The 52571-nt window shown below is 66.4% G+C and carries 45 protein-coding genes; 17 read left to right on the top strand and 28 right to left on the bottom strand.

The genetic code is table 11. From position 1 onward, the window contains the following. Positions 1-668, bottom strand: a 668-nt coding sequence (locus AC3WJI_RS13705) for a carbamoyl-phosphate synthase domain-containing protein (RefSeq protein WP_492757832.1), incomplete at its 3' end; no start/stop codon positions are given. Positions 669-808: 140 nt separating this feature from the next. Between AC3WJI_RS13705 and AC3WJI_RS13710 the strand changes: the two genes are divergently transcribed. The 4 genes from AC3WJI_RS13710 (at position 809) to rpoD (ending at position 5810) form a co-directional block, all read left to right on the top strand. Continuing rightward, on the top strand, positions 809-1261 hold the full coding sequence (locus AC3WJI_RS13710; protein WP_492757833.1) for a GatB/YqeY domain-containing protein: 453 nt from the start codon (positions 809-811) through the stop codon (positions 1259-1261). A 140-nt stretch (positions 1262-1401) separates the two neighbouring features. Beyond that, positions 1402-1857: an endonuclease domain-containing protein gene (locus AC3WJI_RS13715; RefSeq protein ID WP_492757834.1), complete on the top strand. Its 456-nt coding sequence runs from the start codon at positions 1402-1404 to the stop codon at positions 1855-1857. After that, positions 1854-3731 carry a DNA primase gene (gene dnaG, locus AC3WJI_RS13720; RefSeq protein WP_492757835.1) on the top strand — a complete coding sequence of 626 codons (1878 nt, stop codon included), beginning with the start codon at positions 1854-1856 and terminating at the stop codon, positions 3729-3731. Before AC3WJI_RS13715 ends, dnaG begins: the two co-directional genes overlap by 4 nt. 42 nt (positions 3732-3773) lie before the next feature. Next, on the top strand, positions 3774-5810 hold the full coding sequence (gene rpoD / locus AC3WJI_RS13725; protein ID WP_492757836.1) for an RNA polymerase sigma factor RpoD: 2037 nt from the start codon (positions 3774-3776) through the stop codon (positions 5808-5810). A 315-nt stretch (positions 5811-6125) separates the two neighbouring features. Here the strand turns inward: rpoD and AC3WJI_RS13730 are convergent, their stop codons facing one another. The 13 genes from AC3WJI_RS13730 to rpsB form a co-directional block, all read right to left on the bottom strand. Next, complete coding sequence (locus tag AC3WJI_RS13730) at positions 6126-6596, bottom strand: hypothetical protein (RefSeq protein ID WP_492757837.1); 471 nt, start codon at positions 6594-6596, stop codon at positions 6126-6128. A 284-nt stretch (positions 6597-6880) separates the two neighbouring features. Further along, the gene (gene rpmE, locus AC3WJI_RS13735) at positions 6881-7111 is read right to left on the bottom strand and encodes a 50S ribosomal protein L31 (protein ID WP_492757838.1); all 231 of its coding nucleotides are present in this window, start codon (positions 7109-7111) and stop codon (positions 6881-6883) included. Between the two features lie 106 nt (positions 7112-7217). Next, positions 7218-7697, bottom strand: coding sequence for a 3-hydroxyacyl-ACP dehydratase FabZ (gene fabZ, locus AC3WJI_RS13740; RefSeq protein ID WP_492757839.1), 480 nt, complete (start codon positions 7695-7697; stop codon positions 7218-7220). Then, entirely contained in the window at positions 7694-8440 is a 747-nt protein-coding gene (locus tag AC3WJI_RS13745) for an OmpH/Skp family outer membrane protein (RefSeq protein ID WP_492757840.1), read from the bottom strand. Before AC3WJI_RS13745 ends, fabZ begins: the two co-directional genes overlap by 4 nt. Then, the gene (gene bamA, locus AC3WJI_RS13750) at positions 8440-11133 is read right to left on the bottom strand and encodes an outer membrane protein assembly factor BamA (RefSeq protein WP_492757876.1); all 2694 of its coding nucleotides are present in this window, start codon (positions 11131-11133) and stop codon (positions 8440-8442) included. Before bamA ends, AC3WJI_RS13745 begins: the two co-directional genes overlap by 1 nt. Positions 11134-11269: 136 nt before the next feature. Further along, complete coding sequence (gene rseP / locus AC3WJI_RS13755; RefSeq protein WP_492757841.1) at positions 11270-12403, bottom strand: RIP metalloprotease RseP; 1134 nt, start codon at positions 12401-12403, stop codon at positions 11270-11272. Then, complete coding sequence (locus AC3WJI_RS13760) at positions 12400-13557, bottom strand: 1-deoxy-D-xylulose-5-phosphate reductoisomerase (RefSeq protein WP_492757842.1); 1158 nt, start codon at positions 13555-13557, stop codon at positions 12400-12402. The genes rseP and AC3WJI_RS13760 overlap by 4 nt, the downstream gene beginning before the upstream one ends. After that, entirely contained in the window at positions 13557-14330 is a 774-nt protein-coding gene (locus AC3WJI_RS13765) for a phosphatidate cytidylyltransferase (RefSeq protein WP_492757843.1), read from the bottom strand. The genes AC3WJI_RS13760 and AC3WJI_RS13765 overlap by 1 nt, the downstream gene beginning before the upstream one ends. Further along, positions 14327-15058: an isoprenyl transferase gene (locus AC3WJI_RS13770; RefSeq protein WP_492757844.1), complete on the bottom strand. Its 732-nt coding sequence runs from the start codon at positions 15056-15058 to the stop codon at positions 14327-14329. Before AC3WJI_RS13770 ends, AC3WJI_RS13765 begins: the two co-directional genes overlap by 4 nt. A 69-nt stretch (positions 15059-15127) precedes the next feature. Next, complete coding sequence (gene frr, locus AC3WJI_RS13775) at positions 15128-15685, bottom strand: ribosome recycling factor (protein WP_492757845.1); 558 nt, start codon at positions 15683-15685, stop codon at positions 15128-15130. A 12-nt stretch (positions 15686-15697) separates the two neighbouring features. Continuing rightward, positions 15698-16429, bottom strand: a complete 732-nt coding sequence (gene pyrH / locus AC3WJI_RS13780) for a UMP kinase (protein ID WP_492757846.1) — start codon at positions 16427-16429, stop codon at positions 15698-15700. A gap of 349 nt (positions 16430-16778) precedes the next feature. Then, complete coding sequence (gene tsf / locus AC3WJI_RS13785; protein ID WP_492757847.1) at positions 16779-17714, bottom strand: translation elongation factor Ts; 936 nt, start codon at positions 17712-17714, stop codon at positions 16779-16781. A 225-nt stretch (positions 17715-17939) separates the two neighbouring features. Beyond that, on the bottom strand, positions 17940-18842 hold the full coding sequence (rpsB, locus tag AC3WJI_RS13790; RefSeq protein WP_492757848.1) for a 30S ribosomal protein S2: 903 nt from the start codon (positions 18840-18842) through the stop codon (positions 17940-17942). Between the two features lie 268 nt (positions 18843-19110). Here rpsB and AC3WJI_RS13795 point away from each other — a divergent pair, with 268 nt between their 5' ends. Beyond that, positions 19111-19326, top strand: coding sequence for a hypothetical protein (locus AC3WJI_RS13795; protein ID WP_492757849.1), 216 nt, complete (start codon positions 19111-19113; stop codon positions 19324-19326). On the opposite strand, the gene AC3WJI_RS13800 is transcribed toward AC3WJI_RS13795, so the two are convergent. Together AC3WJI_RS13800 and AC3WJI_RS13805 are read right to left on the bottom strand one after the other, a co-directional pair. Continuing rightward, complete coding sequence (locus tag AC3WJI_RS13800) at positions 19265-20137, bottom strand: CDP-alcohol phosphatidyltransferase family protein (RefSeq protein ID WP_492757850.1); 873 nt, start codon at positions 20135-20137, stop codon at positions 19265-19267. The two genes, AC3WJI_RS13795 and AC3WJI_RS13800, sit on opposite strands and share 62 nt — an antisense overlap. Further along, positions 20134-20862 (bottom strand): phosphatidylserine decarboxylase, encoded by a 729-nt coding sequence (locus AC3WJI_RS13805; RefSeq protein WP_492757851.1) that lies wholly within the window; start codon positions 20860-20862, stop codon positions 20134-20136. The genes AC3WJI_RS13800 and AC3WJI_RS13805 overlap by 4 nt, the downstream gene beginning before the upstream one ends. Positions 20863-21121: 259 nt before the next feature. On the opposite strand from AC3WJI_RS13805, the gene AC3WJI_RS13810 reads away from it, so the two are divergent. From AC3WJI_RS13810 to AC3WJI_RS13830, 5 genes are all read left to right on the top strand, one after another. Next, positions 21122-21742, top strand: a complete 621-nt coding sequence (locus AC3WJI_RS13810; RefSeq protein WP_492757852.1) for a class I SAM-dependent methyltransferase — start codon at positions 21122-21124, stop codon at positions 21740-21742. 109 nt (positions 21743-21851) lie between these two features. Then, on the top strand, positions 21852-23075 hold the full coding sequence (locus AC3WJI_RS13815; protein ID WP_492757853.1) for an NADP-dependent isocitrate dehydrogenase: 1224 nt from the start codon (positions 21852-21854) through the stop codon (positions 23073-23075). Positions 23076-23298: 223 nt separating this feature from the next. Then, positions 23299-25071, top strand: a complete 1773-nt coding sequence (locus AC3WJI_RS13820) for a cation:proton antiporter domain-containing protein (protein ID WP_492757854.1) — start codon at positions 23299-23301, stop codon at positions 25069-25071. Between the two features lie 64 nt (positions 25072-25135). Beyond that, complete coding sequence (locus AC3WJI_RS13825) at positions 25136-25669, top strand: hypothetical protein (RefSeq protein ID WP_492757855.1); 534 nt, start codon at positions 25136-25138, stop codon at positions 25667-25669. Between the two features lie 57 nt (positions 25670-25726). After that, positions 25727-26242: a hypothetical protein gene (locus tag AC3WJI_RS13830; protein ID WP_492757856.1), complete on the top strand. Its 516-nt coding sequence runs from the start codon at positions 25727-25729 to the stop codon at positions 26240-26242. Between the two features lie 223 nt (positions 26243-26465). On the opposite strand, the gene alaS is transcribed toward AC3WJI_RS13830, so the two are convergent. Beyond that, positions 26466-29117 (bottom strand): alanine--tRNA ligase, encoded by a 2652-nt coding sequence (gene alaS, locus AC3WJI_RS13835; RefSeq protein ID WP_492757857.1) that lies wholly within the window; start codon positions 29115-29117, stop codon positions 26466-26468. A gap of 168 nt (positions 29118-29285) precedes the next feature. Between alaS and AC3WJI_RS13840 the strand changes: the two genes are divergently transcribed. Then, positions 29286-29906: a putative quinol monooxygenase gene (locus tag AC3WJI_RS13840; RefSeq protein WP_492757858.1), complete on the top strand. Its 621-nt coding sequence runs from the start codon at positions 29286-29288 to the stop codon at positions 29904-29906. Here AC3WJI_RS13840 and AC3WJI_RS13845 read toward each other — a convergent pair. Then, on the bottom strand, positions 29866-31131 hold the full coding sequence (locus AC3WJI_RS13845; protein WP_492757859.1) for a M24 family metallopeptidase: 1266 nt from the start codon (positions 31129-31131) through the stop codon (positions 29866-29868). The two genes, AC3WJI_RS13840 and AC3WJI_RS13845, sit on opposite strands and share 41 nt — an antisense overlap. A gap of 101 nt (positions 31132-31232) precedes the next feature. Between AC3WJI_RS13845 and AC3WJI_RS13850 the strand changes: the two genes are divergently transcribed. After that, positions 31233-32558, top strand: coding sequence for a dicarboxylate/amino acid:cation symporter (locus AC3WJI_RS13850; RefSeq protein WP_492757860.1), 1326 nt, complete (start codon positions 31233-31235; stop codon positions 32556-32558). Positions 32559-32865: 307 nt separating this feature from the next. Here the strand turns inward: AC3WJI_RS13850 and AC3WJI_RS13855 are convergent, their stop codons facing one another. The 5 genes from AC3WJI_RS13855 to AC3WJI_RS13875 form a co-directional block, all read right to left on the bottom strand. Further along, entirely contained in the window at positions 32866-33489 is a 624-nt protein-coding gene (locus AC3WJI_RS13855) for a glutathione S-transferase family protein (RefSeq protein ID WP_492757861.1), read from the bottom strand. A 200-nt stretch (positions 33490-33689) separates the two neighbouring features. Then, complete coding sequence (recA, locus tag AC3WJI_RS13860) at positions 33690-34760, bottom strand: recombinase RecA (RefSeq protein ID WP_492757862.1); 1071 nt, start codon at positions 34758-34760, stop codon at positions 33690-33692. Between the two features lie 254 nt (positions 34761-35014). Then, positions 35015-35818 (bottom strand): 4-(cytidine 5'-diphospho)-2-C-methyl-D-erythritol kinase, encoded by an 804-nt coding sequence (locus AC3WJI_RS13865; protein ID WP_492757863.1) that lies wholly within the window; start codon positions 35816-35818, stop codon positions 35015-35017. After that, positions 35818-37368, bottom strand: a complete 1551-nt coding sequence (locus AC3WJI_RS13870) for a tetratricopeptide repeat protein (protein WP_492757864.1) — start codon at positions 37366-37368, stop codon at positions 35818-35820. Before AC3WJI_RS13870 ends, AC3WJI_RS13865 begins: the two co-directional genes overlap by 1 nt. A 25-nt stretch (positions 37369-37393) precedes the next feature. Further along, entirely contained in the window at positions 37394-39049 is a 1656-nt protein-coding gene (locus AC3WJI_RS13875) for an electron transfer flavoprotein-ubiquinone oxidoreductase (RefSeq protein ID WP_492757865.1), read from the bottom strand. A gap of 130 nt (positions 39050-39179) precedes the next feature. Between AC3WJI_RS13875 and AC3WJI_RS13880 the strand changes: the two genes are divergently transcribed. From AC3WJI_RS13880 to moaB, 3 genes are read left to right on the top strand one after another with little or no spacing between them, the layout of a single operon-like run. Continuing rightward, on the top strand, positions 39180-39905 hold the full coding sequence (locus AC3WJI_RS13880) for a uracil-DNA glycosylase family protein (protein WP_492757866.1): 726 nt from the start codon (positions 39180-39182) through the stop codon (positions 39903-39905). After that, a complete protein-coding gene (locus AC3WJI_RS13885) occupies positions 39902-41695 on the top strand; it encodes a lytic transglycosylase domain-containing protein (protein ID WP_492757867.1) in 1794 nt (597 codons plus the stop codon). Before AC3WJI_RS13880 ends, AC3WJI_RS13885 begins: the two co-directional genes overlap by 4 nt. After that, positions 41685-42212 (top strand): molybdenum cofactor biosynthesis protein B, encoded by a 528-nt coding sequence (gene moaB, locus AC3WJI_RS13890; RefSeq protein ID WP_492757868.1) that lies wholly within the window; start codon positions 41685-41687, stop codon positions 42210-42212. Before AC3WJI_RS13885 ends, moaB begins: the two co-directional genes overlap by 11 nt. A 336-nt stretch (positions 42213-42548) precedes the next feature. Here moaB and AC3WJI_RS13895 read toward each other — a convergent pair whose 3' ends face one another. Both AC3WJI_RS13895 and AC3WJI_RS13900 read right to left on the bottom strand, forming a co-directional pair. After that, positions 42549-43070, bottom strand: a complete 522-nt coding sequence (locus AC3WJI_RS13895) for a YbjN domain-containing protein (protein ID WP_492757869.1) — start codon at positions 43068-43070, stop codon at positions 42549-42551. 58 nt (positions 43071-43128) lie between these two features. Further along, entirely contained in the window at positions 43129-43470 is a 342-nt protein-coding gene (locus tag AC3WJI_RS13900; RefSeq protein ID WP_492757870.1) for a VOC family protein, read from the bottom strand. Positions 43471-43522: 52 nt separating this feature from the next. Here AC3WJI_RS13900 and AC3WJI_RS13905 point away from each other — a divergent pair, with 52 nt between their 5' ends. Beyond that, the gene (locus AC3WJI_RS13905) at positions 43523-44593 is read left to right on the top strand and encodes a PA0069 family radical SAM protein (RefSeq protein ID WP_492757871.1); all 1071 of its coding nucleotides are present in this window, start codon (positions 43523-43525) and stop codon (positions 44591-44593) included. A gap of 194 nt (positions 44594-44787) precedes the next feature. Then, entirely contained in the window at positions 44788-47406 is a 2619-nt protein-coding gene (locus tag AC3WJI_RS13910; RefSeq protein ID WP_492757872.1) for a M1 family metallopeptidase, read from the top strand. A gap of 130 nt (positions 47407-47536) precedes the next feature. Here the strand turns inward: AC3WJI_RS13910 and AC3WJI_RS13915 are convergent, their stop codons facing one another. The 3 genes from AC3WJI_RS13915 to dnaE form a co-directional block, all read right to left on the bottom strand. Continuing rightward, on the bottom strand, positions 47537-49195 hold the full coding sequence (locus tag AC3WJI_RS13915) for a long-chain fatty acid--CoA ligase (protein ID WP_492757873.1): 1659 nt from the start codon (positions 49193-49195) through the stop codon (positions 47537-47539). Between the two features lie 235 nt (positions 49196-49430). After that, complete coding sequence (locus AC3WJI_RS13920; protein ID WP_492757874.1) at positions 49431-49787, bottom strand: endonuclease domain-containing protein; 357 nt, start codon at positions 49785-49787, stop codon at positions 49431-49433. A gap of 208 nt (positions 49788-49995) precedes the next feature. Next, positions 49996-52571, bottom strand: a 2576-nt coding sequence (gene dnaE / locus AC3WJI_RS13925) for a DNA polymerase III subunit alpha (protein WP_492757875.1), incomplete at its 5' end; no start/stop codon positions are given.

The following is a 52571-nucleotide window of genomic DNA, read 5'->3' on the forward strand; positions in this document are numbered from 1 at the left end:
GAGGGGCTGGCCGCAGGGGACGGTACTCGGTGAGACACCTTTCCCTCCCCTAGCCCCTCCCGTAAGCGGGAGGGGAACGTGCTATCCCCATAGCCGAACCCCAGGCGCCAGACGCCGCCTTCCCAGCCATAATGCGTCTCGGTGGAGACCGAGATCGCCAGGTCCATCCCCTCAAGCCCGGGCCAGGCCCGCGCCATTTCGAGCAGCAGCGGCACGTCGAACTCGCCGCTCGCCGAATGCGCGATCACCCCGTTGGGCGCGCCGCCGGTACGGATCCGGCGGGTCAGCGCGCGGGTGTCGATCCCCGACAGCCCGATCCGGGCGTGCTTCTTCATCCACGGGTCGAGATGCTCGGTGCTGCGGAAGTTGCTCGGCTCGGTGACGTCCTCGCGGACGATCATCCCCAATGCATGCGGCTCGTCGGCCTCGACGTCATCGGGATTGGCGCCGACATTTCCAATGTGAGGGAAGGTGAAGTTGATGATCTGGCCCGCGAACGACGGATCGGTCATGATCTCCTGATAGCCGGTCATCGCGGTGTGGAAGCAGACCTCGCCGACCGCCTGCCCCTCGGCACCGAATCCCCTTCCCCAGATCACGTCGCCATTGGCGAGCACCAATACGCCAGTGGCTCCTGCGGGCACGGATATGGGTTTGGCTTCGGCCATGTAAGGGTGGCGCTCCAATAGAGGTTGCTGCGATGTCGCTAAGTGGTGGCGGCTAGACCCCTCCCCGCCCCGCGTCAACCGGTTCACGGACCGGCCGGTTTCGGCTAGGGCTGATCGCTTTCCGATTATCGAGAGAGACCATGATTCGCGACGATATCAAGGCCGCGCAGATCGCTGCAATGAAGGCCGGCGACAAGGAAGCGCGCGGCGCGATCAGCCTGATCCAGGCGGCGATCAAGAATCGCGACATCGAGGCGCGCACCGGCGCGGCGCCGGCCGACGACGATGCCTTGGTGGTCGAAGTGCTCCAGAAGATGGTCAAGCAGCGCCGCGAATCGATCGAGATGTACGCCAAGGGCGGCCGCCAGGAGCTCGCCGACGCCGAGGCGGCCGAGGTCGCGGTGATCGAGCGTTTCCTGCCCCAGCAGATGAGCGAGGCCGAGACCGCCGCGGCGATCGAGGCGATCAAGGCCGAGCTCGGCGCGAACGGCATGAAGGACATGGGCCGCGTGATGGCCGAATTGAAGGCGCGCCACGCGACCACGCTCGACATGAGCAAGGCGAGCGCGGCGGTGAAGGCGGCGCTGAGCTGAGAAGGGCGGGGATCGATCATCCCCTCCCCTAACCCCTCCCGCAAGCGGAAGGGGAACGCATTTGGAAACGCTCGCCACAATCGCTCCCCTTCCGCTTGCGGGAGGAGTCGGGGGAGGGCATGACCGGCGGAGGGGAAGTCATGGAAGACGCCAATCGCGCCCGACAGCTGAGAAACAATCCGACCCTTGCCGAGCAGCGGCTCTGGGAGGCGTTGAGCGCACGCGGCGTGGCGGGCGTCCGCTTCAATCGTCAGGTGCGCATCAAGCCCTATATCTGTGACTTCGTGTCACGGAGCCGCAAGCTTGTCATCGAAGTGGACGGCGGCCAGCACGCGGACTCCATCGAAGACGCGCGACGCACATGCTACATCGAATCAAAAGGCTATCGCGTGCTGCGCTTCTGGAACAACGATGTGCTGGCCAATCTGGATGGCGTAGTAGTCGAGATCGAGCGCGTGCTCGCTTCACTCCCCTCCCCCAGCCACTCCCGCAAGCGGAAGGGGAGCGCACTTGGTGAGCCCTTGATTTCATCGCTCCCCTTCCGCGCAGCGGGAGGGGTCGGGGGAGGGGCTGGCCCGAAGGACAACGAGTCTTGAGCCTCACTCCCCAATTCCTCGACGAGCTCCGCGCCCGCACCCTGCTCTCGGGCCTCATCGCCAAGACGGTGAAGCTCCAGAAGGCCGGCCGCGAGTTCCGCGCCTGCTGCCCGTTCCACAGCGAGAAGACCCCGAGCTTCTACGTCAACGACGACAAGGGCTTCTACCATTGCTTCGGCTGCTCGGCGCACGGCGATGCGATCCGATGGATGACCGATCAGCGCGGGCTGCCGTTCATCGACGCGGTCAAGGAGCTTGCCCAGGCCGCCGGCATGGAGATGCCCGCGCAGGATCGCCACGCCGCCGAAAAGGCCGAGCGCGCCAAGGGGCTGCACGAGGTGATGGCCGACGTCGCGGCCTGGTTCACCGAGCGGCTGAACGGCATCGAAGGCGCCGAGGCGCGCGGCGTGCTCAAGCGCCGCGGCATCACCGACGCGACCGCGCGCAGCTTCGGGCTTGGCTTCGCCCCCGATTCGCGCGGCAAGCTCCGCCAGGCGCTCGCCACCTATGGCGACGCGATGCTGGTCGAGGCGGGCATGCTCATCCAGGTCGAAGAAAAGGAGCCGTACGACCGTTTTCGAGGGCGCCTGATGATCCCGATCCGCGACGTCCGCGGCCGGGTGATCGCGTTCGGCGGGCGGATCATCGGCGACGGCGAGCCGAAGTATCTGAACTCGCCCGAGACTCCGCTCTTCGACAAGGGGCGCACGCTCTACAATCTCGATCGCGCCCAGGCCGCCGCGCGCAAGACCGGCCGCATCCTAGCGGTCGAGGGCTATATGGACGTGATCGCACTCGCCCAGGCCGGGTTCGAGGAAGCGGTCGCCCCGCTCGGCACCGCGCTCACCGAGCACCAGCTCGAGCGGCTGTGGCGGATGGCCGAAGTCCCCCTGCTCTGCTTCGACGGCGACAGCGCAGGGCAAAAGGCTGCATTGCGGGCGGCACACCGCGCGCTGCCGATGCTCCAGCCGGGCCGCAGCCTCGCCTTCGTCACCCTGCCAGAGGGGCTCGACCCGGACGATCTCGTGCGCAGCAAGGGCGCGGCGGCGTTCGAGGCACTGCTCAAGGCGCCACAGCCCCTGGTCGACCGGCTCTGGCAGAGCGAGCTCGCCGCCGAGCCGCTCGACACGCCCGAACAGCGCGCGGGCCTCAAGCGCCGGCTGAGCGCGCTCGCCGAGAGCATCGCCGACGCGAACGTCAAGCACGAGTACCTCGCCGAGTTCCGCGCGCGCGCCGACGCGCATTTCGGCCGCGGCCCGCGCACTTTCGAGACGCGCACCCAGCGCGGCCTCGCCCCTGCCCGCGGCAAGCGCGACAAGCGCGGCAATTGGCAACCGCCCGAGGCACCGCCCTCCGCCATCGCACGCGGTCTCGGCGCTGCCGGGCTCGATCCGATCCTCGCGCGCGCCGTGCTCGCCGGGCTGATCCGCCATCCCGCGGAGATCGCGCGCCATATGGAGGTGCTCGGCAGCCTGCGCAGCGCCTCGGGCGCGCTCGGCAAATTGTTCGAAGCGGTGATCGACGTCGCGCTCGAGGACCGGCAGCTTGATAGCGGCAAAGTCCTCACCATATTGGCGCGGTCCGGATTTGATTCCGTGGCGAGCGACTTGTTGCGGGCCGACACGCTTCCTTTCTCGTTCACCCGCAAGCAGGCGGACGAAGCGAGGGCGCGCGAGGACCTCAACGAGGCGATCGCGGTGATGGTGGCACAGCCGGCGGTGGACGCGGCATTGGCCGAAGCCACCGCGGCGCTGAGCAACGACGGGTCGGAAGAGGCGTTCACGCGGCAAGTGTCGCTTTCGCGCAGGCGCCAGGAGCTCCAGGCACGGCTTGCGAATCTGATGCTTGCGGACGAAGAAGATTTCGAGGATTAGGGCGGCGTATAATAGCCGCCATCTGGATTTCGAGGGTTATTGATGGCGAAGGCGAATGGCGGCGGCAGCGGCGAAGACACCACGATCGACGTGGGTGACGCACCGCTGATCGATCTCAACGAAGGCACGCTCAAGAAGCTTGTCGCCCGTGCGAAGAAGCGCGGCTACATCACCGTCGATCAGTTGAACGAAATGCTGCCGCAGGATCAGATGACCTCGGAGCAGATCGAGGACGTGATGTCCGCGCTCAACGACATGGGCATCAACGTCGTCGAGAACGAGGAAGGCGGCGAGGACGCCGAGGCCGAGGACGATACCCCCGACGAAGTCGATGCGACCGACGGTGGCAGCGACGAGCCGGCCTTCGAAGTCGCGAAGAAGAAGGAGACGGTCGATCGCACCGACGATCCCGTCCGCATGTATCTGCGCGAGATGGGCGCGGTGGAGCTGCTCAGCCGCGAAGGCGAGATCGCCATCGCCAAGCGCATCGAGGCCGGCCGCGACACGATGATCCTCGGCCTGTGCGAGTCGCCGATCACCTTCAATGCGATCATCGGCTGGTCGAATGCGCTCAACGAGGGCACGATGCAGCTGCGCGAGATCCTCGATCTAGACGCGATGCTCTCCAAGGGTCCCTCGGCCGAGCAGGTCGAAGGCGCCGAAGACGACGATACCGGCGAGATCAGCGAAAAGACTGCCGGCACGTCGTTCAAGGAAGAGGACGAGCCCGAGGAAGTCGCCGAGGAGGAGGACGAGGACTCGATGACCGAGCGCCGCGCGCCGCGGATCTCGGACGACGAGGAAGAGGACAATACCCTCAGTCTCGCCCAGATGGAGGAGACGCTCAAGCCGCAGGCGCTCGAGAAGTTCGCCAACATCACTTCGGTCTACAAGAAGTTCTCCAAGGTCCAGCAGGCGCGCCTCGATGCGATGGCGGCCGGCGGCGAGCTGCCCGCGGCGAAGGAACGCGAGTACCACAAGCTGCGCGAGGAGCTCACCGCCGAAGTCGAGAGCGTCCAGTTTCACAACGCGAAGATCGAATATCTCGTCGACCAACTCTACAGCTTCAACCGCCGCCTGACGACCCTGGGCGGGCAGATGCTGCGCCTCGCCGAGCGCCACAAGGTGCCGCGCAAGGACTTTCTCGACCGCTACGTCAACCACGAGCTCGACGAGAATTTCATCGCCACGGTCGAGAAGCTCGACAAGAAATGGGCGGCATTCGCGGCCAATGAGGCCGCTGCGGTCGATCGCATCCGCATCGAGATTTCGGAGATCAGCCAGGCAACCGGCATGGCGCTCGCCGAGTTCCGCCGCATCGTCAACATGGTCCAAAAGGGCGAGCGCGAGGCGCGCATCGCCAAGAAGGAAATGGTCGAGGCGAACCTGCGCCTCGTGATCTCGATCGCCAAGAAGTACACCAATCGCGGGCTGCAGTTCCTGGACTTGATCCAGGAGGGCAATATCGGCCTGATGAAGGCGGTCGATAAGTTCGAGTACCGGCGCGGCTACAAGTTCTCGACCTACGCGACCTGGTGGATCCGCCAGGCGATCACCCGGAGCATCGCCGACCAGGCGCGGACGATCCGCATCCCGGTCCACATGATCGAGACGATCAACAAGCTGGTCCGCACCAGCCGTCAGTTCCTCCACGAGCAGGGCCGCGAGCCCACGCCCGAGGAGATGGCCGAGCGCCTGAGCATGCCGCTTGAGAAGGTGCGCAAGGTGATGAAGATCGCCAAGGAGCCGATCTCGCTCGAGACGCCGATCGGCGACGAGGAAGACAGCCACCTCGGCGACTTCATCGAGGACAAGAATGCGGTGATCCCGGTTGACGCCGCGATCCAGGCCAACCTCAAGGAAACGGTCACCCGCGTCCTCGCCAGCCTCACCCCGCGCGAGGAGCGCGTGCTGCGCATGCGCTTCGGCATCGGCATGAACACCGATCACACGCTCGAGGAAGTCGGCCAGCAGTTCAGCGTGACGCGCGAACGCATCCGCCAGATCGAGGCCAAGGCGCTGCGCAAGCTCAAGCATCCGAGCCGCTCGCGGAAGATGCGGTCGTTCCTCGACCAGTAAGCGGCGTTCGCCACCTATCGTGAAAGTAAAACACCCCCGGAATCGCTTCCGGGGGTGTTCTGGTCTTCGAGATGGGCATCGCTGCCCGTCGTAACGCCGGCGCGCCGTGTTCGGCGGCGCGCCTGCGTTCCTCCCCCCGGAATCGAAAACCGGCCGCTCGTCGCGCGTGGCAGCGCCCCCCGGTGCCGCCCGCAGCAACTCTGCGCAGGCCATCTCGATAGCGGATTCCGCGATTTGACGGTTGAACGCATGTCCCGCGCGCTTGCGTGATGATCTCACGCCGTTCGATTTGACGTTAAGGCGCGCAGCCCGGGGTTATTTTGGGACAGCCTGCCACACTGCCGCAGCAACGCCGCCGCCGCCGACGCTGAACGGAGGGCTGTCGTCATTGCCGTCGATCTGCAGGACGAAGGCGGCGCTGAGCGGCGACTTGCGGTGCCGCGGCCGCGGCTGCTCGCGCAGGATGTCGTAAACCGCATAGCGCCCGCCGGCCCGGGCCGTGACTTCGGGCGCGGCATCGCGCACGACCGCCACCCTGCCGGTGGGCCTGGTCTCGGCGATCAGCGAGACTTCGGGCAGGCGCTCGAGCCGGGCATTCCCAGCGGGAAGCATGAAGCGTTGTGGGAGCGTCTTGTCGGCCGCCGGCGCGGGGGCGCGCAAATTGGCGGGATCCTTGATCAATCCGGCGACGGCGGTCGGAGGGACGCTGACTCCGGATCGCTCCCCCGCCAGCGCGGGACAGGATAATCCGCAAAGGATCGCACAGGAAATCAGCGTATTGCGCATCACCGTTTCCCCAAAAACCGTGAAGTTACCTCAGGCTGACCTATTCGAGGCTGTAATGCAATCCGGTTCGCTTCGTTCCGCCGCGCCCGGCGCTCGCCGCACCCCAAGGATCGCCTGTTTTCTCGAATGAAGTCCCTACGGAGAGAGAATATGCCGGGGGCGCTAAAGCCCGGTTAAGAACGGCAAAAATCCCGGCATCGCTGGACCACGGGGCATCCGCCCACGCGATCCGGCAACACCGGGATTTTTTGAAAGCCGAAAGCGGGCCGCGGCGCGGCCGGCGCTTACTTCTTGCCGAGCGAGAGGCCGCCGAAGCGCTTGTTGAAGCGCGCGACCTGGCCGCCCTGGTCGAGCATCTGGCCGCGGCCGCCGGTCCAGGCCGGGTGCGCGAGCGGATCGATGTCGAGCGTCATCAGATCGCCTTCCTTGCCCCAGGTCGAGCGAGTCTCGAACACGGTGCCGTCGGTCATCTGGACCTTGATCATGTGATAATCGGGATGCGTGTCAGTCTTCACGGTCAATTCCTTGGAAATGCCGCCGGTTTCCGACCGGCAGCGGACGCGCGCGGTTAGCAGAGGGGCGCCGCCAAGGCAACCTCCCCTGCCCGGTCAAGCGCTTAACTCAGTCGGCGGGCGGCTCCGCGATCATCGCGGTGAATTCGCATTCGGTCGCGATGTCGTCGCCGAGATAGGCCTTGCCGGCGAACTTGCAGACGCGCGACCGCTTCTGGACGAACTCGACCTCGAGCCGCAGCAGCACGCCCGGCTCGACCGGCTTGCGGAACTTCACGCCATCGATCGACATGAAATAAACGAGCTTGCCCGAGCCTGCGAGGCCGAGGCTCTCCACCGCGAGGACGCCGGCCGCCTGGGCCAGCGCTTCGACCTGGAGCACACCGGGCATGATCGGACGCCCGGGGAAATGCCCCTGGAAGAATTCCTCGTTCATCGACACTGCCTTGATCGCGACGATGCGCTGGTCGATGACCAGTTCCTCGACGCGATCGACCAGCAGCATCGGATAGCGATGCGGCAACGCCGCCATCACCCGCTTGATATCGAACGGGCCGATGGAAGCGTTGCCGGTGTCGGTCTCGCTCACCGCGGCTCGGCGGGCTTGGGCTGCGTGGTGGTCGCCGCCGGTGCCGCGGCGGGAGCAGCAGCACCCTGCTGCTGTGCAGCCGCCTGCTGATAGGCTTGGATCTGCGCGGCCTGAGCGATCTGCTGCTGGATCGCCAGCGTCTCGCGCGAAGGCTGCCAGTTCGCCGGCGGCTGGATGCTCACCGTCGGAGTGGTCTTGTCGATCTCGGCAATGATCGCCTGGCTGATATTGGCCGAATCGGGCGCGTACATGAACACTTCGGGCGAGAGCACGACGCTGATCTTGCGGGCATTCACGACGCGAAGCTGCGCCGCTTCATACTGGCGCAGCACCGATTCGATCGCGAACAGCTCGGCGCGCGCGGCAGGATTGCTCAGGCGGCTCATGTCGTTCTGGGCATTGGCCTGCGCGGTGCGGATCTTCTCGATCGCCGGGTTCTTGGCGGTCTGCGCTGCCTTGGCCTCTTCCTCGCTGACCTTGCCGTCCTTGTTGCCGTCGAGCTGGGCGACGAGCGGCTTGAGCTCGGTGTCGAGCTGCTGGCGGCGCTGCTGCATCTGGTCGAATGCAGCCTTGTAGGTCGTCGAGATCTGCTGGTTGGCAGCCGCGAACGCCTTGGAGCCGGCGACGACGCTGGTCGGGTTGGCATAAGCGATGCCCGAGACCTGCGCCTCGGCGGGCGCAGCGATCGCGAGCGCGGCGGGAGCGGCGAGCATCGCCGCCAGGAGAGCTTTCTTCGTAATCATCAGAACTGGGTCCCTACGTTGAATGTCACAAGCTTGGTATCGTCGCCCTTCTCGTGCATCAGCACCTTGGCTACGTCGATGCGGAGCGGGCCGAACGGCGAATTCCAGTTGACGCCGAAGCCGACCGAGACGCGCGGCTTCGCGGAATCGCCGACGAACTGCTCGAAGAACGGTGCGGTGGTATACGCCGTGTTGATCGTCGTGCCCACGCAGTTCGTGGTGGTCGTGCCATAGCCGACCGCGCACGGCGTCACCGCACCCGAGTTGGGGACGAGGAACAATGGGTTGTTCGAGCCGTCACGCAGCTGCTTGGGCAGCAGGGTCGGCGAGCCGTCCTTGTTGAACAGCAGTTTGCCTTGGGCGTCCTTCGCCTGCTCGAAATCGATCGTCTTGCCGGGTCGCGTGATCCCGAACAGGCTGCCCGCCATCACGAAGATCGACGGACGCAGCCCAAGCTCCTGCGCACCGGCGCCAAGCGGGATCTCGAGCTCGGCCTTGGTCAGGTAATAGGCCTTGCCGCCCAGCGCGTCGTCAACGATCTGGTCCTTGTCGGTGACCAGCAGCTGGGTCCCGGTCGTGGGATCGCCAGTGAAGGCGATGCGCTGGACGCGCGGACCGACGCCGCGAATGTCGAAGCCGCGGAACTGCGGCTCGCCAAGATAGAAGCGGTCCGTGATGCGCACCGGGTCGGCGCCGTCACGTGCCTTTTCGAGGCTGTGGATATAGCCGCCCTCGGCCGAGAGCGAGCCGATGAAGCCACTGCCGACATTCCAATATTTGCTGCCCTCGGCGCGGGCGCGCAGATACCGCACTTCACCGCCCAGGCCGGCGAACTCGCCGCCGACGCTGAGGCGCTGGCCGCGCGTCGGGCGCAGGCGGCTGTTGAGGCTGTCATAGATCAGCGACGCGCCGACCAGCGAAGTGATCCGGTTGCCCACGGCCTCGCAATAATAGCGGCCGGCCTTGAGCGGATCGCAGACGCCATTGGTGTAGAAGGACGACTTGTCGAGCGTCACATTGTCCTGGCGCAGCGTGTAGCGGCCCGACAAAGTCCAATATTCGGTGAGCGGCAGACCGGCGACGAGCTGTCCGCCGGTCGCGACCTGGCTGTAGGTCGTGCTGCGATCGCTGCCGATATAATTGAACGCGTTATAATCCTGGCGGAACAGCGTGCCGCCCAGAGCGATGTTGGTGTTGAACAGATACGGCTCGGTGAAGCCCAGTTCGACCGACTTCGAATAGCTCGAATAGTCGACCGAGGCCGACACGGTCTGCCCCATGCCGCGGAAATTGCCCTGGCGGATCGAGGCCTGAAGGATGAAGCGCTCGAGGCTGGAGAAGCCCGCCGACAAAGTCAGCTGGCCGTTCGGCCGCTCCTCGACATTCGCCGCGAGCACGATCCGGTCGGGCGCCGAGCCTTCCTTGCGCTCGATCTCGAACTTGTCCTGGAAATAGCCGAGGCTGTTGATGCGGTCCTGCGAGCGCTTGACCAGGAAGGTGTTGAACGCATCGCCCTCCGCGACGCGGAATTCGCGGCGGATGACCTTGTCCTGGGTCTGGCGGTTGCCGGTGATGTCGATCCGCTCGACATAGGTGCGGTTCGCCTCGCCGATGTGGAAGTTCATCGACATGGTGAGCTTTTCGCGGTCGCGGTCGTATTCGGGCTTCACGTCGGCAAAGGCATAGCCGAAGGCACCCGCGGTCTCGCTCAACTGCTCGATCGTGTCCTCGACCGCCTTGGCGTTATACCATTCGCCCTCCTTGATGCCGAGCGCCGAGGCGAGCTTCTTGTCGTCGAAGTCGCGGATCGCGCTGTCGACCGTCACCGGGCCGTATTTGTAGCGCGGACCTTCCTCCACCACGTAGGTGATGATGAAGTCCTTCTTGTCCGGCGTCAGCTCGGCGATCGCCGAGATCACGCGGAAATCGGCATAGCCCTCGGTCAGGTAGAACTGGCGCAGCTTCTGCTGGTCGTAGGCGAGGCGATCCTGGTCGTAGCTCGTGTTCGAGCTCAGCAGGCTCTTCAGGCTGGAGACCTTGGTCGCCATCTGGCCGCGCAGCTTGCCGTCGGAGAATATCTCGTTGCCGATGATGTTGATCTGGCGGACCTTGGACTTGGGACCCTCGTCGATCTCGAAAATGACGTCGACGCGATTCTGGTCGAGGCTGACCATCTTGGGCTCGACATTGGCGGCGAAGCGGCCCTGGCGGCGATACAACTCGATGATCCGCGCGACGTCGGCGCGCACCGCGGTGCGGGTGAAGATCTGGCGCGGCGCCAGCTTCACTTCCTTGCCGATCTTGTCCTGCTTGAGGCGCTTGTTGCCCTCGTAGATCACACGGTTGATCACCGGATTCTCGCGGACCCGGATCACCAGGTCGCCGGTCTCGACCCCGGCGATCGACACGTCGGCGAGCAATTCGGAGGCGAGCAGATCCTTGATCGCCTGGTCGACCGACTCGTTGGTGTAGGTGTCGCCGGTGCGCAGCCGGGTATAGGACAGCACCGTCTCGGGCTCGAGGCGCTGCGCGCCTTCGACGCGAAGCGAGCGGATCGTCCGCACCACCTGCACCGGCGCGGGTGCCGCGACCGCTTGCGGCGCGGGAGCTGCGGGCGCGGCTTTTGCCGGAGCAGGCCGGGCGGGCGCCGTCCGGGCGGGAGCGGTCTGCGCCTGCGCGAGGCCCGAGAGCATGGTGCCCGCAAGCAGCGTCGCAGTGGCGCGTGCGCCGAAATGATAAACCTTGATCGTCACATCCCACCCCAAGTCGGATTTCGAGTAATGCCGCTGCCCACGCGACGCCGGAACAACCGCCCCTGCCTGAACCGCATCAGCCGATCAACCCGGCCAGATTTTTCCACACGCCGAAGGCGCCCAGATCGTTGAAGGTCACCAGCAACATCAGCGCCAGAATTGCGATCAATCCGCCGCGGAAAGCCCATTCCATCACCTGCGGCTCCACCGGCCGGCGGCGCACGGCCTCGACTGCGTAGAACAGCAGATGCCCGCCATCCAGCACCGGAACTGGCAAGAGGTTGATGAATCCGAGATTAATGGAAATGAGCGCGATCAGGAACACGAACTCGGTGGCGCCCATCGAAAGGCGCTCGCCCGAGACCTGGGCGATCTTGAGCGGCCCGCCAAGCTCGGAGAGCGGACGCCGGCCGGTGATGATCTGCCCCAGCCCATCGAGGGTCATCTGAACGATATCGATCGTCTGGCGGATGCCGACCAGCGGCGCCTCCAGGATGCCGACCGACTTGAGCACCGGCGCGGCGTTGCCGACGCCGAGCACGCCGGTGCGGTATTTGTTGCCGAAGCGATCCTGCTCCTCGCGAACGCCGATCACCGTGTCAGCGCGCATCGACTGACCGTCGCGCTCGAAATCGATCGTTACCGCCTCGCCGGGGCGAAGCTGGGCGTATTTGGCGATGTCGGTGAATGTCTCGACCGAACGCCCGCCCAACCCTGTAATGCGGTCGCCGGGTCGTAGCCCTGCGACGGCGGCTGCACTGCCGGGCTTGACGATTCCCAGCACCGAGGGGGTGACGTTCTGGCCATAAGCGAAGGCGAAGGCGCTGAGGATCACGATCGCGACGATGAAATTGGCGATCGGCCCCGCCGCGACGATGATCGCGCGCTGCCAGAGCGGCTTGGCCTGGAAGGTCTGGGCACGCTCCTGCGCCGGCAATGCGAGCCATTCCGCCGAGGGCTGGCCCGCTGGGTTCATGTCGCCGGCGAAGCGGACATAGCCGCCGAGCGGCAGCCAGCCGAACTTCCAGCGCGTGCCCCTCTTGTCGGTAATCCCTGCAACTTCGCGTCCAAAGCCGATCGAGAATTCCTCGGCCTTCACGCCGAACCAGCGCCCCGCGAAATAATGGCCGAGCTCGTGGAGGAAGACGAGCGGCCCCAGCACCAGCACGAAGGCGAGGAAGTAGACTGGGATGGCCGGGGATTCGATCAAAGCACGCAGTCCTTCACACGCTCGCGCGCATAGTCCCTCGCCTCGGCGTCGATTGCCAACACGGCATCCAGCGAGTCCGGGGCGGCCGGGTCGTAGCGCGCCAGCGTATCGGCAACGATTGCGGCAATTTCAAGAAATGCGACTTGGCCTGCAAGGAATGCGGCGACCGCAACTTCATTGGCAGCGTTGAGGATCGCCGGACGCGCGCCGCCGGCGGCCAGCGCGTCACGCGCCAGCGCCAGCGCGGGAAAGCGCACCGGGTCGCTGGCCTCGAAATCGAGCCTCCCCACCTTGGCGAGATCGAGCGCTTCGCACGGCGTCTCCATCCGCTCGGGCCAGGCCAGCGCATAAGCGATCGGGGTGCGCATGTCCGGCGTGCCCAGCTGGGCCAGCACCGAACCGTCGACATATTCGACCATCGAATGCACCACCGACTGGGCGTGCACGAGCACGTCGAGCTGGTCGGCGCGCACCGGGAACAGATGAAACGCCTCGATCAGCTCGAGCCCCTTGTTCATCATCGTCGCCGAATCGACCGAGATCTTGGCCCCCATCGACCAATTGGGGTGCGCCACCGCCTGCGCCGGGGTGATCGCGCGCATCGCCTCCAGCGGCGTGGTGCGGAACGGCCCGCCGCTGGCGGTCAGGATGATCTTGCGCACCCCGCGCGGCGCCGTGCGATCGAGGCACTGGAACACCGCATTGTGCTCCGAATCGACCGGCAGCAATGTCGTCGCGTGCGCGCGCGCGGCTGCCGTCATGACGTCGCCTGCGGAGACCAAAGCCTCCTTGTTGGCGAGCGCGACGGTGCCGCCCGTCTCTAGCGCGGCCATCACCGGCTTGAGCCCAGCGGTGCCGACGATCGCGGCCATCGTCCAGTCGGCACCCATCCGCGCCGCATCGCAGACCGCATCGGCCCCTGCCCGTGCCTCGACGCCGCTCCCGGCGAGTGCCTCGCGCAAGGCGTCGAGACAGGCCTCATCGGCGACCACCGCAAGCTTCGCCCGCGTGCGGATCGCCGCAGCGGCGAGCTTGCCGACGTCGCGATGCGCCGTCAGCGCCACCACTTCGAACTGCTCGGGCGCGCGCTCGACCAAGTCGAGCGTCGAGCTTCCCACCGAGCCGGTGGCACCCAAAATCGTCACGGTCTTCATCAGGCGAACGCCAATACCAGCAATGCGGCCACCGGGGCTACTGCGACGAGGCCGTCGAGCCGATCGAGCACCCCGCCATGCCCGGGCAGCAGATTGCCCGAATCCTTGACGCCGGCCTGGCGCTTGAGATGGCTCTCATAGAGGTCGCCGAGCTGCGACAGCAATGCGAGCACCGGGGTGAACAGCGCCAGCACCACCGGCAACCCGAAGCTGACGACCAGGATCGCGGCGAACACGCCCGACGCGGCGAGCCCGCCGATGCACCCCGCCCAGGTCTTGTTGGGGCTGATCGCCGGCGCCAGCTTGGGCCCGCCGATCGCGCGCCCCGCGAAATAGGCGCCAGTATCGCTGGTCCACACCAGCGCCATTGCCCACAAGGTGAACAGGAAGCCGTGCGCCGGATGCTCGCGCAGTACCAGCAGCCCGAGCACCGGCAAGCCGACATACAGCGTGCCGAGCGCGAGCCGCGGATTGCGGGTCACCGCACCGAGAAAGAAACATGCGGCGAACAACAGGCCGAGCGCCAGGAAGCCCGGCCCCGCGGCGATGCCAGGCGCCATGATCGCGAGCGGCACGGTGAGCGCATATTGCGCCAGTCGCTTCTGCCGAGTGGCGCTCGCGAGATCGGCCCATTCGCCCATCATCAGCAACCCGCCGGCAGCCACGATCAGCCAGAACACCCAGCCGCCGACCCACAAGGCCGCGAAAGCCACGGCGATCAGCACGATCGCGACGACCAGCCGCTTGCCGAGATCCGAATTCTTCGCCGTCACAAGCCTCCGAAGCGCCGTTCCCGCTGGCCGAAGCGGCCCAGCGCGTCCGCCAGCGCCTTCTCGTCGAAATCCGGCCAAAGCGTGTCGACGAACAGCAATTCGGCATAGGCCGCTTGCCACAGCAGGAAGTTGGACAGCCGCTGCTCGCCCGACGTGCGGATCAGCAGGTCGAGCGGCGGCAGGTCGGCGGTCTCGAGCTCGGCTTCGAAGCGCGCTTCGTCGATCGCCGCCGGATCGAGCGCCCCGTCGCGCGCCTGTTCGGCGAGCCGGCGCGTCGCCGCGAGGATCTCCGCCTGCGCGCCGTAATTGAGTGCGATCACCAGGATAGGGCCGGGATTGGTCGCAGTCCGCGCCACTGCGGCGTCGATCATCGCGACCAAGTCGGGCGAAAGCCCGCGCCAGTCGCCGATCACCCGCAGCCGCACGCCCTCTTCGACCAGTTCGTCGAGCTCGCTCGCCAGGAAATGGCGGAGCAGTCCCATCAGGTCGCGGACCTCGTCCTCGGGCCGGCGCCAATTCTCCGAGGAGAAAGCATAGAGCGTCAGCACCTCGATGCCGAGCGTCCGCGCCGCGCGCGCGACGCGGCGGACCGCTTCGACGCCCTGCTTGTGCCCGGCGATCCGCGGCAGGAAGCGCTTCTTCGCCCAGCGCCCATTGCCGTCCATGATGATGGCGACATGGCGCGGAACGGTGCCCGTCGGGAGATCCGGGGCGGGTCTAGCGGCCACGGCTGCCCACCCGGAGTGCCGGGCCGGCCATGCCCCCGGCATGACCTGAACAGCTGCGCTGTTCGCCCTTCACTTGCCCAGGATTTCCTTTTCCTTCGCCGCCGCGGCTGCATCGATGTCGGCGATCGTGCTGCCGGTGATCTTCTGGACCTCGGTCTCGAGCCGCTTGCGGTCGTCCTCGCCGAACACACCCTTTTTCTCGTCGGTCTTGAGGCTGTCATTGCCGTCGCGGCGCACGTTGCGCACCGCGATGCGCGCCTTTTCGGCATATTGGTTGGCGAGCTTGGCGAGTTCCTTGCGGCGCTCTTCGGTCAGATCGGGGATCGGCAGGCGCAGCGTCTGGCCGTCGACGATCGGGTTGAGGCCCAGCCCGGCCGAGCGGATCGCCTTGTCGACCGGGCCGACATTGGTCTTGTCCCACACCTGGACCGACAACATGCGCGGCTCGGGTGCCGAGACGCTGGCGAGCTGGTTGATCGGCATGTGCGAACCATAGACCTCGACGGTCACCGGATCGAGCAATGTTGTGGATGCGCGGCCTGTGCGGAGGCCCTGAAGGTCGTGCTTGAGCGCCTCGACCGCGCCGGCCATGCGGCGCTCGATATCTGCCTTGTCGTAAGCGGCCATTACGGCTCTCCCTTATGCGGATGCGGTTTCGTTCTGGACGATCGTCGACACGCCCTCGCCGCGCAGCACGGCGGCCAGATTGCCGGGTTGGCGGATGTTGAACACGACGATCGGAATACTGTTGTCGCGGCAGAGCGCGATCGCGCTCGCGTCCATGATCTTGAGATCCTCCGCGAGGACCTTGTCATAGGTCACGGTTTCGAAACGCTGTGCGGTCGCCACCTTCTTGGGATCCGCATCATAGACGCCGTCTACCGACGTGCCCTTGAACAAGGCGTCGCACTTCATCTCCGCGGCGCGCAGAGCGGCACCGCTGTCGGTGGTGAAATAGGGGCTGCCGACGCCGGCGGCGAAGATCACGACGCGGCCCTTTTCGAGATGGCGCTCGGCACGGCGGCGGATGAACGGCTCGCACACGCTCGCCATCGGGATCGCCGACTGGACCCGCGTCTCGACGCCGATCTGCTCGAGCGCATTCTGCACCGCGAGCGCGTTCATCACCGTCGCGAGCATGCCCATATAGTCGGCGGTCGCGCGCTCGAACCCGCGCGCCGCGGCGGCAAGCCCACGGAAGATGTTGCCGCCGCCGACGACGACGCAGACCTCATAGCCCTTGGCGCGGGCATCGGCGATCTCGCCCGCGACGCGGGCCGTGACGGCAGGATCGATCGCGAGACCGCCCTCTCCCATCAGAACTTCGCCCGAAAGCTTGAGAAGGATGCGTTTGAAGCGGGGAGCGGTCATGAAACCCTTGTCGATACGGCGGATACGGGAGCGGCGCGGACCCTAGAGGAGGCGCGCGGGAGGGACAAGCGCAGAAGCCGTGCAGATGCGGCGGATTTTGGAAAGCGCATGCTGGCCTCCTTCTCCCCTTGTGGGAGAAGGAAGGGGCCCGCTGCAAAGCAGCGGGAAGGATGAGGGGGACGTAAAGTGAAGCACACTCCCCCTCACCCTTCCGCCGATTTCATCGGCTCCCTCCCTCTCCCACAAGGGGAGAGGGAAGCGGGCATGCCTCGACGCCGCGCGCCCCAAACGAAAAACGGGCGCCGCCACCAAAGGGTAACAGCGCCCGCCATTCAGGTCCGGGAAGACCTTACTTGGTGAGACCGGCGGTCGCAGCCACTTCGGCGGCGAAGTCGCTCTCTTCCTTCTCGATGCCCTCGCCAAGCTGGAAGCGGACATAGTCGGTCAGCGTGATCGTCGCGCCGGCGTCCTTGGCCGCCTTGGCGATGACGTCCTGCACCGGGGTCTTGCCGTCGATCACGAACGCCTGGGTGAGCAGCGCGTTCTCCTTCTTGAACTTCTCGATCGGCCCGTTGAGGATCTTCTCGGCGACCTCGGGCGACTTGCCGACGATCTTGTCGGCATTCTTCTCGCGCAGGATCGCAGCCTCGCGCTCGACAACCTCGGCATCGAGGCCCTCGATGTTCAGCGCCAGCGGGAAGGCCGCGGCGATGTGCATCGCGATCTGCTTGCCGAGCGGCTCGAGCACGTCAACGCCGGCATCCGATTCGAGCGCGACGAGCACGCCGATCTTGCCGAGGCCAGGCGCCGCGGCGTTGTGGACGTACGGGATCACCGCGCCGTTCGACACTGCGACCTTCTTGGCGCGGCGAAGCACCTGGTTCTCGCCGATCGTCGAGATGTTGTTGGTGAGCACTTCCTCGACGGTGCCGCCGGCCGGCAGCGGCGACGCCTTGAGCGCGTCGATATCGTCGCCCTTTTCGAGCGCGACCGCAGTCACGTCACGGACGAAGCTCTGGAAGATCTCGTTCTTGGCGACGAAGTCGGTCTGCGAATTGACTTCGACCGCGACACCCTTGGTGCCCGCGACGGCGACGCCGACCAGGCCCTCGGCCGCGGTGCGGCTCGACTTCTTGGCGGCGGCGGCGAGGCCCTTCGAGCGCAGCCAGTCGCTGGCGGCTTCGAGATCGCCATTGGTCTCGCTCAATGCCTTCTTGCAATCCATCATGCCGGCGCCGCTCTTTTCGCGGAGCTCCTTCACGGCTGCTGCAGTGATCTCGGCCATGTTTCTTTCCTCTAGCTTTGGCGGCCGGGACTCAGCCCCGGCCAGATATCAAAAGCCCGTTCGCCCTGAGCTCGTCGAAGGGCCGTTCTTCTTTGTTGCCGCGCCGGACGAAGAAAGACGGTGCTTCGACAAGCTCAGCACGAACGGGGTTTTGGAATGGGCACCTACGAACTGACCGGGCGCCTAGTGCGTCCCTATGTCAGTTCGAAGACATCCGGTTTCAACTCACGCGTCGAGCTGGCGCTCGCCCTCTTCGGCCTGCTCGGGCGTGGTCGCCGCGGCAGGCGCCTCGGGATCGGCTGCCGGCGCCGCGAATTCCTCGGCGGTCACGACCGGAGCGTCGGCGGCAGGCGCCTCGGCCGGAGCCGGAGCGGGGGTACGCAGCGCCTCCTCGACCGGGGGCTGTTCGGCGGCGCCGAAGTCATAGCCCTGGTTGCGCATCTGGTCCTGGCCACCGCGGGTCGCGGCGATCGCCACAGCCTCGCAGTAGAGGCGGATGGCGCGGCTGGCGTCGTCGTTCGCCGGAACCGGGAAGGCGATGCCGTCCGGGCTGACGTTCGAGTCGAGGATCGCGACGACCGGGATGCCGAGCGTGTTGGCTTCCTTGATCGCGAGCTCTTCCTTGTTCGCGTCGATCACGAACATGATGTCGGGAACGCCGCCCATGTCGCGGATGCCGCCGAGCGAGAGCTCGAGCTTGTCGCGCTCGCGGGTGAGCTGGAGCACTTCCTTCTTCGTCAGGCCGACGGTGTCGCCCGACAGCTGCTCCTCGAGGGTCTTGAGGCGCTTGATCGAGTTGCTGATCGTCTTCCAGTTGGTGAGCATGCCGCCCAGCCAGCGATGGTTGACGAAATGCTGGTTCGCGCGGCGGGCTGCCTCGGCGATCGGCTCCTGCGCCTGGCGCTTGGTGCCGACGAACAGGACCTTGCCGCCCGAAGCGACGGTCGACGAAACGAACTCGAGCGCGCGCGCGAACAGCGGCACGGTCTGCGAGAGGTCGATGATATGGACGCCGTTGCGGTCGCCGAAGATGTAGGGCTTCATCTTCGGGTTCCAGCGGTGGGTCTGGTGGCCGAAATGCGCGCCCGATTCGAGCAATTGCTGCATGGAGACGACAGGTGCCGCCATAGGGATAACTCCTTCCGGTTGAGCCTCTGGGAAGCGGGAACCGCGATTCGTCGCGGCACCGGGTTATGATGCTTCCCATGCGGGTTGAGGCGGGCCGCTTAGCCGAACGCTCCCGTCGACGCAAGCGGAACAAGTTTGGAACATTGCGCTTGACGCAGGAACGTTAACGGAACATAAACGGTTCAGAAGCGGGGTATGGAACACCTCACGAAGCCAAGTCGTTGGAATCATTACATTCCGCCGGTTTGCGTGCGGATAGGAGCTTATGATGACTGGAATTGCGATCGCCCTGCTGTTCGGCTCCGCCTTCCTGGCCTCGCTGTGGGCGATGTTCGCCTCGATCGCGCCTCAGCGTCACCGCTTCGTCGAGCTGTTCCGCCCGGTCGTGGTGCTGCCGGCGCTGCCGTCGCGGCTCGGCCGGGTTACGGTTCGCGCCGTTCCAGCGCGCCTGCCGAAGCGGGTGCCGCTGCGCGCTGCTGCCTGACGCGACGATAGCTGCGCACGCTGAACGGTATCGAGGCGAGATAGGCCAGTCCGAGCAGCGCCAGCGTCGGCCACGGCGCCGAGACCAAAGCCGCGACGAGCACCACCAACACCACGATCGCCTCGAAGCGCAGCCGCTGCTTGAGCCGGACCGTCGGTGCGAACGTGGCGATGCTCGAGATCATCAGCACCGCGATGAACGCCGTCCACGGCGCGATCACCGCGGGCGCGCGCAGCAGATGGTCGATGGTCTCGACGAACGCGGGCGCCGCACCGCCCGCTTCGGGCCGAAGCAGTTCGTTGGTCCAGTTCCACAGGAAGACCGGCGTCAGCGCGAGCATCGCTCCGGCCGGCGCGGGCACGCCGGTGAGGAACCCCGCCGATTTGTGCGGCTGGTGCTCGCGGTCGATCTGAGCGTTGAACCGCGCCAGGCGCAGCGCGCAGAACAGAGCAAGCAGCAGTGCGATCATCCAGCCGAAGCGGCCGAGGGCGCTCAGCGACCAGAGATAGAGGATCAGCGCCGGTGCGACGCCGAACGAGATCGCGTCGGACAGGCTGTCGAGCTCGGCGCCGAAGCGGCTTTCGGCACGCACTAGTCGGGCGATCTTGCCGTCGAGCCCGTCGAGCACCGCCGCGGCGAGCACCATCAGCACCGCGGTGTCCCAATTGCCGATGATCGCGAAGCGAATCGCCGTGAGCCCCGAGCAGAGCGCGAGCGCAGTGACGGTGTTGGGCAGCACCGCGCGCAGCGGGATGCCGCCTTCGCGGCGCAGCCGTGGAATGGTACGCCGGCCCACGCGGGGCGGCCTCATTGGGCGATGCCGGCCGCGCGGGGCGCCCCCTTGCGGGCAAGGATCGTCTCGCCGGCGATCGCGCGCTGGCCGAGCGCGACCTCGACGCCATAGGCTTCAGGGATGAACACGTCGACGCGGCTGCCGAAACGGATCAGCCCAACGCGCTGCCCGCCGACGACCATGTCGCCCGCTTTGACGAAGCTGACGATCCGCCGCGCGACGAGCCCGGCAATCTGCGTGAAGCCGATCCGCTGGCCGTTCTTGTCCTCGACGATGATGTACTGCCGCTCATTCTCTTCGCTCGCTTTGTCGAAGTCGGCATTCATGAACTTGCCGGCGATATAGATGACGTGACGGATCGTGCCGGTGATCGGAGTGCGGTTGATGTGCACGTCGAACACGCTCATGAACACCGAGACGCGCAGCATGCTGCCCTCGCCGAGCGCATTCGGGCCGGAGAGTTCAGGCGGAAGCGTGACGCGCTCGATCATCGTGACCAATCCGTCGGCGGGCGAGACGATCAGCCCCTCGCCCTGCGGCGTGACGCGTACCGGATCGCGGAAGAACGCCGCCACGCCGAGCGTCAGGAACACCAAGGGCCAGGTGATGAAGTCCCAGACGAACAGGCTCACCAGTGCGATCGCCGCCGCGATCAGCACATATTTGCGCCCCTCGGGATGGATGTCGGGGAAACGCCACTTCACAGTCGAGGTACCAAGGGGGGGCTTGTCGAGCGATGCCATGCGGCGCGGTGTAGCGGCATGCCCCGCGCTTTCCTAGACGGCGGCGCGCGTTTCGCGTTTTTGCGTGGATGACCGACTGTCGCGCATGCGTTGTCACACACTTGTCGCAGATCGGCTTTGCGCGACACGGCGGGTGGTGTATCTGCCCTCGCCACTGGTTTGAGTTCGGCGCGATTGGAGCAATTGCCGCGCTTGAATGTTCGATCGTTTCGGCGAAGGCGCTTGCGCCGGTTCGCCCCGACAATTGCAAAGGACCCCAATGCCCGCATCGACCGTCTCCGCCAAGCGCCGCCGTGCCGATATGCGCGCCGCCGGAGTGTCCTCGCCCTGGGTGATGTTTCTCAAGGGCTTCTTCAAGCATCCGGTGATGGTCGGCGCGGTCGCCTCGTCGTCGCAGCGGCTGGTGCGGCACATGCTCGCGCCGGTCGACTGGGAGAATTGCAAGCTGTTCGTCGAATACGGCCCCGGCGTCGGCACCTTCACGCGCCCGATCCTCGAGCGCCTCGCGCCCGACGCCAAGCTGATCGTGATCGACACCAATCCCGACTTCATCCGCTATCTGAAGCACGTGATCGACGATCCGCGCTTCGTCGCGGTCAATGATTCGGCCGCCGACATCAAGCGGATCATCGCCGATCACGGGTTCGAGCACGCCGACTATATCGCCTCGGGCCTGCCCTTCTCGACGCTCCCCGCGGGCGTCGGCGACGCGATCGCGCACGCGACCCACGACGTCCTCCGCAAGGACGGCGCGTTCCTCGTCTATCAATACAATCCCAAGGTGCGAAACTTCCTGACGCCCTATTGGGAGCATATCGATCACGAGATCGAATGGTGGAACCTGCCCCCGGCCCAGCTCTGGTGGGCGTGGAAGAAGTAGCGTCGACCCGGCGAAAGCTGGGATCGCGCGGCTTCCTGCGCCGCGACGCTTGATCCCCCCTCCCCATCGCCCTAGACGCTCGCCAAACCTAGAATAAGGAAGCGAGCGCATGGCGAAGATCAAGGTTGCAACGCCGGTCGTGGAGATCGACGGCGACGAGATGACGCGGATCATCTGGGAATGGATCCGCGAGCGCCTGATCCTCCCCTATCTCGACATCGACCTGAAGTACTACGACCTCTCGGTCCAGAAGCGCGACGAGACCAACGATCAGATCACGATCGATTCGGCGAACGCTATCAAGCAGTACGGCGTCGGCGTGAAGTGCGCGACGATCACTCCGGACGAGGCGCGCGTCGAGGAATTCAATCTCAAGGAAATGTGGAAGTCGCCCAACGGCACGATCCGCAACATCCTGGGCGGCACGATCTTCCGCGAGCCGATCGTGATCTCGAACGTGCCCCGCCTGATCCCGGGCTGGACCAAGCCGATCGTCGTCGGCCGCCACGCATTCGGCGACCAATATCGCGCGACCGACTTCAAGGTGCCCGGTGCCGGCAAGCTCCGCCTCGTCTGGGAAGGCGAGAATGGCGAGAAGATCGACCGCGAAGTCTACAGCTTCAAGGATGCGGGCGTCGCGCTGGCGATGTACAATCTCGACGATTCGATCCGCGATTTCGCGCGCTCGTCGCTCAACTACGGCCTCAACCTGGGCTGGCCGGTCTACCTGTCGACCAAGAACACCATCCTCAAGGCCTATGACGGCCGCTTCAAGGACCTGTTCCAGGAAGTGTACGAGACCGAGGGCTTCAAGGAGAAGTTCAAGGAGGCGAACATCGTCTACGAGCACCGCCTGATCGACGACATGGTCGCCTCGGCGCTCAAGTGGCACGGCGAGTTCGTCTGGGCCTGCAAGAACTATGACGGCGACGTCCAGTCGGACCAGGTCGCGCAGGGCTTCGGCAGCCTAGGCCTGATGACCTCGGTGCTGATGTCGCCCGACGGCAAGACGATCGAGGCCGAGGCGGCGCACGGCACCGTCACCCGCCACTATCGCCAGCACCAGCAGGGCAAGGCGACCTCGACCAACCCGATCGCATCGATCTTCGCCTGGACCGGCGGCCTCAAGTATCGCGGCAAGTTCGACAACACCCCCGAGGTGACGCGCTTCGCCGAGACGCTCGAGCAGGTCTGCATCAAGACCGTCGAGAGCGGCGCGATGACCAAGGACCTCGCCCTGCTGATCGGCCCCGATCAGGCCTGGATGACCACCGAGCAGTTCTTCGAGGCGATCCGCGTCAATCTCGAGAAGGAAATGGGCAGCTGGCAGTAAGCGCGCGCCGCTGGCCGAAAATGCGAAAGGGCGGCTTCACGGCCGCCCTTTTTCTGTCGGCCTGCTCTTGCTCGCGGGTTGCAATGTAGGATCATACATGCTGGCGTGCCGCCATGGTTAGCCCTGCTCTCACCTCCTCCTTTGATCGCCGATTCCAAGCAATAAAATTGCGAGAAGAATCTGATTTCGGTCAACTTAGTCAATTTAGCGAGCGGCGGCCGGGATGCTGAGCCTGCACAATACCGGTCTCAGCGACACCCTGGTCATTCTCGGTGCCGCGGGACTGGTGATCCCCGCCTTCGCCCGTTTCCGGATCAGCCCGGTGATCGGGTTCATTCTGGTCGGCGCGCTGGTCGGCCCGTTCGGGCTCGGTTCGCTGGTCCGCGAAAATCCATGGCTCTTCTATTTCACCATCTCGGACGCACATTCGATCGAGCCGTTCGCCGAATTCGGCATCATCCTGCTGCTGTTCTCGATCGGTCTCGAGCTTTCGTTCAAGCGCTTATGGTCGATGCGCAACCTCGTCTTCGGGGTCGGTGCCGCCGAACTGGTCGGCGCGGGATTGATCCTCGCCGCGGCGCTCTATCTCACCGGGCTCAGCACCGGCGGCGCGATCGGCCTCGGGCTCGCGCTTGCGCTTTCCTCCACCGCGCTGGTGATCCCGATCGCCGGGACGACGAGCGCGGTCGGCCGCGCGGCATTCGCGATGCTGCTGTTCGAGGATCTCGCGCTGGTGCCGATCATCTTCGGGCTGGGCGCGATGGCACCCTCGGCCGGCGACGCGGGCGCGATCGGATTGCTCCAAACGCTCGGGTTGGGGGCAGTCACCGTCGCGGTGCTCTTCGTCGGCGGCCGCGTGCTGCTGCCCCGGATGTTCGGCCAGGCGGCGCGGACCAAGAGCCCCGAACTCTTTCTCGCCGCGAGCCTGCTGGTCGTCATCGCCGCCAGTCTCGCCACTACCGCCGCGGGTTTGTCGCCGATCGTCGGCGCGCTGATCGCCGGACTGCTCATCGCCGAGACCGAATACCATGGCGAGGTCGAGGCGATCACGGCCCCGTTCAAGGGCCTCGCGCTCGGCGTCTTCCTGATTACCGTCGGGATGCGGATCGATCTCGGCTTCGTCCTCGCCAATTGGGGTGCCCTGCTCGGCGCGACCGTGGTGGTGATGGTGGTCAAGGTCGGCGTCACCACCGGGCTGCTCAAGCTCTCGGGTGCACGCACCGGCACCGCGACCGAGACCGGCGTGCTGATGGCCAGCCCTTCCGAGACGACCCTGATCGTGCTCGGCGTGGCGGGCGCCGCCGGGCTGATATCGGGCACCACCGCGGCATTCTGGACCACGGTCACCGCGATCGGGCTGACCGCGACGCCGCTGCTCGCCAAGGCCGGCCAGCTCTTCGCGCGGCTGATCGAGCAGCAGGAGAAGGACGACGCGCCCGCCGCTGTCGATGCCGCGGGGCCGGGAACGATCGTGATCGGCTTCGGTCGGGTCGGCCGCACCGTTGCCGACATGCTGCGACGGCATAATCTGCCCTATCTCGGCGTCGACGCCGATATCGACAACGTCAATGCCGCGCGCAAGGAAGGCTATACCGTGCTGTTCGGCGACGTGACCCGCGCCGAGTTGGTCGACCAGCTCAAGCTCGGCCACGCCAAGGCGCTGGTGCTGACGATGGACGATCCGGTGCTCACCGTGCGGCTGACCAAGCGCGTGCGCGGCTGGGTGCCCGACCTGCCGATCATCGCCCGCGCCCGCGACGGCATCCACGCTGCCGAGCTCTACAAGGCCGGCGCTACCGATGCGGTGCCCGAGACGCTCGAGAGCTCGCTTCAGCTGTCCGAGGCGGTGCTCGTCGATGTCGGCATCGCGGTGGGGCCAGTAATCGCCTCGATTCACGAGATGCGCGACGAGATGCGCAAGATGATCAAGGAGGCGTCGGACCTTGATCGCGAGCCACGCCTGCGCCGCGCGCGCCAAAGCGAGGCCGCCGGATAAGCTTCGGACTTGCCGCCTGTCGCGCGAGGGCGCATTCCAGCGCCCCAATGAGGAGCTGTTACGAATGATCGCTGCCCTGTTGCTCGCCGGTTTGCTCGCCGGACAAATCGCGCCGTCTGCGCCCGCGACGCCCGCCGATCCGCTTGCTCCGGCGCGCGAAGGCAAGTTGCGTTGCGTCGCGCCTAACGCTGCCAAACTTACCTGCCGCACGATCATCCGCTACAGGGTCGACAGCAACGGTAGCTTCGATGCCACCGTGACTGGCCTGGTCTCGCGCGATGCGACCGTGCTGCTGCGCTACAAGACCTTCGGTCAGGTGGAGCAGGGCGGAGTCTGCACGATGATGCGCGCGAGTGATTTTCAGAACGGGACGCTGCTGGGCAGCGGCCGCCCGCTGGCGCCCAATGCGGAGAGCGCTATGCGGCTGCAGGTGCTCGATTCGGTCCAGCCGGTCCAGGGCAAGAAGCGCTGCTTTCAGGACCGCACCGAGGATGGTGTGACGCGCAGCGTGGTGACCCTCGACGGGATCGCGCATCCCGAACTCACCCAGACGATCACCTGGGTGTCGCCTCGCGACGGCTATGCCGTCGGCCGCTGATCGCGCATCTGACACGATATAGCGCCGCGCGGCGCAATCTTTGACGGAGTTCGTCCGATGATCGAAGCGCTTTTCCTTCTGCTGACCGCGGCCGCACCGCAGGCCGGTGCCGACCCGCTCGCCCCCGCCAAGGCCGGCAAGCTGCAATGCGCCAACCCCAATGTCGAGAAGAAGACGTGTCTCGGGCTGACCAGCTACAAGCTCAATCCCGACGGCAGCTTCACCACGACCACGACGGTGATGGTCGCCCCGCAGCCAGTGGTGACGATGGAAGTGAAGTCGACCGGCACGGTCAAGGACGGCGCATTATGCGCGCCGATCCGCACGTCCGACTTCGAGGCGGCAACCATCCAGATGGACGGCAAGCCCGCGGATCCCGCGATCGCTAGCGCGATCCGCACGCAAGTGGCCGCCTCGATCGCGCCGATGGCAGGCAAGATGGGCTGCACGCGCGAGACGCCCGACGGCGCAGTGTCGAAGGCCGAGGTCACGCTCGACGGCGTCGTCCGCCCCGAGCTCAGCCAGCGCACTTTGTGGGTGAAGCCCGAGGACGGCTACAAGCTGGGGCTCTGAGCGCCGCGGTCAATCAGCGGCCGGGTTGCAATGTAGGGTTTGGCATGCTCGGCTTTCGCAGCCGGCTAAGGTGGCCGCTCTTTGATATTATGAAGCCACAACTCGCCTAGGACGCGCGGATAGTGTGACCTGGGAGGTCACGATGCGCGCCGGCACGCGCATTGAACATTGCCGGCCTTCGCCGGGGAACAGGTTCAAGCGTGCGTCACCCTGATAACGCGCGTTACGCGGAAACGAGCGCACCCGCCAGCGCGGCCTTGACTGACTCCAGCGCTTCGGCGCCCTTGTCGCCGTCGGGCCCCCCGCCCTGCGCCATGTCGGGTCGGCCACCGCCGCCCTGCCCGCCGAGCACCGCGACTGCGGCCTTGACCAGCTCGACCGCGCTCAGCCCGAGCCCGTCGCTGACGCCGACCGCGACCGATGCGCGGCCCTCATTGACCGCAACCAAGGCGACAACCCCGCCGCCGATCCGCGCCTTCGCCTCGTCGACCGCGCCGCGTAGTGCCTTAGGGTCGAGCTCTTCGAGCACCTGCCCGAAGAAATTGATCCCATTGACCTGCTCCGGGCCTGCGGGAACCGCGGCACCGCCACCGCCCAGCGCCAGCGCCTTCTTGGCCTCGGCGAGCTCACGCTCGAGCCGGCGACGCTCCTCGACCAAGGCGGCAACACGCGCGGGGACCTCGTCGGGCGAGGATTTGAGCGCAGCCGCGGCTTCCTTGAGCCGCTCGTCGCGCGCGTTTAGCCATTGCCGTGCACCCTCGCCGGTCAGCGCCTCGATACGGCGGATGCCCGAGGAAACCGCGCTCTCGGAGACGATCTTGAAAATCGCGATGTCGCCGGTCGCGTTGACATGGGTGCCGCCGCACAGCTCGACCGAGTAATTGGCATCGTCGCCCCGCCCCATCGAGAGCACGCGGACCTCGTCGCCATATTTCTCGCCGAACAGCGCCATCGCGCCCGCGGCGATCGCGTCCTCGGGCGTCATCAACCGCGTGCCGACCGCCTCGTTATGGCGGATCTGCGCGTTCACATCGGCTTCGATATCGGCGATCTCCTGCGCGCTCAGCGCCGAGGGATGCGAGAAGTCGAAGCGCAACCGGTCGGGAGCGACGAGGCTGCCCTTCTGGGTAACATGGCCGCCGAGGTGCTTGCGCAAGGCGGCATGGAGCAAGTGCGTCGCGCTGTGGTTGGCGCGGATCGCGTCGCGGCGTTCGGCATCGACCGACAGCTTGACGGTATCGCCGACCGCGACTTCGCCGCTCTCGATCTTGGCATGATGCGCGTGGAGCCGGCCGAGCGGCTTCGACGTGTCGTCGACGATCGCGCGAAGCTTGTCATTGGTGATCGTGCCGGCATCGCCCATCTGCCCGCCCGATTCGCCGTAGAACGGCGTCTGGTTGGTGAGCAAGGTGACGCTGTCGCCCTGCCCCGCGCGCTCGACGCGTGCACCGTCCTTGACGATTGCGACGATCTGACCTTCGCCCTCGGTGCCCGAATAGCCGATGAACTCGGTGCCGCCGAGTGCGTCGGCGATGTCGTACCAGACCTCGTCGCTGGCCTTGTCGCCCGAGCCCTTCCAGGCTGCGCGGGCGGCGCGCTTCTGCTCGGCCATCGCGGTGTCGAAGCCAGCGCGGTCGACCGAGATGCCCCCGGTGCGCAGCGCGTCCTCGGTCAGGTCATAAGGGAAGCCGAAGGTGTCGTAGAGCTTGAACGCGGTCTCGCCGGGCAGCGTGTCGCCTTCCGACAGCCCCTGCGTCGCTTCGTCGAGCAAACGGAGCCCGTTGGCAAGCGTCTGGCGGAAGCGCGTCTCTTCCTGCAGCAGCGTCGCCTCGATCAACGGCTGGGCGCGGACCAACTCGGGGAACGCGGCGCCCATCTCCGCGACGAGGCTCGGCACCATGCGGTGCATCAGCGGATCCTTCGCGCCGAGGAGATGCGCGTGGCGCATCGCGCGGCGCATGATCCGGCGCAGGACGTAGCCGCGGCCTTCGTTCGCCGGCAGCACGCCGTCAGCAACGAGGAAGCCCGAGGCGCGCAGGTGATCGGCGATCACCCGGTGGCTCGCCTGGTTGTCGCCGGTGGTCGATGCGCCGGTAAGCGCGCCGCTTTCGGCGATCAGCGCCTTGAAGGTGTCGGTGTCGTAATTGTCATGGACGCCCTGAAGCACCGCGGCGACGCGCTCGAGCCCCATGCCGGTGTCGATGCTCGGCCGGGGCAACTCGCCGATCTGGACGTCGTTCTCCTGCAGATACTGCATGAAGACGAGGTTCCAGATCTCGACGAAGCGGTCGCCATCCTCCTCGGGTGATCCCGGCGGGCCGCCATAGATGTGATCGCCGTGATCGTAGAAGATCTCGGAGCACGGCCCGCACGGCCCGTCCGAGCCCATCGCCCAGAAATTGTCCTTGGTCGCGATGCGGATGATCCGCTCCTCGGGGAGCCCGGCGATCTTCTTCCACAAATCGAAGGCCTGGTCGTCGGTATGGTAGACCGTCGCAGTTAGCTTCTCCGCGGGGATGCCCCATTCCTTGGTCAGCAGCGTCCACGCATGCGTGATCGCCTGTTCCTTGAAATAGTCGCCGAACGAGAAATTGCCGAGCATCTCGAAGAAGGTGTGGTGGCGCGCGGTATAGCCGACATTGTCGAGATCGTTGTGCTTGCCGCCGGCGCGGACGCACTTCTGAGAGCTGGTCGCCGTCGAGTAAGGCCGGGTCTCGAGCCCGGTGAACACATTCTTGAACGGCACCATGCCCGCGTTGACGAACATCAGGGTCGGATCGTTGTGCGGCACCAGCGGCGCGCTCGGCACGCGGGCATGCCCCTGACCTTCGAAATAGTCGAGGAAGCTGCGGCGGATATCGTTCGTGGACGTCATGTGCGCGATGTAGGCGGGCGCGGCGCGGCACTCAAGTAAAACGGAGCGTCTGGCGTTTCATCGTGGAACCAGCGCGGCGGTCAGCCGTTGCGCGCTATATTCACTCTAACGCATGTTAGAAGCCGGAAGCGGGCTCGGCGCGCGTGTTGTCTCGGTGGAGGGACCGCGATGCAGTCCAAGGCGTTGTTCGTCACGATGCGGGCGAGGCCCGGCAACGGCGACGAGGTCGCCGCCTGGCTCACGGAGTCGCTGACGCCGATCGCCAAAGAGCCGGCGACGCGCGACTGGTTCGCGCTGCGCTTCGGGCCCGATACCTTCGCGATCTTCGACACATTCGACGGTCATCGCGGACGGTTAACGCATTTGCTGGGAAAGGTCGGCCGCGGACTGGTCGTGCGCACCTTCACGATGCTCAGCGGGCTGCCCGAAATCGCAATGGCCGATGTCCTAGTGGCACGCATGCCCTCGGGAAACGCGAGGCTGACGGCGGCGACGCAGATTCAGCTGATCGGATGCGAACGGCAGTCGGGGCAGGTCGCGGCGGATTTGCAGGGAATCGTGGAGGATGCAGGCGCCGGGGACGGCGCGCGCTACGCGCTGCAGGTCCATCGCGGCGACTTCCTGGTGCTGGAATTCGGCGCCCAAGCGACCGAAGCACTGGACCTCCGCCGCTTTTCCGCCTCATGCCGCGAGATCACCCAGTCGATGCGGGGCGAAGTCCTCGCCTATAAATTCGCCGAAAGCGACGCTAGCCCATCGGCGCATCGATCGACTTCGGCGGCACGCTGAACCATTTGGGCCCTTCCCGACCCATGTGAAAACAGTCTTCGAGACGAATACCGAAGCTGCCGGGGAGGTAGATGCCCGGCTCGTTCGAGAAGCACATGCCGGGTGCCAGCCGAGTCTTCTCGCCGCGGACGAGATTGACCGGCTCGTGGCCGTCCATGCCGATGCCATGGCCGGTGCGGTGCGACAGGCCGGGAAGCTTGTAGCCCGGACCGTAGCCCAGCGACGTGTAATAGCGGCGCACGGCATCATCGACAGTGCCGGCGGGGACACCCAGGTGCGCCGCCTCGAATGCGATCTGCTGGCCGCGCGCCACCTGGTCCCAGACCTTGCGCTGCGCGGCGCTCGGCTTGCCGAAGACGAAGCTGCGCGACACGTCGGACTGATATCCGTGGACGGTGCAGCCGCAATCCATCAGCACGACCTCGCCGGGCGTGACGCGCTGCGGCTTGTGCGAGCCGTGGGGGTAAGCGGCGGCCTCGCCAAGCAGGATCAAATTGAACTCGACGTCACCGCCGAGCTTGCGTGTGGCGGCGGCCATCAGCGCGGCGATATCGGCGTTGGTCATGCCTTCGCGGATGCGCGGATAGGTCCAGCGATAGGCGGCGATCGTCACGTCGGTGGCCATCTGCATCAACGCGATCTCAGGCGCGGTCTTGATCATCCGACAGCCGCGGACGATCGGGTTGGCCGATAGGATCCTGGCGCCGGGCAATGCCTTTTGCAGCCCGTCGACGGCGAAATAGCGCATCGTCTCCTCGATACCGATCGGCCGTGCGGCGAGCTTGCGCGCCTTCAAAAAGCCGGCGACCACCGCGAGCGGATCCTCGTCCTCCTGCCAGACGCGGATCTCGGCGGGGATGCCGAGGCTCTCGCGGACCGAAGGCTCCTCGAAGAACGGCGTGACGATGCACGGCTCACCCTCGACCGGGAGGACCAGCGCAGTGAGCCGCTCGCTGCGCCACCATTGCACGCCGCTGAAATAGAGCATCGACGAGCCCGGCTCGATCAACACCGCGCCGATTCCCGCAGCCTTCATCAATTCCTGGGCGCGGGCGATGCGGGCGAGACGCTCGGCGCGGCCGATCGGGACGGCGCCCATGGTGAGGTCGCGCAGGTCCGAGACATCGGGTTCCTCGGCGCGGAGCAGGCCCGGCATCGCGAGCAACGGCGCAGCCCCCGCCATTCCGATCAGCGTGCGGCGGCTGAGGCTGGAAAGGCGTGTCATTGCGGCGACTCCGGCAAATTTGCGTGGACAGCCGCGATAGGGTCCTTGACCCGGCGGCGACAATCCCCTTCGCTGCCGCGAACTTTTTCCAGGGGATATTCGTGGGCAAGCGACTGACATGGTTCATTCTGGCCGGGCTGCTGCTGGGCGGCCTGATCGGCTGGGGGCTCAATGTCGCCTATGACGACGGCAGCGCCGCCGCGACCGAGCGGCTGGCGTCGATCAGCTATTGGTTCGACATCCCGACGCAGATGTTCCTGCATCTGATAAAGATGATCATCGCGCCCTTGGTAGTCTCGACGCTCGTGGTCGGCATCGCGCACATGGGCGGCACCGGGGCGATCGGCCGGGTCGGGATCAAGGCGTTCCTGTGGTTCGTCACCGCCAGCCTCGTCTCGCTGACGCTGGGGCTGCTGCTGGTCAACCTGCTCCAGCCCGGTGTCGGGCTCAATCTGCCGTTGCCCGATGTCGCGGCATCGAGCGGCGTGGACCGGTCGGGCTTCGATGCGGCGAAGTTCTTCATCCACATCGTGCCGACCTCGGCGATCGACGCGATGGCGACCAACGACATCCTCCAGCTCGTGATCTTCTCGCTGTTCTTTGGCGTCGGCATGGCCGCAGTCGGCGACAAGGCCGCGCCGCTGCTGCGCGGGCTCGAGGCGCTGGTATCGGTGATGCTGACCGTCACCGGCTATGTCATGCTGTTCGCGCCGGTGGCGGTATTCTGCGCGGTCGCGCGGACCCTGGCGACGCGCGGGCTCAGCGTGGTCGGCGATCTCGCTTACTTCATGGGCAGCTTCTATATCGGGCTGTTCGTTCTGTGGGCGGTGCTGATCGGCGCGTGCTTCCTCGTCGTCGGGCGGCGCACCGGCACCTTGCTGCGCTATCTGCGCGACCCGATCCTGCTCGGCTTCTCGACCGCCTCGTCGGAAGCTGCCTATCCGCGCACGCTGGAAGCGCTCGACAAGTTCGGAGTGCCGCCGCGGATCGCCAGCTTCGTGCTGCCGCTCGGCTATTCGTTCAACCTCGACGGCTCGATGATGTACATGACCTTCGCGTCGATCTTCATCGCGCAGGCCTATGGCATGCATCTCGATTGGGGGACGATGATCGTCATGCTGCTGATGCTGATGATCACCAGCAAGGGCATCGCCGGGGTGCCGCGCGCCAGCCTGGTGGTGATCACCGGCACGCTCAGCCATTTCCAGATCCCCGAGGCGGGCATACTGCTGATCCTCGCGGTCGATCATTTCCTCGACATGGGCCGCACCGCGACCAACGTGATCGGCAACGCGGTCGCGGCGACGGTGGTGGCGCGCTGGGAGGGCCAACTCGACCCGCCGCAGGACCCCGACGAGAAGATCGTCCTGCCTAGCGCACCGCTGCCGGGCGACGAGGCGCGGTTCCAGGATTACGGCAAGCACTGAGCCGGGCTTAAATTGACTAAGTTGACCGAAGTGCGATTCATCTCGCAACTTTCTTTCGCGAACGTCGCGCTTCTTGCGCGGGCGTCTACAGAGTCAAAGAGCGGCCGGTGAACCGGCATCGCCAAGCAAGCAGGCGCAATCCTATATTGCAAGCCGTACGTGTGTAGGACCTCGCGCAGCGAGAGTTGCTCCCGCCCTGTATCGTCTTGTTCCCCGGCGAAGGCCGGGGTCCAGGGTCGGCGGACCCGCATGGGCACCCATCGTCAACCGCCCGCAACTGGACCCCGGCCTTTCACCGGGGAACAGATTACGCATAGGCATAGGGCCCGCCTGCCTTCAGCGCGGCTTGGTAGGCCGGCCTTGCGTGGATCTTCTCCAGCCAGGCGGCGATGTTGGGGCGGCCTTCGGTCGCGGCGGCGCGGCTGACCGCGGCTTCGAGCGGGAAGCTCATCATCACGTCGGCGGCGGTGAAGTCCTTGCCGGCGAACCAGGGGCGCGCGGCGAGTTCGGCCTCCACATAATCGAGATGGACATCGACCATCGGCTGGAACTTCTTCTGCGCGACCTTGCCGAGCAGCGGCACGCGGCTGAGCACGAGCTTGGTGAACAGAGGCGGCATCAGCGAACCCTCGGCATAATGGAGGAAGTGGCGATAGCGCAGGGCATCGTCGCGATGCGCCGGCGCCCCGAGCCGGCCGTCGCCCTTCTCGATCAGATATTCGACGATCGCGCCGGTTTCGGCGACGACCAGGCCGTCATCCTCGATCACCGGCGACTTGCCGAGCGGATGGATGCGCCGCAGCTCGGGCGGGGCGAGCATCGTCGCCTTGTCGCGCTGGTAGCGCTTGACCGTGTAGGGAAGCGCAAGTTCCTCGAGCAGCCAGAGAACGCGCTGCGACCGCGAATTCTCGAGGTGGTGGACAGTGACCATGTAGGATTTCCCCGGCTAAACTTCGCATTTTTCACGCGAATCGTGAACGAACGTTGCGCGTACAAGCAACAAAGCGAAAGACCCGGCGCAGGGCAATGCGCCGGGTCTTCCGATGGGAGAGTCTCCCGTGACTGCGCTCGACACGAGGCCATGCCGGCGCGGCCTAAAGTCATACCGAGGTCACACTATCGCGCATGCCCTCAGATATCGTCGTCGGGCTCGGGGCCGGCCATCAGCCCCTCGGCGACCTGATCGGTACGGCCGCGGATCGCGGTCTCGAGCCGAGTGCAGAGCTCGGGATTTTCCTTGAGGAAGGTCTTCGAATTCTCGCGGCCCTGGCCGATGCGGATGCTGTCATAGCTGAACCACGCGCCCGACTTCTCGACGAGGCCGGCCTTGACCCCGAGATCGAGGATCTCGCCGATCTTGGAGATGCCCTGGCCGTACATGATGTCGAACTCGACCTGCTTGAACGGCGGGGCGACCTTGTTCTTGACGACCTTGACGCGGGTGGCGTTGCCGATGATCTCGTCGCGGTCCTTGATCTGGCCGGTGCGACGGATGTCGAGACGGACCGAGGCGTAGAATTTCAGCGCGTTGCCGCCGGTGGTGGTCTCCGGATTGCCGTACATCACGCCGATCTTCATGCGCAGCTGGTTGATGAAGATCACCATGCAGCGCGAGCGGCTGATCGAGCCGGTGAGCTTGCGGAGCGACTGGGACATCAGACGGGCCTGGAGGCCGACATGGCTGTCGCCCATCTCGCCTTCGATTTCCGCGCGCGGCACCAGCGCCGCGACCGAATCGACCACCAACACGTCGATCGCGTTCGAGCGGACGAGCGTGTCGACGATCTCGAGCGCCTGCTCGCCCGTATCGGGCTGCGAGACGATCAGTTCATCGATATTGACCCCGAGCTTCTTGGCATAGACCGGGTCGAGCGCATGCTCGGCGTCGACGAACGCGGCGGTGCCCCCGTTCTTCTGCGCCTCGGCGATGACGTGGAGCGCCAGCGTGGTCTTGCCCGAGCTTTCGGGGCCATAGACTTCGATGACGCGGCCGCGCGGCAAGCCGCCGACGCCGAGAGCGATGTCGAGCCCCAGCGAGCCGGTGGAGATCGCCTCGACCTGCATCGTCTCCTTCGAGCCGAGGCGCATCGCGCTGCCCTTGCCGAAGGCGCGATCGATCTGCGCCAGTGCGGCGTCGAGCGCCTTCTGCTTGTCCGTGGATGCTGCCATGTTGCCGTCGATCACCTTTAGCGAAGCTGCCATTTTCTATCTCCGTCGCTAGAGCGTTTAGCCGCCGCATTCAACCTGTGGGAACAGGATGTACAGCATTTGTTCCGATGGAACAAGAGGAGAACTTTGATTTTGATCGATGGGGTTACGGGGTGAGGGTTTACGACGATCGTTAGGGTGATCCCCTCACCCAGCTCCGACTAAGGCCGGCTGAAGAAGCCGACCTAAGTCTGCGCAACCCTCTCCCGACGGGAGAGGGAACGTTGGCCAAATGTCGAGCTGCAGTACTAAACGAGCCGCGTCTGGACGCTCCACCAGCCGGCGCGGACCTTGGCGGCACCGCCAGCGCACGCTTCATCGCTATCGAACAGCGCGAAGCAGGTCGCGCCGGAGCCCGACATGCGCGCCAGCGTGACCCCGTCCTGCGCCGCGAGCGCCTCGAGGACTTCGCCGATCACCGGGGCGATCGCACGTGCCGGGGCTTCGAGGTCGTTGCGGCCGGCCAGTGGATCGGGGCCGAGCGGGCCGTGGTCGACGCCGTCCCAGCGGCGGAAGACCTCGGCGGTGGACACCGCGACGCCGGGATTGACCAGCAGCACCGGCGTGCCGGGCACCCCCGCCACCGGTTCGAGCTGCTCGCCCCTGCCCTTGCCGATCGCCGTCGTGCCGAGCAGGCACGCGGGAACGTCCGAGCCGAGGCCGTCGGCGATCGCGAAGAGCCGCGGGTGGTCGAGCGCCACGTCGTGCAGCCGCGCGAGCGCGCGCAGCGTCGCCGCCGCGTCGGCCGATCCGCCGCCGATCCCCGAGGCGACCGGAAGGTGCTTCTCCAGTTCGATCGCGTGCGCGCCGCCGCCAAAGACCCCGGCGAAGCGCGCGGCGGCGCGCGTGACGAGATTGTCGCCTTCCCCCGCTAGCGCCGCGGCGAAGGGGCCGGTGACGCGGAAGCTGGGCGCCTCGGCGGGCGCCACGCGCAACACATCGCCGTGCTCGACGAACGCGAACAGCGTTTCGAGCTCGTGATAGCCGTCGGGGCGGCGGGCGCGGACGTGGAGCGCCAGATTGAGCTTGGCGCGCGCGATCTCGGTCAGCATCAATTGGGCCGCGGCTTCAGTCCGTGCGCGAGCTTGGCCTCGAGCCGCGGCGTCGCGTCGTTCTCCGCGGTGAGGGTCGCGGCGCGCCAGGCGTAGCGCGCTTCGTAATGGCGGCCGAGGCGCCAATAGGCGTCGCCGAGATGCTCGTTGGCGCGCGCCGCCGCGGGATCGCCCTTCACCGCCTGTTCGAGCAAAGGCAGCGCCCGCGTCACCTCGCCGCGCTGGAACAGTGCCCAGGCGAGCGAATCGGCGATCTCGGCATCATCGGGCTGGAGCGTCCGTGCGCGTTCGAGCAGCGCCTGCGCCTCGGCGATGTTCTCGCCGCGGGCTATCTGGGCGCCGCCGAGATATTTGAGCGCGGCGGCCTGGTCGGGACCGAGCGTTACGGCTCGGCGGAGTGCGGGAAGCGCCTCGCTCCAGCGACCGGCGCGGTCGAGCGCGCGCCCCAATGAATAATGGAGCATCCAATTGGTGTCGCCGCCGGGCCGGGCGATCCCCTCGGCAAAAGCGGCGGCGGCGCGATCGAAGTCGCCCTGGTCGACGAGCAGGTCGCCCCAGGTCTGGCTGTCGGCGCCGGTCGCTTCGGAATCGACCGTCAGCCGCTCGGCGAGTTGCAGTGCCTCGGGCATGCGCCCTGCCCGCCGCAGCGCCGCGACCCGCCCGGCGCTCGCGCCGCGCGCGAACGGGCTGTCGCCGCGGACCTCGGCGAGCACGCCGAGCGCGAGATCGTGCGATCCGCTCTGCGACAAGGCTTCCGCGAGGAAGAGCCGGGCGCGGTCGTCGCGCGGATCGAGCAGCAACGCGGCGCGCGTGAGCAGCACCGACAGCGGCTGCATGTCCTCATCGGCGATCTCGACCGCGAGTTCGAGGAACATTCGCGCGGCGCCGAACGCCGCGCCGGGCTTGCCCTTCTTGCCGAACTGCTCCTGGAGCCGGGCGAAGTCGGGACGGTCGCCGGCGAGGAGGCGCCTGGCCTGGTCGCGCGCACCGGTGCGGCCGAGCAGCAAGGCGGCATCGATCCGCATGTCGTCGCCGGTCTCGCCGGCGAGGGCCGCGGCGAGCGCGGCCATCGCCTCGTTGGTGCGCTTCGACGCGATCAGCAGCAGGATGCGGTGGCGGCTGGTATAGCGGCGGGCGAGCGCGTCGCCGGGGGCGGCGTCGAGCATCGCCACGGCATCCTCGCCGCGATCGAACGCCAGCCAGGCCGCGAGCGCGGGCGCGAGGAAGTCGAACGGCCCCTTGGCGAGCGCGTCGGCGGCGCGCCCTGCCCCCGCGCGGTCGCCGCTCTTGAGGGCAATGGCAAAGGCGAGCAATGCGGTGTCGGGCGGGGCGGCGCCGGCCTTGACCAGTACCGCGCCGGCGCGGCTGGCGAGGACATAGTCGCCGATAGCGAGCGCCTGGCGATAGGCGCGGAGCGCGATGACCGCGTCGTCCGGCGCGGCGGCGAGCGCCTCGGCATAACCGGTCGCGAACTGCGCCGCGTCCGCCGCATCGGCGGCGCGGGCACGGACGTACGCAGAGGGATCGCTCGCGGGCTGGGCGTGCGCCACCCCGGCGAGGAGCAGCGCGAGAAGGCTACATGTTCGGATAATTGGGCCCGCCGCCGCCTTCGGGGACCACCCAGTTGATGTTCTGGGTGGGGTCCTTGATGTCGCAGGTCTTGCAGTGGACGCAATTCTGCGCGTTGATCTGGAAACGCAGATCATCGCCTTCTCCAACGACCTCGTACACACCCGCCGGACAGTAACGCTGGGCCGGCTCGGCGTATACGGGAAGATTGTAGTTCAAGGGGATATCGGGGTCCTTGAGCGTCAGGTGGACCGGCTGGTCCTCCTCGTGATTGGTGTTCGACAGGAACACCGAGGAGAGCCGGTCGAAGGTCAGCACGCCGTCGGGCTTGGGATATTCGATCTTGCGCGCCTCGCTGGCGTGCCAGAGGCTCTCGTGATCGGGATGGTGCTTCATCGTGAACGGCCAGCGCAGCCCGGCCAGCTCCATCCACATCGCGACGCCGGAGAAGACCGTGCCCCAGGTGTCGCCGAACTTCTTGACCAAGGGCACGACGTTGCGGACGCCGCGAAGCTCCTTCTCGACCCAGCTCGACTGGTAGGCTTCGGGATAGGCGGTCAGTTCGTCGCTGCTGCGGCCCCCATGGACCGCCGCGAAGGCGGCCTCGGCGGCCATCATGCCCGACTTCATCGCCGTATGCGTGCCCTTGATGCGCGGCACGTTGAGGAAGCCCGCGGTGTCGCCGATCAGCGCCGCGCCGGGCATCACCAATTTGGGCACCGACTGCCAGCCGCCGTCGCTGATCGCGCGGGCGCCGTAGGAGACGCGCTTGGCGCCCTGGAGGATCTCGGCGATCGCCGGGTGGGTCTTCCAGCGCTGCATCTCGTGGAACGGCGAGAGATAGGGGTTCTTGTAGTTGAGCCAGACGACGAAGCCGAGCGCCACCTGTCCGTCGGCCTGGTGGTAGAGGAAGCCGCCGCCATTGGCCTCGCCCTCCTTGAGCGGCCAGCCCTGGGTGTGGATCACCTTGCCGGGAACGTGCTTGGCCGGGTCGATATCCCAGAGTTCCTTGATCCCGATCCCATAGACTTGCGGGTCGGCATTCTCACAAAGTGCGAACTGGCGCTGAAGCTGCTTGGAGAGGTGGCCGCGCACGCCTTCGCCGAAGAGCGTGTATTTGGCGTGGAGCTCGAGCCCGGGCGCGTAATCTGGCTTGTGGCTGCCGTCGCGGGCGACGCCCATGTCGCCGGTGGCGACGCCCTTCACGCTGCCGTCGTCATTGTAGAGGATCTCGGCGGCGGCGAAGCCGGGGAAGATCTCGACGCCGAGCTCCTCGGCCTTGCCGGCGAGCCAGCGACAGAGATTGCCGAGCGACCCGGTATAGGTGCCCTTGTTGTGGAGATAGGGCGGCGTCATGAATTCGGGGAAGCTCGACTTGCCCTTTTCGCTCAGAATCCAGTGGTGGTTCTCGGTCACCGGGGTGCGCGCGAGCGGGCAGTCCTGGTCGCGCCAATCGGGCAGCAGCTCGTCGAGCCCGCGCGGATCGACCACCGCGCCCGACAATATGTGGGCACCGACCTCGGAGCCCTTTTCGAGGATGCACACCGAAAGCTCCTGGCCGCCCTCGGCCGCCAATTGCTTCAGCCGGATCGCGGCGGACAGACCGGAGGGGCCTGCGCCGACGATCACGACGTCATAGGGCATCGACTCTCGTTCACTCATCCTCGTAATCCCTTGCGAGTCGTCTAAGGGGACGTAGCGTCGCGCCTGTCGTCGCGGTTCCGCAACGTCCTGTCTGCTTGCGATTGGAGGCAGATTGACCGCCGCGTCAACAAGGATTCAAAGATAGGGTATGGGAGGGGAACCGGTTCAGGACTGGCAGAAGCTGGCGGCGAGCGCGCTCGAATGGTGGCGCGACGCGGGCGTCGACATGCTCGTCGAGGACGAAGCGCGCGACTGGCTGGCACGGATCGCGCCGCCCGCCCCGGTGGCCGTGGCCGAGGCTGCCGTAGCGGCGCCGGTGGTCGAGGCGCTGCCCGACACGCTCGAGGCATTCGTCGCCTGGCGGCTCGGCGAGACCGCGCCCGAGGCCGAGTGGCACAGTCCGCGGCTCGGCCCGACCGGTCCCGCGGATGCCGAATGGGTGTTCGTCACCGACGTTCCCGAAAGCGAGGATTCGGATACGCTGCTGTCGGGGCCGGCGGGACGGCTGTTCGATCGGATGCTTGCCGCGATCGGGCTGAGCCGCGAATCGGTCTATCTGCTGCCGCTCGCTTGGGCGCGGCCGGTGACCGGGCGGATCGCTCCCGACGACGAGGCGCGCCTCCACGAACTGGCGCGACACCATCTTACTCTGATCCAGCCCAAGCGCTTGTTTTTACTAGGACAATCGGCGAGCCGTGCACTGAGTGAGACGAGCGGCAGCGGCCCCGACAATCGTATACATGACATTAACCATTTCGCGGCAAAGACGCGGGCTGTGGCGAGCTACCACCCCCGCTTCCTCCTGGAGCGGCCGGCCTGCAAGAGCGAGGCGTGGAAGCATCTGCTGCTGTTGAGCCGAGGGACCGCCGAGTGATCAAGCGTACCATCTTCGCCGCGGCCTTGCTCGCGCTTCCCGTGGCGGCACATGCCGACGACCTGACCGCCGAGCCGCGCCCGGCCGCGCCTGCGGTGCGCGACGGCGACGGCGTTCCCGATCAGCTCGATGCCGAGCAGCGCAGCGGCTACCGCAAGGTCTTCGCCGCGATCCGCGCCGAGCAATGGGCCGACGCGCAGCTTCAGCTCGATTCGATGAAGCCGGGCCCGCTCCATGCGCTCGCCCGCGCCGAGATCTACACCGCCAAGAATTCGCCCAAGGTCGACGTGCCCGCGATCATGGCGCTGCTCACCGAAGCCCCCGATTTGCCGCAAGCCGAGCAGCTCGTCCGCATGGCCAAGGCGCGCGGCGCGCTCGACACGCCCTCGCTCCCCGCCGCCCAGCGGCTGATCTGGTTCGACGGCGCGCCGGTCCGCCAGCGCGCGCGCTCGATCAAGAGCGACACCGCGGCGACATCGGTGGCGATCGAGATCAATCCCTTCGTCAAGGCCGATGACGGCGTCCAGGCCGAGGCGGTGGTCGAGAAATTCGCGCCCGACCTCACCCCCGAGGCGCTGACCGAATGGCAGCAGAAGGTCGCCTGGATCTATTATGTCGCCGGCGACGACGCCAATGCCCGGCGGGTCGCCGAGAAGGCGCAGCTCGGCGTCGGGCCCTGGGTCGGCCAGGCCGATTGGGTCGCCGGATTGTCGATGTGGCGGCAGGGCGATTGCAACGCTTCGGCCGATGCCTTCGAGCGCGTCGCGACCCGCGCGACCGACACCGAACTTCGCTCGGCCGGCTTCTATTGGGCGTCGCGCGCCGACATGGCGTGCGGGCGTCCCGAGAAGGTCAGCCTGCGATTGAAGGCGGCTGCACAGTTCGGCGAGACCTATTACGGGCTGCTCGCGCGCGCCGCGCTCGGCATCCAGGACAAGCCGGTCAAGGGCGAGCGCTTCGTCGCCGAGGATTGGCGCGTGCTCGAACGCCGCCCCAATGTCCGCGTCGCCGCCGCGCTGTCGGAGATCGGCGAAGACGGGCTCGCCAACGAAGTGTTGCGCCACCAGGCCAAGTTCTGCACCCCGGGCGACCACGCCGCGCTGACCCGGCTCGCCGGCCGGCTCAATCTTGCGGCCACCCAGCTGTGGCTGTCGCACAACGGCCCCGCCGGCGCGCGCCCGCTGGTCGAGGCGCGCTATCCTTCGCCCAACTGGACCCCGGCGGGCGGCTGGCGCGTCGACAAGGCGCTGGTGTTCGCGCACACGCTCCAGGAATCGCGCTTCAACGCCGAGGTCCGCAGCGCCGCGGGGGCGATGGGGCTGATGCAGGTCAAGACTGGCGCCGCGATCGACGTCGGCCGCCGCCAGGGCGTGACCTATGCCGCGAGCGACCTCACCAAGCCCTCGGTCAACATGGAAATCGGCCAGTCCTATCTCGAGCAGCTGCGCGACCAGCCCTCGACCGGCGGACTGCTGCCCAAAGTGATCGCCGCCTACAATGCCGGCCCGAGCCCGGTGGCCCTGTGGAACACGATGAGTCGCGACAATGGCGACCCGCTGCTCTACATCGAGAGCATCCCCTATTGGGAGACGCGCGGCTATGTGATGACCGTGCTGCGCAACTACTGGATGTACGAGAATCAGGAAGGCCGCGCCTCGGCGAGCCGTGCGGCGCTGACGCAGGGGCTGTGGCCCAAATTCCCCGGCCTGCCGGGCGCCAAGGCGATCAAGGTCAGCGCTCGAATCACGCCGCGCTTGCCGACCAGCACGCTGGTCGCCGGTGGCAATTGACGAAACCATCGCGTTCCGGCCGGTCCGGATCGCGGTGCTCACGGTTTCCGACACGCGGACACTGGCAGACGATCGCTCGGGCGATCGGCTGGTCGAGAGGCTGACCGCCGCCGGGCACGAACTCGCCGAGCGGGGAATCGTGCGCGACGATGTCGAGGGAATCGTCAGCCGGCTGCATGCCTGGATCGACGACCCGGAAATCGATGTGATCCTGACCACCGGCGGCACCGGGGTGACCGGGCGCGACATCACGCCCGAGGCGCTGGCCCGCGTCTGGGACAAGGAGATACCCGGCTTCGGCGAGCTGTTCCGCTGGCTGAGCTACGCGACGATCGGCACCTCGACGATCCAGTCCCGCGCGACGGCGGGAGTGGCGCGCGGGACCTATATCTTCTCGCTACCGGGGTCGACCGGCGCGGTCACCGATGCGTGGGACGGCATCCTCGCGAGCCAGCTCGATATCCGCCACAAGCCGTGCAATTTCGTCGAGCTGATGCCGCGGCTGATGGAGCAGTAGCGCGGGCGAGATCCATGCTGCCCGTCTAAGCGGCTCTCCAAGTCTGACCCATTTTAACCGTCACCCCCGCGAAAGCGGGAGCCATCTCCCGCGCGTGCCGCAAATCGCGCCCGATATATTGTTGGATGGCATCGGAGATGGGTCCCCGCTTTTCGCGGGGATGACGAGGTTTGGGCCCGGGCGAGGCCCCGGGCCAAAGGATCGACCGGAGAGATACCCTCCCCTGCCCCGAGGCGTTGTCGAAGGCGACCTAGGGGGCACCACTGAACGCAGTGATTCCTCCCCCTCCTTCAGGCTGCGCCTGCCACCTCCCCCTTGCGGGGGAGGATAGGAATGTCAGCTCTTCGGCTTCGCCTTCATGCTCGGCACTTCTTCCTTGAAGAAGTCCGCCAGCTCGCTCAGCTGCGAGTTCCACCAGTCGATCACGTCGGCGAAGTTGGTGGCGTTGAGCCCGCCGATCGTCGCGACGTCATAGGCGACCGCCATCTGTCCGTCAGAGCGGACGTACGCTTGGAGAAAGCGCTTCTTCGAATTCCATTTGTTGACGAATTCGGGAGTGTTCTCCGGCGCTTTCTCGAACAGCGCCTCGAAACGCAGCGAATCGCAGTTCTTGTTGGCCTTGCAGCCGTAGAAATAGACGTCGAAATGATAAGAGGATTCGTCGCTCTCGATCAGCGGATCGCCCTCTCCGTCCTTGCTGAGCTTGGGCGCGAGCTGGGCCTTCTCCATCGCCGCGACTACCGTCTGCGGATTGCTCGCGCAGATCAGCCCGGCGCCGCAAGGCTTGGCATCCTCGGCGAAGGCGGGCGCAGACAGGCACAGTGCGGCAAGGCCCGCGGCGAACGAAAGCAGACGCATCGATTTCCCCCTTTAGAAGGCACTGCCATAGCATCTGCGCGACTGCGCGCAATTGCAGCTATTCCGGCTCGTTGACGAACACGCCGAGCTGATTGCCGGCGGGATCGCGGAAGTGAAAGCGCCGGCCGCCGGGAAAGGCAAAGATCGGCACGGTGACCTCCCCGCCCGCCGCGACGACCTTGTCGAGCGCGGCCTCGAGATCCTGTACCTCGACGATCGGCAGCGCCTGCTCGATCGCCTGATCCTGGCTGCCGTTGATCCCGACATCGACGTCGCCGCCGGTGGTCGCGGCATAGTCCGGGCCGAAATCGGTGAAGCCCCAGCCAAAGGCGTTGGCGTAGAAGTCGCGCGTTTCGGCGACCTGCTTCGCCGGCAATTCGACATAGCTGATCCGTGGCATATCAATCTCCCTCGTTCTTGCTATGTTCTAATCGACGCATTAGCATCGGGCAATGGCAAAGACTCGGGCCACGCGCGGCGCCACGCTCAACCAGGACAGCGTCCGCTTCAACCTGCCCGAACGCGAGGCCGATGGCGACTGGCTCGACGATCGCGAAGCCGTGGACGGCGAGGCGCCGCCGCTGCGCACGACGGTGACGGTCGAAAAGCCCAAGACGATCCTGACGCGCAACAACTCGCCCGACATCGCCTTCGACCGGTCCGTGAACCCCTATCGCGGCTGCGAGCATGGCTGCATCTATTGCTTCGCGCGGCCGAGCCATGCCTATCACGATCTGTCGCCGGGGCTAGACTTCGAGACCCGGCTGTTCGCCAAGCCCGACGCGCCGGCGCTACTGCGCGCCGAACTCGGCAAACGCGGCTATGTCTGCCGGCCGGTGGCGTTCGGGACGAACACCGATCCCTATCAGCCGATCGAGGCGACGTGGCGGATCACCCGCGGCTGCATCGAAGTGCTCGCGGCGTGCAACCATCCGATCACGATCACCACCAAGTCCGACCGGGTGACGCGCGACATGGACCTGCTTGCGCCGATGGCGGCCAAGGGGCTCGCGGCGGTGATGTTGTCGATCACTTCGCTCGACCCCCGCGTCGCGATGACCGTCGAGCCGCGCGCGCCGTCGCCCGCGAAGCGGCTCGCGGCGGTGCGCAAGCTGACCGATGCGGGGGTGCCCGTGTTCGTGTCGATGGCGCCGGTGATCCCGGCGGTGACCGATCATGAGATCGAGCATATTCTCGAGGCAGCCGCCGAAGCGGGCGCGCGCGGCGCGTTCTTCCTGCCGGTGCGGCTGCCGCACGAAGTCGCGCCCCTGTTCCGCGCGTGGCTCGACACGCATTTTCCGGACCGGGCGGGCAAGGTGATGGCCGTGATCCAGTCGATCCGCGGCGGGCGCGACAATGATCCGAACTTCCACACGCGGATGAAGGGCCAAGGGCCTTGGGCGGAATTGCTGCGAAAGCGGTTCCATATCGCGGCGAAGCGGTACGGGCTGGATGGCGAGCGGCTCAAGCTGCGGACCGATCTGTTCCGGCCGCCGGCGGGGGCGCAGGGGGAATTGTTCTAGCGGGATAACAATCCCACCCCGGCGGAGGCCGGGGCCCAGGTTCGATGCGCTGGCGAGGACGGTCTTCCCTCGCGAAAACCGCTGCAACTGAGCCCCGGCCCTCGCCGGGGTGGATGTCCCGCGCATCAAGGCGGTGTCGTATTGCCCTATGGCAGGCGAGCGCATAAGCAGCGCGATCCCTGCAAGGAATCCTGATGCGCGTCCTGTTGCTGGCGTTCTTCGCCTTTGTTCTCCCCGCCTCCGCATTCGCCCAGCCCGTGCTTCCGACCGGCAAGCTTCCCGACATGGTGAAGCCGCTCGCCTATCGGCTCGACATGACGATCCTGCCGGCGCAGCCGCGGTTTGGGGGGCATGTCGAGATCGATGTCGAACTCGAGCAGCCGGCGGCGTCGATCTTCCTGCATGGGCGCGGGCTCAAGGTCGGCAAGGCGACGGTGCGGATTGGCAAGACCGAGACCCCGGCGACCTTCACCCAGAAGACGCCCTGGGGCCTCGCCCAGCTCGATTTCGGGCGCACGCTGCCGGCAGGCAAGCTGACGCTCAAGTTCGACTATGACGCGGCATTCGGCGACAGCCCGTCGGGGCTGTACCGGATCAAGGTGGTCGACGACTGGTATAGCTGGTCGCAGTTCGAATCGATCGACGCGCGCGCCGCCTTCCCCTCGTTCGACGAGCCCGGATACAAGACGCCGTTCACCGTCTCGGTCACCACCAAGCGCGGCTATACCGCGGTGAGCAATGCGCCCGAACTGGGCAAGCCGGTTGCCGCAGGAAAGCTGGTCAAGCACCGCTTCGCCGCGACCGAGCCGCTGCCGACCTATCTCGTCGCCTTCGTCGTCGGCCCGTTCGTCACCGTCGAGGGCACCGTCCCCGCGACGCCGCAGCGTCCCAAGCCGCTGCCGCTGCGGATCGTCGGGACCAAGCCCTATGCCGGGCAGATGGCCTATGCGCTCGAGGGCTCTAAGAAGATCGTCGCCCTGCTCGAGAAATATTTCGACCAGCCCTTCCCCTATCCCAAGCTCGACCAGATCGGCTCGCCGGTGATGCCGGGCGCGATGGAGAATGCCGGCGCCGACATTTATGGCGACGGCATATTGTTCGTCGACGAGGCCGCCGGGACCGAGGACAAGCAGACCTTCGGCATGGTGGTGGCGCACGAGCTGTCGCACCAATGGTTCGGCGACGTGGTGACGCCGGCCTGGTGGGACGACATCTGGCTCAACGAGAGCTTCGCCAATTGGATGGGCTATCGCATCGGCAATGAGTGGCGGCCCGACCTGAACATCGGCGTGTCGGCGATCGACGAGGCGTTCGACGCGATGAACATCGACCAGCTCGGCGCCGGGCGGCCGATCCACCAGCGGATCACCAAGGACCCCGACATCGACGCGGCGTTCGACCAGATCACTTATGGCAAGGGCGGCCAGGTCGTGGCGATGATCGCCGCCTATCTCGGCGAGGAGAAGTTCCGCGACGGCGTGCGGCTGCACATGCAGCGCTACCATCATGGCAACGCGACCACCGACCAGTTCTTCGATTCGCTCGCCAGCGCCGCGCACGATCCGCGCGTGCTCGAGTCGCTGCGCGGCTTCGTCGACCAGCAGGGCATGCCGGTGGTGACGCTCAAGCGTGACGGCAGCGTGGTTCGCGCAAGCCAGGCGCGCTACGCCAGCTTCGGCAGCACTCTGCCCGCCGAGCAGTGGATCGTGCCGGTATGCGTGCGCCGCGCCGCGATGCGCAGCTGCACCCTGCTCGACAAGCCCGAAGGCACGATCGAGGCAAAGGGCGACGGCGTGATCGTCCCCAATGCCGGCGGCTGGGGCTATTACCGCTTCGACATGGACCCCGCCGACTGGTCGGCGCTGATCGCCGCCGCGCCGACCTTGCCCGAGGGCGAGGCGCTGGCAGTGAGCGACAGCCTGTGGGCGTCGTTCTACGCGGGCAAAGCGAAGTTTCCGCAACTTGCGGCGCTGGCGCGCTCGATGGCCGCACACGCCGCCTCGAATGCCGAACTGGACAATGGCGAGCGGCTGCGCGGGCTGGAGACGCGCGGGCTGATCAGCGACCCGGCGCGGCCTGCATTCCGCCAGCTGGTGGCGGGCATCTATGCACCCAAGCTCGCCGCATTGGGGTTCGACCCGGCGGAGAATGCCCATGTCGCCGACACCCCCGACCGCAAGAAGCTGCGCGACACGCTGGTCGAGCTCGTCGCGGACACCGGCGGCGATCCGGCGGTGCGCGGCAAGCTGATCAATGCGGCCGATGCCTATATTGCGGGCGACAAGATTGCGCTCGACCCCGCCTTCGCGCGCCTTGCGCTGTCGCTCGACCTTCAGGACAAGGGCGTGCCGCTCGCCAAGGTGATCGCGGAGAAGGCGCTTGCCGGAAACGACCCGGTGCTGAGCGAGATCGCTTTCGAGGCGATCGGCAAATCGAACAGCCTCGACGTGGCGCGCTGGTTCCTCGGCGATTTCAAGGATAGCCGCCTGCCCCAGGCCAGCCGCACCGCGACGATCAAGAGCATGCTGGAGTATCCGCGGACGCGCGACATCGCGGCCGACTATGTCCTCGCCAATTTCGACATTTTCGCAAAGGCGCGCGACGGCGGCGGAATCTTCGCGGCGGGCACCTCGCGTATGTTCAACGGGATGTGCACCAGCGCCTCGGCCGACGCCGTCGACGCCAAGCTCCGCCCGCGGCTGGCCAACGACAGCACGCTGGGGCTGGACCGCACGGTCGAGACGATCCGCAACTGCGCGCGGTTCAGGGAGGCCAAAGCGGGCGAAGTGAGCGCGGCGGTGATGGGGAGGTAACTCCTTCTCCCCCTGTGGGAGAAGGAAATGATTGGGCCGGTCATGCCCCCAGCATGACCTGAACAGCGCGGGGCGCTGTTCACCCAATCATCCCGCTCGATGAAATCGAGTGGGAAGGATGAGGGGGACGTTAGGTGAGACAGACCCCCCTCACCCTTCCGCCGATTTCATCGGCTCCCTCCCTCTCCCACAAGGGGAGAGGGAAATTAGGCAGCCGCCGCTTGAAATCCTTGTATTGGGCGCGGATCGCGGTTTTGAGCAGCTTGCCGGTGGCGGTGTGCGGCAGGCTGTCGACGAAGTGGATCTCGTCGGGGAGCCACCACCGGGCGACATGCTGTTCGAGATGCGCGCGGACCTCCTCCGCGGTCACTGCGCTCCCGGGCTTGCGCACCACCAGCAGGATCGGGCGCTCGTCCCATTTGGGGTGGAACACGCCGATCGCCGCGGCCTCGGCGACGCCGGCGCAACCGATCGCGGCATTCTCCAGCTCGACCGAGCTGATCCATTCGCCGCCCGACTTGATCACATCCTTGGCGCGATCGGTGATCTGCATCGTCCCGTCCGGGTGCAGCACCGCGACGTCGCCGGTGTCGAACCAGCTGTCGGCATCCACGGCAAGCGCCTCTTCGCCATAATATTGCCTGATCACCCAGGGGCCGCGGACCTGGAGGCGGCCCGAGCTCGTGCCGTCGCGGGGCTGGACCACGCCGTCATCGTCGACCACGCGCAGCTCGACGCCGAAGGGGACCTTGCCCTGCTTCGAGACCTGGTCGACCTGCGCTTCGAAGCTCAATTCGTCCCAGTCATAAGAGGGGGCGCCCATCGTGCCGATCGGGCTGGTCTCGGTCATGCCCCAGGCATGGTTGACGCGGATACCCATCTTCATCAGCCGCTCGATCATTGCGCGCGGAGCGGCCGATCCACCGATCGTCACTATTTTCAGATACTTAGGCGCGACTCCTGTGGCATCCATGTGCTGAAACATCGCGAACCAGACCGTGGGGACGCCGGCGCTATGGGTGACCTTTTCGCGATTCATCAAGTCGCACAAAACGGCCGGCTCGTTCACCGCCGAGAACACGAACTTGGCGCCCACCGCCGCGCCGGCAAAGGGCAGTCCCCAGCCGACCGCATGGAACATCGGCACGATCGGCATCGCCACCGCCTGGGTCGACAAGTCGAACTCGGCGGGCTGGAGCTCGGTGATCGCGTGGATCACCGTCGAGCGGTGGGTGTAGAGCACGCCCTTGGGGTCGCCGGTAGTGCCGCTGGTATAGCACAGCATGCACGCTTCGCGCTCGTCGCCCTCGACCCAGGCATAGTCGCCGGTCTCGGGAGCGAGCAACGCTTCGAAGGCGCCATCGTCGAAGCAGATGTAATGGCGGATGCTGGTCCATCGCGGCTTGAGCTTGTCGACCAAAGGCGCGAACGCCTTGTCATAGAAGAGCACTTGGTCCTCGGCATGGTTGGCGATGAAGGCGAGCTGGTCCTCGAACAGCCGCGGATTGATCGTGTGGATCACCCCGCCCATGCCGATCGTGCCGTACCAGGCGACGAGGTGGCGGCCATGGTTCATGCCGAGCGTGGCGACGCGGTCGCCGGGCCGGACGCCGAGGCGTTCGAGCGCCTGGGCGAGGCGGCGGGAATCATGGGCGATGCCGGCCCAGTTGGTGCGGGTCTCGCTGCCATCGGCCCAGCGGCTGACGATCTCGCGGGGGCCATGTTCGCGCGCGGCGTGATCGAGCAGGCGCATCACGCGCAGCTCGAAATCCTGCATTCCACCCAGCATCGCTCTCTCCGTTTTTTGGAGAGAGTAAGCGGGGAGCGGGCGCGGTGTCGAGCGGGCGGCAATGATTTGTAACCTGGCCTCCTCCCGGGTCATCCCGGTCTCGGACCGGGGTCTACCAGGCAGTAGATCTATGAAGCGGCCTATCGGCTACCGTCTCGATTGCCGCCGCCTTTCTTCAAGCCCTCTCCCGCTTTCGCGGGAGAGGGTTGGGTGAGGGTCTTCTTCTTTTGCCTCGTCAGCCTAGCCGATCCGCGTTCAGGGCTGCCAGAATGGTCTCCAGCACGCCGTCGAGATTCTCCAGAACCTCGTTGTTCCAGAAGCGCAGGACCCGATAGCCTCGGCTCTCCAGAAAGTGCGTGCGCCGGGCATCGACTTCAACGCCATGCTGGCTGCCGTCCACCTCAATGATGAGGTGCGCCTCCACACACAGGAAGTCGACGACGAAGGGCTCGATCGTGGCCTGGAAGTGGAACTTGTATCCGAAGAGTCGCCGGTTGCGCAGCGAGCCCCAGAGCAGGCGCTCCGCATCGGTCGCGTCCTTGCGGAGCTGCGACGCATGGCGACTCGTCTGTCGGCGGACGGGCGTGGGCATGAGGCAAGAAGTAAAAGAAAGAAGACCCTCACCCAACCCTCTCCCGCGAAAGCGGGAGAGGGCTAGAAGGCAACTAACCACCCGATCGCGGACGTTCGCCGGGAACAGTCGTTCACGCGTTCACGACCTGGGAGGCGATCGAGGCGCTGGGCTGCACGCCTTTCCATCGCGGCGTGGTGGCCCCCGCCCAAGGCCGAGGTGACGGGGGCTAAGCCGCGGCCGCCAGCGTGACTTCGGGCTTGCCGAACACCGCCTTGGCGATCCCCGGCAAGCCGCGGATGCGTTCGACCATTTCCTCGTCGATGCGGAAGTTGCGGCCGATGACCAGTTCGGCCTGGCCTTCCGGCCCGAACGGCGCCCAGATGCGCACGGTGCTGCGGCCGCCGCGCTCCTCGCCGATCAGCGCGGCGAGCCGCGGCAGCACGCTGGCGTCGCGCACTTCCAAGTCGACGATCAGCCGCGCGGTGTTGGCGATGCTCTCGAACGGCTGGACGCGCTTGATCGAGACGCGCGGCGTGTCTTCGCCCGGACGCTTGTCGAGCTCGACGGTGAGCAGCGCACAGCCGCCGGCGCGCGATGCTTCCTCCATGTCCTTGGCGGCGAATTCGTCGAAGCAGCTGGCGATCGCCTGGCCGGAGGTGTCCGAGATCGTCGCCATCATGTAGCGGTTGCCGCGCGCCGAGGTGCGCCAGCGCGCGTCCTCGATCAAAGCCGCGATCGTCGCGCCGACGCGGCCGCCATCGGGGATCGGGACTTCGTTCAGCGTGGCGATCTCGCGCGCGCCCTGGCTGCGGACGAGATGCCCGTAGCGATCGAGCGGATGCGCCGAGAAATAATAGCCGAACGCGTCCCGCTCGGCGGCGATCTTGTCGGCGAGCGACCAGACCGCGCTGCGCGGCAGGTTGATCGCGCCGCCGCTCGGCTCGGATTCGCCGAACAGCCCGCCCTGCCCGCTCGTCCGGCTGTCATGCGTGCGCTGCGCGACGGCGAGGATCGTTTCGGCGGCGGCATGGACCCCGGCACGGTTGGGCTCGATCCCGTCGAAGGCGCCCGCCGCGGCGAGCGTCTCGAGCTGGCGCTTGTTGAGCAGCCGCGGGTCGACGCGCTTGGCGAAGTCGTCGAGCGACTTGAACCGGCCCTTCTCCTCGCGCTCCTCGACGAGCAATTCCATTGCGCGCTCGCCGACGCCCTTGAGCGCGCCCAGCGCATAGCGCACCGCGAGGCCGTCCTCATGCTTCTCGACATGGAAGTCGGCGAGGCTGGCGTTGATGTCCGGCGGCAGGCAGTCGATCTTGAGCCGGTTCATGTCGTCGGCGAAGATCGCCAGCTTGTCGGTCTGGTGGATGTCGTAGGCCATCGACGCGGCGAAGAATTCGTGCGGATGGTGGGTCTTGAGCCAGGCGGTCTGATAAGCGAGCAGCGCATAGGCCGCGGCGTGCGACTTGTTGAAGCCGTAGCCGGCGAACTTGTCGATCAAGTCGAACAATTCGTTGGCCTTGGCGGGCTTGATGCCGTGGACCTTAAAACAGCCTTCGACGAAGATCGCGCGCTGTTGGTCCATCTCGGCCTTGATCTTCTTGCCCATCGCGCGGCGGAGCATGTCGGCGCCGCCCAGGCTGTAGCCCGCGAGGATCTGCGCGGCCTGCATCACCTGTTCCTGGTAGACGAAGATCCCGTAGGTCTCCTTCAGGATCGGCTCGAGCGTCTCGTGCGGGTAGACGATCTCCTCGGTGCCCTGCTTGCGCCGGCCGAAGCTCGGGATGTTGTCCATCGGGCCCGGGCGATAGAGCGAGACGAGCGCGATGATGTCGCCGAAATTGGTCGGGCGGACGGCGGTCAGCGTGCGCCGCATGCCTTCGGATTCGAGCTGGAACACGCCGACGGTGTCGCCGCGCTGGAGCAAGTCGTAGACCTCGGCATCGTCCCAGCCGAGTGCGTCGAGATCGACTTCGAGCCCGCGGTCGGCGAGCAGTTCGACCGCTTTCTTGAGCACCGACAGCGTCTTGAGGCCGAGAAAGTCGAACTTCACCAGGCCGGCGCCCTCGACATATTTCATGTCGAACTGCGTGACGGGCATGTCGGAGCGCGGATCGCGATACAGCGGCACGAGCTCGGCGAGCGGGCGGTCGCCGATCACCACGCCGGCGGCGTGAGTCGAGCTGTGCCGCGGCAGGCCCTCGAGCCGCATCGACAGGTCGATCAGGTGGCGGACGCTGCTGTCGTTCTTATACTCGCTGTGGAATTCGCTGATCCCATCGAGGGTACGCTTGAGCGTCCAGGGATCGGCGGGCAGGTTCGGGATCTGCTTGGCGAGGCGGTCGACCTGACCGTAGCTCATCTGGAGCACGCGGCCGACATCCTTGAGCACCGCGCGCGCCTTCATCGTCCCGAAGGTGATGATCTGCGCGACGGTGTCGCGGCCGTATTTCTGCTGGACGTAGCGGATCACCTCGCCGCGGCGGGTTTCGCAGAAGTCGATGTCGAAGTCGGGCATCGACACGCGTTCCGGGTTTAGGAAGCGTTCGAAGAGCAGGCCGAGCTTCAAGGGATCGAGGTCGGTGATCGTCAGCACCCAGGCGACCACCGAGCCCGCGCCCGAGCCGCGGCCCGGGCCGACCGGAATGTCGTGCGCCTTGGCCCATTTGATGAAATCCGCGACGATCAGGAAATAGCCCGGGAACCCCATCTGGATGATGACGTCGAGCTCGAACTCGAGGCGATCGCGGTAGGGCTGGGTCCAGTCTTCTTCTGCAAGCCCCTCCCCTTCAGGGGAGGGGTTGGGGT

Source organism: Sphingomonas sp. FW306-1B-B10E (assembly GCF_058782005.1).

What these genes read in the sequence shown, in the direction of transcription:
- AC3WJI_RS13710 (WP_492757833.1), top strand. Translation starts at nt 809, where the DNA reads ATGATTCGCGACGATATCAAGGCCGCGCAGATCGCTGCAATGAAGGCC.
- AC3WJI_RS13715 (WP_492757834.1), top strand. Translation starts at nt 1,402, where the DNA reads ATGGAAGACGCCAATCGCGCCCGACAGCTGAGAAACAATCCGACCCTT.
- rpoD (WP_492757836.1), top strand. Translation starts at nt 3,774, where the DNA reads ATGGCGAAGGCGAATGGCGGCGGCAGCGGCGAAGACACCACGATCGAC.
- AC3WJI_RS13730 (WP_492757837.1), bottom strand. Translation starts at nt 6,596, where the DNA reads ATGCGCAATACGCTGATTTCCTGTGCGATCCTTTGCGGATTATCCTGT.
- AC3WJI_RS13745 (WP_492757840.1), bottom strand. Translation starts at nt 8,440, where the DNA reads ATGATTACGAAGAAAGCTCTCCTGGCGGCGATGCTCGCCGCTCCCGCC.
- bamA (WP_492757876.1), bottom strand. Translation starts at nt 11,133, where the DNA reads ATGCTCTCGGGCCTCGCGCAGGCGCAGACCGCTCCCGCCCGGACGGCG.
- AC3WJI_RS13760 (WP_492757842.1), bottom strand. Translation starts at nt 13,557, where the DNA reads ATGAAGACCGTGACGATTTTGGGTGCCACCGGCTCGGTGGGAAGCTCG.
- frr (WP_492757845.1), bottom strand. Translation starts at nt 15,685, where the DNA reads ATGGCCGCTTACGACAAGGCAGATATCGAGCGCCGCATGGCCGGCGCG.
- pyrH (WP_492757846.1), bottom strand. Translation starts at nt 16,429, where the DNA reads ATGACCGCTCCCCGCTTCAAACGCATCCTTCTCAAGCTTTCGGGCGAA.
- tsf (WP_492757847.1), bottom strand. Translation starts at nt 17,714, where the DNA reads ATGGCCGAGATCACTGCAGCAGCCGTGAAGGAGCTCCGCGAAAAGAGC.
- rpsB (WP_492757848.1), bottom strand. Translation starts at nt 18,842, where the DNA reads ATGGCGGCACCTGTCGTCTCCATGCAGCAATTGCTCGAATCGGGCGCG.
- AC3WJI_RS13795 (WP_492757849.1), top strand. Translation starts at nt 19,111, where the DNA reads ATGACTGGAATTGCGATCGCCCTGCTGTTCGGCTCCGCCTTCCTGGCC.
- AC3WJI_RS13800 (WP_492757850.1), bottom strand. Translation starts at nt 20,137, where the DNA reads ATGAGGCCGCCCCGCGTGGGCCGGCGTACCATTCCACGGCTGCGCCGC.
- AC3WJI_RS13805 (WP_492757851.1), bottom strand. Translation starts at nt 20,862, where the DNA reads ATGGCATCGCTCGACAAGCCCCCCCTTGGTACCTCGACTGTGAAGTGG.
- AC3WJI_RS13810 (WP_492757852.1), top strand. Translation starts at nt 21,122, where the DNA reads ATGCCCGCATCGACCGTCTCCGCCAAGCGCCGCCGTGCCGATATGCGC.
- AC3WJI_RS13815 (WP_492757853.1), top strand. Translation starts at nt 21,852, where the DNA reads ATGGCGAAGATCAAGGTTGCAACGCCGGTCGTGGAGATCGACGGCGAC.
- AC3WJI_RS13820 (WP_492757854.1), top strand. Translation starts at nt 23,299, where the DNA reads ATGCTGAGCCTGCACAATACCGGTCTCAGCGACACCCTGGTCATTCTC.
- AC3WJI_RS13825 (WP_492757855.1), top strand. Translation starts at nt 25,136, where the DNA reads ATGATCGCTGCCCTGTTGCTCGCCGGTTTGCTCGCCGGACAAATCGCG.
- AC3WJI_RS13830 (WP_492757856.1), top strand. Translation starts at nt 25,727, where the DNA reads ATGATCGAAGCGCTTTTCCTTCTGCTGACCGCGGCCGCACCGCAGGCC.
- alaS (WP_492757857.1), bottom strand. Translation starts at nt 29,117, where the DNA reads ATGACGTCCACGAACGATATCCGCCGCAGCTTCCTCGACTATTTCGAA.
- AC3WJI_RS13840 (WP_492757858.1), top strand. Translation starts at nt 29,286, where the DNA reads ATGCAGTCCAAGGCGTTGTTCGTCACGATGCGGGCGAGGCCCGGCAAC.
- AC3WJI_RS13845 (WP_492757859.1), bottom strand. Translation starts at nt 31,131, where the DNA reads ATGACACGCCTTTCCAGCCTCAGCCGCCGCACGCTGATCGGAATGGCG.
- AC3WJI_RS13855 (WP_492757861.1), bottom strand. Translation starts at nt 33,489, where the DNA reads ATGGTCACTGTCCACCACCTCGAGAATTCGCGGTCGCAGCGCGTTCTC.
- recA (WP_492757862.1), bottom strand. Translation starts at nt 34,760, where the DNA reads ATGGCAGCTTCGCTAAAGGTGATCGACGGCAACATGGCAGCATCCACG.
- AC3WJI_RS13865 (WP_492757863.1), bottom strand. Translation starts at nt 35,818, where the DNA reads ATGCTGACCGAGATCGCGCGCGCCAAGCTCAATCTGGCGCTCCACGTC.
- AC3WJI_RS13875 (WP_492757865.1), bottom strand. Translation starts at nt 39,049, where the DNA reads ATGAGTGAACGAGAGTCGATGCCCTATGACGTCGTGATCGTCGGCGCA.
- AC3WJI_RS13880 (WP_492757866.1), top strand. Translation starts at nt 39,180, where the DNA reads ATGGGAGGGGAACCGGTTCAGGACTGGCAGAAGCTGGCGGCGAGCGCG.
- AC3WJI_RS13895 (WP_492757869.1), bottom strand. Translation starts at nt 43,070, where the DNA reads ATGCGTCTGCTTTCGTTCGCCGCGGGCCTTGCCGCACTGTGCCTGTCT.
- AC3WJI_RS13900 (WP_492757870.1), bottom strand. Translation starts at nt 43,470, where the DNA reads ATGCCACGGATCAGCTATGTCGAATTGCCGGCGAAGCAGGTCGCCGAA.
- AC3WJI_RS13905 (WP_492757871.1), top strand. Translation starts at nt 43,523, where the DNA reads ATGGCAAAGACTCGGGCCACGCGCGGCGCCACGCTCAACCAGGACAGC.
- AC3WJI_RS13910 (WP_492757872.1), top strand. Translation starts at nt 44,788, where the DNA reads ATGCGCGTCCTGTTGCTGGCGTTCTTCGCCTTTGTTCTCCCCGCCTCC.
- AC3WJI_RS13915 (WP_492757873.1), bottom strand. Translation starts at nt 49,195, where the DNA reads ATGCTGGGTGGAATGCAGGATTTCGAGCTGCGCGTGATGCGCCTGCTC.
- AC3WJI_RS13920 (WP_492757874.1), bottom strand. Translation starts at nt 49,787, where the DNA reads ATGCCCACGCCCGTCCGCCGACAGACGAGTCGCCATGCGTCGCAGCTC.